General features: G+C 43.1%; 48 protein-coding genes and 2 riboswitches. Of the genes, 24 read left to right on the top strand and 24 right to left on the bottom strand.

All coding sequences use genetic code 11. From position 1 onward, the window contains the following. Window position 1: 1 nt before the first annotated feature. From ispG to der, 5 genes are all read left to right on the top strand, one after another. Window positions 2–1,069 (top strand): flavodoxin-dependent (E)-4-hydroxy-3-methylbut-2-enyl-diphosphate synthase, encoded by a 1,068-nt coding sequence (ispG, locus tag FNZ24_RS11355; RefSeq protein WP_267463731.1) that lies wholly within the window; start codon window positions 2–4, stop codon window positions 1,067–1,069. A 158-nt stretch (window positions 1,070–1,227) separates the two neighbouring features. Further along, window positions 1,228–2,502, top strand: a complete 1,275-nt coding sequence (hisS, locus tag FNZ24_RS11350; RefSeq protein ID WP_153914597.1) for a histidine--tRNA ligase — start codon at window positions 1,228–1,230, stop codon at window positions 2,500–2,502. Between the two features lie 49 nt (window positions 2,503–2,551). Beyond that, window positions 2,552–3,172, top strand: coding sequence for a tetratricopeptide repeat protein (locus FNZ24_RS11345; RefSeq protein ID WP_153914596.1), 621 nt, complete (start codon window positions 2,552–2,554; stop codon window positions 3,170–3,172). Between the two features lie 12 nt (window positions 3,173–3,184). Further along, window positions 3,185–4,372 carry an outer membrane protein assembly factor BamB gene (bamB, locus tag FNZ24_RS11340; protein WP_153914595.1) on the top strand — a complete coding sequence of 396 codons (1,188 nt, stop codon included), beginning with the start codon at window positions 3,185–3,187 and terminating at the stop codon, window positions 4,370–4,372. 79 nt (window positions 4,373–4,451) lie between these two features. Next, window positions 4,452–5,918: a ribosome biogenesis GTPase Der gene (der, locus tag FNZ24_RS11335; RefSeq protein ID WP_153914594.1), complete on the top strand. Its 1,467-nt coding sequence runs from the start codon at window positions 4,452–4,454 to the stop codon at window positions 5,916–5,918. A 142-nt stretch (window positions 5,919–6,060) separates the two neighbouring features. On the opposite strand, the gene FNZ24_RS11330 is transcribed toward der, so the two are convergent. The 4 genes from FNZ24_RS11330 to FNZ24_RS11315 form a co-directional block, all read right to left on the bottom strand. After that, window positions 6,061–7,485 (bottom strand): DUF3300 domain-containing protein, encoded by a 1,425-nt coding sequence (locus tag FNZ24_RS11330; RefSeq protein ID WP_153914593.1) that lies wholly within the window; start codon window positions 7,483–7,485, stop codon window positions 6,061–6,063. A gap of 398 nt (window positions 7,486–7,883) precedes the next feature. Then, entirely contained in the window at window positions 7,884–9,209 is a 1,326-nt protein-coding gene (locus FNZ24_RS11325; protein WP_228768459.1) for an ATP-binding protein, read from the bottom strand. Window positions 9,210–9,340: 131 nt separating this feature from the next. After that, window positions 9,341–10,021, bottom strand: coding sequence for a response regulator transcription factor (locus FNZ24_RS11320; protein ID WP_153914591.1), 681 nt, complete (start codon window positions 10,019–10,021; stop codon window positions 9,341–9,343). Window positions 10,022–10,023: 2 nt separating this feature from the next. After that, window positions 10,024–10,404, bottom strand: coding sequence for a PepSY domain-containing protein (locus FNZ24_RS11315; protein ID WP_228768457.1), 381 nt, complete (start codon window positions 10,402–10,404; stop codon window positions 10,024–10,026). A 349-nt stretch (window positions 10,405–10,753) separates the two neighbouring features. On the opposite strand from FNZ24_RS11315, the gene FNZ24_RS21485 reads away from it, so the two are divergent. Beyond that, entirely contained in the window at window positions 10,754–11,803 is a 1,050-nt protein-coding gene (locus FNZ24_RS21485) for a choice-of-anchor H family protein (protein ID WP_228768456.1), read from the top strand. Between the two features lie 132 nt (window positions 11,804–11,935). Here the strand turns inward: FNZ24_RS21485 and xseA are convergent, their stop codons facing one another. Then, window positions 11,936–13,264: an exodeoxyribonuclease VII large subunit gene (xseA, locus tag FNZ24_RS11305; protein WP_153914590.1), complete on the bottom strand. Its 1,329-nt coding sequence runs from the start codon at window positions 13,262–13,264 to the stop codon at window positions 11,936–11,938. A 121-nt stretch (window positions 13,265–13,385) separates the two neighbouring features. Between xseA and guaB the strand changes: the two genes are divergently transcribed. From guaB to tadA, 3 genes are all read left to right on the top strand, one after another. Beyond that, on the top strand, window positions 13,386–14,858 hold the full coding sequence (gene guaB / locus FNZ24_RS11300) for an IMP dehydrogenase (RefSeq protein WP_153914589.1): 1,473 nt from the start codon (window positions 13,386–13,388) through the stop codon (window positions 14,856–14,858). A gap of 178 nt (window positions 14,859–15,036) precedes the next feature. Further along, window positions 15,037–16,614 carry a glutamine-hydrolyzing GMP synthase gene (gene guaA, locus FNZ24_RS11295; protein WP_153914588.1) on the top strand — a complete coding sequence of 526 codons (1,578 nt, stop codon included), beginning with the start codon at window positions 15,037–15,039 and terminating at the stop codon, window positions 16,612–16,614. Between the two features lie 211 nt (window positions 16,615–16,825). After that, window positions 16,826–17,431: a tRNA adenosine(34) deaminase TadA gene (gene tadA / locus FNZ24_RS11290; protein WP_153914587.1), complete on the top strand. Its 606-nt coding sequence runs from the start codon at window positions 16,826–16,828 to the stop codon at window positions 17,429–17,431. A gap of 151 nt (window positions 17,432–17,582) precedes the next feature. Here tadA and mltF read toward each other — a convergent pair whose 3' ends face one another. Beyond that, a complete protein-coding gene (mltF, locus tag FNZ24_RS11285; RefSeq protein WP_153914586.1) occupies window positions 17,583–19,055 on the bottom strand; it encodes a membrane-bound lytic murein transglycosylase MltF in 1,473 nt (490 codons plus the stop codon). A gap of 406 nt (window positions 19,056–19,461) precedes the next feature. Here mltF and purL point away from each other — a divergent pair, with 406 nt between their 5' ends. Next, window positions 19,462–23,343: a phosphoribosylformylglycinamidine synthase gene (gene purL / locus FNZ24_RS11280; RefSeq protein WP_153914600.1), complete on the top strand. Its 3,882-nt coding sequence runs from the start codon at window positions 19,462–19,464 to the stop codon at window positions 23,341–23,343. A 117-nt stretch (window positions 23,344–23,460) separates the two neighbouring features. On the opposite strand, the gene FNZ24_RS11275 is transcribed toward purL, so the two are convergent. Beyond that, on the bottom strand, window positions 23,461–24,159 hold the full coding sequence (locus FNZ24_RS11275; RefSeq protein ID WP_153914585.1) for a LuxR C-terminal-related transcriptional regulator: 699 nt from the start codon (window positions 24,157–24,159) through the stop codon (window positions 23,461–23,463). Then, window positions 24,143–24,802: a helix-turn-helix transcriptional regulator gene (locus FNZ24_RS11270; RefSeq protein ID WP_194945048.1), complete on the bottom strand. Its 660-nt coding sequence runs from the start codon at window positions 24,800–24,802 to the stop codon at window positions 24,143–24,145. Before FNZ24_RS11270 ends, FNZ24_RS11275 begins: the two co-directional genes overlap by 17 nt. Window positions 24,803–25,046: 244 nt before the next feature. Here FNZ24_RS11270 and FNZ24_RS11265 point away from each other — a divergent pair, with 244 nt between their 5' ends. From FNZ24_RS11265 to FNZ24_RS11255, 3 genes are all read left to right on the top strand, one after another. Beyond that, complete coding sequence (locus FNZ24_RS11265) at window positions 25,047–27,170, top strand: hypothetical protein (RefSeq protein ID WP_153914583.1); 2,124 nt, start codon at window positions 25,047–25,049, stop codon at window positions 27,168–27,170. A 461-nt stretch (window positions 27,171–27,631) separates the two neighbouring features. Next, complete coding sequence (locus FNZ24_RS11260) at window positions 27,632–29,014, top strand: cobyrinate a,c-diamide synthase (RefSeq protein ID WP_153914582.1); 1,383 nt, start codon at window positions 27,632–27,634, stop codon at window positions 29,012–29,014. A 213-nt stretch (window positions 29,015–29,227) separates the two neighbouring features. After that, window positions 29,228–29,399, top strand: a riboswitch (cobalamin riboswitch). 112 nt (window positions 29,400–29,511) lie between these two features. Beyond that, window positions 29,512–31,326, top strand: a complete 1,815-nt coding sequence (locus FNZ24_RS11255; protein WP_153914581.1) for a TonB-dependent receptor domain-containing protein — start codon at window positions 29,512–29,514, stop codon at window positions 31,324–31,326. A gap of 107 nt (window positions 31,327–31,433) precedes the next feature. Here FNZ24_RS11255 and FNZ24_RS11250 read toward each other — a convergent pair whose 3' ends face one another. The 16 genes from FNZ24_RS11250 to FNZ24_RS11175 form a co-directional block, all read right to left on the bottom strand. After that, the gene (locus FNZ24_RS11250) at window positions 31,434–32,564 is read right to left on the bottom strand and encodes a threonine-phosphate decarboxylase (protein ID WP_153914580.1); all 1,131 of its coding nucleotides are present in this window, start codon (window positions 32,562–32,564) and stop codon (window positions 31,434–31,436) included. Then, window positions 32,513–33,490, bottom strand: a complete 978-nt coding sequence (cbiB, locus tag FNZ24_RS11245; RefSeq protein ID WP_153914579.1) for an adenosylcobinamide-phosphate synthase CbiB — start codon at window positions 33,488–33,490, stop codon at window positions 32,513–32,515. Before cbiB ends, FNZ24_RS11250 begins: the two co-directional genes overlap by 52 nt. Continuing rightward, window positions 33,477–34,061, bottom strand: a complete 585-nt coding sequence (locus FNZ24_RS11240; protein ID WP_153914578.1) for a histidine phosphatase family protein — start codon at window positions 34,059–34,061, stop codon at window positions 33,477–33,479. Before FNZ24_RS11240 ends, cbiB begins: the two co-directional genes overlap by 14 nt. A gap of 128 nt (window positions 34,062–34,189) precedes the next feature. Next, window positions 34,190–36,124, bottom strand: a complete 1,935-nt coding sequence (locus tag FNZ24_RS11235; RefSeq protein ID WP_153914577.1) for a TonB-dependent receptor plug domain-containing protein — start codon at window positions 36,122–36,124, stop codon at window positions 34,190–34,192. 16 nt (window positions 36,125–36,140) lie between these two features. Beyond that, complete coding sequence (locus tag FNZ24_RS11230; protein ID WP_153914576.1) at window positions 36,141–37,076, bottom strand: ABC transporter substrate-binding protein; 936 nt, start codon at window positions 37,074–37,076, stop codon at window positions 36,141–36,143. Continuing rightward, the gene (locus FNZ24_RS11225) at window positions 37,060–37,677 is read right to left on the bottom strand and encodes a hypothetical protein (protein WP_153914575.1); all 618 of its coding nucleotides are present in this window, start codon (window positions 37,675–37,677) and stop codon (window positions 37,060–37,062) included. Before FNZ24_RS11225 ends, FNZ24_RS11230 begins: the two co-directional genes overlap by 17 nt. 28 nt (window positions 37,678–37,705) lie before the next feature. Further along, window positions 37,706–39,052, bottom strand: a complete 1,347-nt coding sequence (cobA, locus tag FNZ24_RS11220) for a uroporphyrinogen-III C-methyltransferase (RefSeq protein WP_194945047.1) — start codon at window positions 39,050–39,052, stop codon at window positions 37,706–37,708. Further along, complete coding sequence (cobM, locus tag FNZ24_RS11215; RefSeq protein WP_153914573.1) at window positions 39,045–39,836, bottom strand: precorrin-4 C(11)-methyltransferase; 792 nt, start codon at window positions 39,834–39,836, stop codon at window positions 39,045–39,047. The genes cobA and cobM overlap by 8 nt, the downstream gene beginning before the upstream one ends. Window position 39,837: 1 nt before the next feature. Next, window positions 39,838–40,656 (bottom strand): precorrin-3B C(17)-methyltransferase, encoded by an 819-nt coding sequence (gene cobJ, locus FNZ24_RS11210; RefSeq protein WP_153914572.1) that lies wholly within the window; start codon window positions 40,654–40,656, stop codon window positions 39,838–39,840. Then, a complete protein-coding gene (locus tag FNZ24_RS11205) occupies window positions 40,653–41,468 on the bottom strand; it encodes a sirohydrochlorin cobaltochelatase (protein ID WP_153914571.1) in 816 nt (271 codons plus the stop codon). The genes cobJ and FNZ24_RS11205 overlap by 4 nt, the downstream gene beginning before the upstream one ends. 14 nt (window positions 41,469–41,482) lie before the next feature. Continuing rightward, entirely contained in the window at window positions 41,483–41,953 is a 471-nt protein-coding gene (locus FNZ24_RS11200) for a precorrin-2 dehydrogenase/sirohydrochlorin ferrochelatase family protein (RefSeq protein WP_153914570.1), read from the bottom strand. After that, window positions 41,953–43,419, bottom strand: a complete 1,467-nt coding sequence (locus tag FNZ24_RS11195) for a cobalamin biosynthesis protein (protein ID WP_153914569.1) — start codon at window positions 43,417–43,419, stop codon at window positions 41,953–41,955. The genes FNZ24_RS11200 and FNZ24_RS11195 overlap by 1 nt, the downstream gene beginning before the upstream one ends. A gap of 11 nt (window positions 43,420–43,430) precedes the next feature. Beyond that, a complete protein-coding gene (cobI, locus tag FNZ24_RS11190) occupies window positions 43,431–44,207 on the bottom strand; it encodes a precorrin-2 C(20)-methyltransferase (protein WP_228768455.1) in 777 nt (258 codons plus the stop codon). After that, complete coding sequence (cbiE, locus tag FNZ24_RS11185) at window positions 44,201–45,457, bottom strand: precorrin-6y C5,15-methyltransferase (decarboxylating) subunit CbiE (RefSeq protein WP_153914568.1); 1,257 nt, start codon at window positions 45,455–45,457, stop codon at window positions 44,201–44,203. The genes cobI and cbiE overlap by 7 nt, the downstream gene beginning before the upstream one ends. After that, window positions 45,454–46,107, bottom strand: a complete 654-nt coding sequence (locus tag FNZ24_RS11180; protein ID WP_228768454.1) for a precorrin-8X methylmutase — start codon at window positions 46,105–46,107, stop codon at window positions 45,454–45,456. Before FNZ24_RS11180 ends, cbiE begins: the two co-directional genes overlap by 4 nt. Next, window positions 46,107–47,198 carry a cobalt-precorrin-5B (C(1))-methyltransferase gene (locus FNZ24_RS11175; RefSeq protein ID WP_153914566.1) on the bottom strand — a complete coding sequence of 364 codons (1,092 nt, stop codon included), beginning with the start codon at window positions 47,196–47,198 and terminating at the stop codon, window positions 46,107–46,109. Before FNZ24_RS11175 ends, FNZ24_RS11180 begins: the two co-directional genes overlap by 1 nt. A 137-nt stretch (window positions 47,199–47,335) precedes the next feature. Then, window positions 47,336–47,494, bottom strand: a riboswitch (cobalamin riboswitch). 391 nt (window positions 47,495–47,885) lie between these two features. Between FNZ24_RS11175 and FNZ24_RS11170 the strand changes: the two genes are divergently transcribed. Genes FNZ24_RS11170 through FNZ24_RS11120 form a run of 11 tightly spaced genes read left to right on the top strand, consistent with a single transcriptional unit; the run spans window position 47,886 to window position 57,203 of the window. Further along, window positions 47,886–48,713, top strand: coding sequence for an ABC transporter ATP-binding protein (locus tag FNZ24_RS11170; RefSeq protein ID WP_153914565.1), 828 nt, complete (start codon window positions 47,886–47,888; stop codon window positions 48,711–48,713). Next, entirely contained in the window at window positions 48,706–49,695 is a 990-nt protein-coding gene (locus FNZ24_RS11165) for a FecCD family ABC transporter permease (RefSeq protein WP_228768453.1), read from the top strand. The genes FNZ24_RS11170 and FNZ24_RS11165 overlap by 8 nt, the downstream gene beginning before the upstream one ends. Continuing rightward, window positions 49,692–50,219, top strand: a complete 528-nt coding sequence (locus FNZ24_RS11160) for a bifunctional adenosylcobinamide kinase/adenosylcobinamide-phosphate guanylyltransferase (protein WP_153914563.1) — start codon at window positions 49,692–49,694, stop codon at window positions 50,217–50,219. Before FNZ24_RS11165 ends, FNZ24_RS11160 begins: the two co-directional genes overlap by 4 nt. A gap of 40 nt (window positions 50,220–50,259) precedes the next feature. After that, the gene (locus FNZ24_RS11155) at window positions 50,260–51,108 is read left to right on the top strand and encodes a cobalamin-binding protein (RefSeq protein WP_153914562.1); all 849 of its coding nucleotides are present in this window, start codon (window positions 50,260–50,262) and stop codon (window positions 51,106–51,108) included. Further along, complete coding sequence (cobU, locus tag FNZ24_RS11150) at window positions 51,101–51,613, top strand: bifunctional adenosylcobinamide kinase/adenosylcobinamide-phosphate guanylyltransferase (protein ID WP_153914561.1); 513 nt, start codon at window positions 51,101–51,103, stop codon at window positions 51,611–51,613. The genes FNZ24_RS11155 and cobU overlap by 8 nt, the downstream gene beginning before the upstream one ends. After that, a complete protein-coding gene (locus FNZ24_RS11145; protein WP_153914560.1) occupies window positions 51,610–52,239 on the top strand; it encodes a histidine phosphatase family protein in 630 nt (209 codons plus the stop codon). Before cobU ends, FNZ24_RS11145 begins: the two co-directional genes overlap by 4 nt. Next, window positions 52,236–53,315 (top strand): hypothetical protein, encoded by a 1,080-nt coding sequence (locus FNZ24_RS11140; RefSeq protein ID WP_153914559.1) that lies wholly within the window; start codon window positions 52,236–52,238, stop codon window positions 53,313–53,315. Before FNZ24_RS11145 ends, FNZ24_RS11140 begins: the two co-directional genes overlap by 4 nt. Beyond that, window positions 53,302–54,771, top strand: a complete 1,470-nt coding sequence (locus tag FNZ24_RS11135; protein ID WP_153914558.1) for a cobyric acid synthase — start codon at window positions 53,302–53,304, stop codon at window positions 54,769–54,771. The genes FNZ24_RS11140 and FNZ24_RS11135 overlap by 14 nt, the downstream gene beginning before the upstream one ends. After that, a complete protein-coding gene (gene cobS, locus FNZ24_RS11130; protein ID WP_194945046.1) occupies window positions 54,771–55,550 on the top strand; it encodes an adenosylcobinamide-GDP ribazoletransferase in 780 nt (259 codons plus the stop codon). The genes FNZ24_RS11135 and cobS overlap by 1 nt, the downstream gene beginning before the upstream one ends. Then, window positions 55,551–56,159, top strand: coding sequence for a cob(I)yrinic acid a,c-diamide adenosyltransferase (cobO, locus tag FNZ24_RS11125; protein ID WP_153914556.1), 609 nt, complete (start codon window positions 55,551–55,553; stop codon window positions 56,157–56,159). A gap of 45 nt (window positions 56,160–56,204) precedes the next feature. Continuing rightward, window positions 56,205–57,203 (top strand): TIM barrel protein, encoded by a 999-nt coding sequence (locus tag FNZ24_RS11120; protein WP_153914555.1) that lies wholly within the window; start codon window positions 56,205–56,207, stop codon window positions 57,201–57,203. Window positions 57,204–57,571 lie beyond the last annotated feature (368 nt).

Here is a 57,571-nt window from a genome sequence, read left to right as displayed (position 1 = left end):
ATTGATTGAACTGCTATCGGGGCACCGTGCMCCGATAGCAGTTCAATCAATGACAAACACCAAAACGACAGACGTAGAAGCGACTGTAGCTCAAATTCGTGCACTTGAAAAAGTCGGTGCAGATATTGTGCGTGTTTCAGTTCCTACTATGGATGCTGCAGAAGCATTTAAGGTGATCAAACAAAGTGTCAAAGTCCCATTGGTTGCAGACATTCATTTTGACTATCGTATTGCGTTAAAAGTGGCTGAATATGGCGTTGACTGTTTACGTATCAACCCTGGCAATATTGGTAATGAAGAACGTATACGTAACGTTGTTGAATGTGCGCGAGATAAAAATATTCCGATTCGTATTGGCGTCAATGGTGGCTCATTAGAGAAAGACCTGATGGATAAATACCATGAGCCAACACCTGAAGCATTACTTGAATCCGCTATGCGTCATGTGGATATTTTAGACCGTCTTAACTTTGACCAGTTTAAAGTCAGTGTAAAAGCCTCAGACGTGTTTTTAGCCGTTGAATCATACCGTTTATTGGCAAAGCAAATTAAACAGCCACTGCATTTAGGGATTACTGAAGCAGGCGGAGCGCGTGCAGGTTCGGTGAAATCAGCGGTTGGTTTAGGTATGTTACTGGCTGAAGGTATTGGTGACACACTACGTATTTCACTTGCTGCCGATCCAGTAGAAGAAATCAAAGTGGGCTTTGATATCTTAAAGTCACTGCGTATTCGAAGTCGCGGCATTAACTTCATTGCTTGTCCGTCATGTTCTCGTCAAGAGTTTGATGTGATCAATACAGTGAATGCGCTTGAAATGCGTCTTGAAGATATTACCACTGCAATGGATGTTTCTATCATTGGCTGTGTGGTTAATGGCCCAGGTGAAGCATTAGTTTCAGATATTGGTTTAACGGGTAGCCATGGCAAAAGTGGTTATTACGATGACGGTAAACGTCAAAAAGAGCGTTTTGATAACAATGATTTAGTGGATTCTTTAGAAGCTAAAATTCGTGCAAAAGCTGCGATAATGCAAAACAGAATCGATATTAAAGACGCAACAGAATAAGTTTGTTTTAGATATTAAATACACCTTACCAGCGATGGTAGGTGTATTTTTGTGTAAGGCATGTAGATTAATTTAAGCCCTCGGTCATCGATTTTAAATCGAACAAAACGATTTAACTTTGAGCAAGGCTAAGGCGAGTTAACACAAGTAGGCAAAACGTGGCTAAACAGATCCAAGCAATTCGCGGAATGAATGACATTCTGCCAACGCAAAGCCCAGTATGGCAGAAAGTAGAAGCGGTTATTCGCTCAACTGTTAGTGCATACGGCTATAGCGAAATTCGTACTCCGATTGTTGAATCAACCGATCTTTTCAAACGCTCAATTGGTGAAGTAACCGATATCGTTGAAAAAGAAATGTATACCTTTGCTGACCGTAATGAAGACAGCTTAACTTTACGTCCAGAAGGTACAGCGTCAACAGTTCGCGCAGGTAACGAGCACGGCTTACTGTATAACCAAGAGCAACGTTTATGGTACATGGGACCTATGTTCCGTCATGAGCGTCCTCAAAAAGGTCGTTACCGTCAATTCCACCAGTTTGGTGTTGAAGTATATGGTATTCCAAGTGCTGATATTGATGCAGAAGTATTAATGCTGTCAGCGCGTCTGTGGGAATCGTTTGGTATTACTGAACATGTTAAGTTAGAGCTAAACACCCTGGGCGATCCAGCTGAGCGCGCTGCTTACCGTGATGCATTAATTGCGTTTCTTGAGCAACATAAAGAGCAACTTGACGAAGATTCACAGCGCCGTATGTACTCAAACCCACTGCGCGTCTTAGATTCTAAATCTCCTCAAGTACAAGCATTATTAGCCGATGCGCCAGCACTAATGGAGTACTTAGGTGAAGAGTCAAAAACACATTTTTCAACCTTATGTGAACTCTTAGACGCTGTCGGCATCCAATACACAATTAATCCTCGTCTTGTACGTGGTTTAGATTACTATAACCGCACTGTTTTCGAGTGGGTTACTGACAGCTTAGGTTCTCAAGGTACTGTATTAGCTGGTGGTCGATACGATGGCTTAGTGGGTCAATTAGGTGGAAAAGATACGCCTGCAGTTGGTTTCGCAATGGGTCTTGAGCGTATCGTTTTACTGCTTGAAACTCTTGAGCTAAACAAAGATGTTGCCCCAGTTGTTGATGTTTATGTCACAGCAATGGGTGAAAACTGTTTAGTTGAAGCAATTAAAATTGCTCAAGAGTTGCGTCAAAGCCTGCCACAGCTTAAAGTCATGAGTCATTGTGGTGGTGGTAACTTTAAAAAGCAGATGAAGCGTGCTGATAAAAGCGGTGCTGAATATGCGTTAATCATTGGTGAGAACGAAATTGCAAACCAACAGGTTGCTGTTAAACCATTGAGAAACAAGAACGAACAACTTTTGGTGGCCCGAGACGATTTGGCGACCACGATTAAATCATTATTTTAATATTAGCGTTTAGCTAATAAACAGAACTGAATAGAAAGGGGAAGTGCGCGTGGATATTTATAGCACAGAAGAACAACAAGTAGATGCTATTAAGCAGTTCTGGAAAGATTACGGCAGCTCAATCATAGTGGGCGCCGTCGTAGGTCTAGGTGGATTATACGGTTGGAATTACTATTCTGACGTGAAAATCGAAAATGCTGAAGCAGCGTCTGAAGCATTCCAAAGCATTGCAGCTAATAGTGCTGATAGCGCTGCTGTTATGGCGGCAGTGAGCGATTTTGGTCAGCAACATGATCAGAAAGGTTACCAAGCTTTGCTTGAGTTAATGTCTGCTAAAGCGGCTGTAGAAGCGGGTGATTTAGATAAGGCCGAAGCTGCCTTCACTAAAATCATTGCAGCAAACCCTGGTGCATCTTTAGCATCATTAGCGACAATTCGTTTATCTCGTGTACAAGCTGAGCAAGGCAACTTAGGCACTGCATTAGCAACATTAGAGCAAGTTAGCGATGAAGCATTTAATGCTCAACGTGATGAGTTAAAAGGCGACTTTTTAGTGCGTCAAGGCGACATGGATAAAGCTAGAGCGGCTTACCAAGCTGCTGTTGATAATGGCGGCTCGTTATCAAGTCCTGCATTACAAATGAAGCTAGACAACTTAAACAAGGCATAAGGAATTAGCCGAATGAAGTCTTTATGCAAAACCTTGCTAGCAGCGGGCTTAAGTGTCGCGATGCTATCTGCTTGTTCTTCAAGTGATGTTGAAGAAGAAGTTGTAACAGAACTTACTGAAATCCAAGCGACTGTATTTCCAGAAGTTAACTGGTCTGTCAACGTGGGTAACGGTGTGGGTGATTACTACTCACAACTAACACCAGCTGTATTTTATGGTCATGTCTATGCTGCTGACCGTAACGGTACTGTCATTGCGTATGAGCAAGAAACGGGTAAGGTCGCTTGGCGTAAAGATTTAGCGGCAGAATTTAAAGATACTGCGCTGGCTAAAACCAAAGAAGCGCGAATTGCTGCAGGTGTCACTGTTGGCCGTAATAAGGTCTTTATTGGCGGTGAATCAGGCTTGCTAGTTGCTTTAGATGCTAAAACAGGTGAAACCATGTGGCATGCCATTGCCAGTGGTGAGCTTTTGTCGCCACCTACAGTGTCTGAGGATTCTGTAGCTGTGCATACCAGTGATGGTAACTTTGAGTCATTTTCAATTGAAGATGGCACCAAGTTATGGACCCACGAAATGCAACTGCCTAACTTGACCCTTCGTGGTACAGGTTCAGCTGCATACGATTCTGGTGGTTTCTTCCTAGGTACTGCAGATGGTAAAATATCAGTTATTGTCAAAAATAATGGTCAAGTTGCTTGGGAACAAGCAGTGTTTACACCAACAGGTGGTAACGAGTTCACTCGTATGGCCGATGTAGACATGAAACCGTTAATTTTGGGCGATAATTTATACGCGGTAAGTTACAATGGTAACTTGGTGTCAATGGAGCTTAGAACCGGTCGAGTTGTTTGGACTCGTAAGTATTCAAGCTTTAATGAATTAGCCGCTGCAGGTGTTGGACTTTATGTTGTTGATGATCATAGTCGTATTTACTCAGTAGATAGACGAAATGGTTTGGAACTCTGGAGTAATACTACGTTAACTAACCGTAGCTTAACGTCTCCTGCAGTTATTGGTTCTTATATTGTTGTAGGTGACTTTGAAGGTTATCTACACTTTATTGACCGCAACACTGGCGAAGTCGCTGGTCGAGTTGAGGTTGATAGTGATGGTTTATTCTCACAGCCGGTTGTGGCTGGAGATAAAATTTATGTGCAAGGTCGCAGCGGGAAGCTAGCTACTGTAATTCTGCCATAAATTAACCAGTAAACCTTATTAGAGCCCCTGGAAGTGTGTTCCGGGGGCTTTTTATTTAAAAGTTTTTAGAGGCAAAATCATGATCCCTGTAGTGGCCCTGGTGGGGCGACCTAATGTTGGTAAGTCAACTTTATTTAACCGTCTTACTCGCACAAGAGATGCGCTTGTCGCCGATTTTCCTGGTTTAACCCGTGACCGTAAATATGGTCGTGCGTTTTTATCTGGTTACGAATTTATTGTGGTTGATACTGGCGGTATCGACGGCACTGAAGAAGGGATCGAAACCAAAATGGCTGAACAGTCGCTTGCTGCGATTGAAGAAGCTGATGTCGTATTATTCTTAACTGATGCTCGTGCTGGCTTAACGTCTGCTGATTTAGCAATTTCAGAGCATTTACGTAGCCGTGATAAGACGACCTTTGTTGTTGCAAACAAAGTTGATGGTATTGACGCTGATTCGGCTTGTGCTGAATTTTGGTCATTGGGTCTAGGTGAAGTATATCAAATGGCAGCTGCGCAAGGCCGCGGTGTGACCAACATGATTGAATACTCACTAGCACCTTATGCTGAAGCAATGGGTATTACTCGCCAAGATTCAGATGATGAAGGTGAAGAAGTTCGAGAATACACCGAAGAAGAAGCGGAAGCAGAGCAAGAGCGCCTGCAAAACTTGCCAATTAAATTGGCTATCATCGGTAAACCAAACGTAGGTAAATCAACACTGACTAACCGTATTTTAGGTGAAGAACGTGTAGTGGTTTACGATGCACCTGGGACAACTCGTGACAGTATTTACATTCCTATGACACGTGAAGACCGTGAGTATGTATTGATTGATACTGCGGGTGTTCGTCGTCGTAGCAAAGTACATGAAACCATCGAGAAGTTCTCGGTTATTAAAACCTTGAAAGCGGTAGAAGATGCTAACGTGGTTTTACTGGTTATTGATGCACAAGATGGTATTTCTGAGCAAGACTTAGGTTTATTAGGTTTTGCTTTGAATGCAGGTCGTGCAATCGTGATTGCAGTGAACAAATGGGATGGTTTAGACCAGTCATTTAAAGAAAGCGTTAAGAGTGAATTAGATCGCCGCTTAGGCTTTATCGACTTTGCCCGTATTCACTTTATTTCAGCATTACACGGCACTGGTGTTGGTCATTTATACGAATCAATTGAAGAAGCTTACGACAGTGCGACTCGCCGTGTTAGTACTTCTATGTTGACGCGTATCATGCAAATGTCACAAGACGATCATCAGCCTCCATTGGTACATGGTCGCCGCGTTAAGCTTAAGTATGCTCATGCTGGTGGTTATAACCCGCCAATCGTTGTTGTACATGGTAATCAGGTGAGTAAATTACCTGACTCATACAAGCGTTACATGATGAACTACTTCCGTCGTTCATTAAAAGTGATTGGTACGCCAATTCAAATCCGTTTCCAAGAAGGGGCAAACCCATTCCAAGGTAAAACGGAGAAGTTGACGATTAGCCAAGAGCGTCGTCGTAAGCGCGCGATGAGCCATATTAATAGTCGTAAAAAGTAAGCGACTTTTAACATTGATAAAAAAGCCTGAATTGAATAATTCAGGCTTTTTTGTTTTTTAGCTTACGGCTTTTGGAATAGTTACCTTTAGATTAACTACCTTTCGAATAATTATCTTTAGAATAACGAATAGTTACTTCGCTTTATCTGGCCTTTTGCTTAGGTGCCGATGAGCGACTACTCGATGCTCTGTGGCTTGATGACCTATTATTATTGCTTCTTTGGTTAGAAGCATAGTTTTTAGATGCGCTTCTATTTGAAGCATAATTTTTAGAACTAGACTGTTTATTAACAGATTTTTTATTAACAGATTTTTTATTAACAGATTGTTTATAGCTAGAGCTTTTAGACCCAGAGTGTGAAGACCTTGCTTTAGATGAGCTATAGCTTGGTGTTTTGCTATATTGTCGGCTCTTAGTGCTATGGTTAATCGTTTTGTTACTCGCATTATTTTTACTAGCATACTGACGATTTACCGACTTATTCTGCACACTCTTATTAGGACTATTTGTATGACGCTTATTATCCTTTAACGACTTATTGACTCGTTGCTGCTGAGTTTGCTTCGTATAATGGCCGTTATGTTTATTTCCTGATTTATTATCAACTCTATGGACGGGCTTGCTGATCGCTTTATTAACCCTATTGTGAGTCACTTTAGTTTTGCTGTGTGCCTTGTTATAACGGGCTTTGTCATAACGATGGCTGACTTTTGGTGCTTTGTAAGCAACACCACGGCGATGGGCAGGTTTGTGTGTCCAACGCTTTGAGCCACTGCTGTAAGCTATTTTGTGTGGTTTACGGTAATAACGGGTATTGCGATGATTGACTACCACGACACGGTGATGTGACCAATGTACAGCGCCAAAAAAGTAGTTGAAGTTAATGTATACGCTAGGCCCCCAATAGATAGGGCGGTGCGGGCGATAATAAGCATAAGCTGGGTAGTGCCAGTAAACGGGTGGATATGCATGCCAGTGCCAGTGACCATAAACCACTCTAGTATCGTACACAGGAACGTAAATCACTTCAGGCTTTGCTGGTTCAATAATGATCTGTTTCTCAACCCGAGTCACAGTCATGTTATCCATGTCGTTAAAACTATCAGCCTCATCTGCTTGCTGTCTTAAGGTTTGGATGCCAGCAAGAACGTAGGCCTCATCTTGTAAAAAAGCTTCGCCTAAGGTCTGAGTCCAATCTAAATCTTCATTTAATTTCTCCAGTACCGTTGGGAAGGCGATGAGCGCCGTGACGCTAGGATCCCAAGACTGCAGCTCAGCTTGCTGCATTTTTTGCTCGCTGTCTAAACTGGCGTTTTGTTGCTCCCAGCGACGCGCTTGCACAACTTCAAGAGGATAAGTCGCTGCAATTAAAATATGGGTAAGCAAACTATCAGGATATAGCGCAATAGGCGCTAGCATTTGTGCCAGCTCCGCCTCTGATTGCTGAGTTTGTTCATATTCTGACGGATTATTGCTATCAACAGCCAACACCGCTGTCGGCGACAATAAACATAAGCTGATTAATCCAGCTTTAATTAATTTATTGGGGATAGATAATAAAGTCATGTTATCTCCAGGTACCAAGTTGCGGTACTTTACGAATGTTAGAGATAGCATAACCAAGTGAAAATGAACGTAGGATGAAAGCAATAAGCTTGTTGAATATACCCATGATACTTCAGGATGCAAAGTCAGCAAGGCAAATAGTGCCAAGATGCTAGGCATAAAATTGAAGTATAGTTATTCTACATTGATATTTTATAACAACGCAGATTGGTGCTATTTGGCTTGCCCTTTGGGGCGCAAGCTCGAAAACCACTGCTACGTTGTAACCTTTGAAAAGTGAATAACAATTACCTCAGGTTACGCCTTGCATTGTTATCCGAGCTTGTGCCTGACAAAGCATCTTGAGGTAACATGGGTATAAACTATCGATAATTACATCAATTTATTTAGAAGACGTTTTAGCTGTTAAATATCAAGCTGAACTTAGCGCCGCCATAATCTTCTGACTGAGACACGACTAACTCGCCTTGGTAGGTTTTTACTAAATCCTGAACAATAGCCAAGCCAATACCATGTCCTTGATGATAAGTATCAGCGCGAATGCCTCGTTCAAATATATTCTGGCGTTGTTGCTCTGTGAGGCCATGGCCATCATCTTCAATGGTAAAGCTAAGTACTGAGTCAGTTTGCACAACAGATAAACAGACTTGGGACTTAGCGGCTTTACAGGCGTTATCCAGCAAATTACCTAACATCTCATGTAAGTCAGCTTCTTCGCCTTTAAACATTAACTTAGGAGCAGCTTGGTAATCGATATCAACGTGGGAGTCTTGATAAATTTTGGCTAAGGTTCGAATCAGTTTACTGGCAACATCATCAATACTGCTCCCTAAATGCCATGCTTGGTTAGCACTGGATTTAGCTTTGTTCAGTTGATAGCTAATGATGTTGTTAATATTAGTCGCTTGCTCTTTAGACTCTTCACTTAAATCGGTTTGGCTTTGCAGAACAGCTAACGGGGTTTTTAAGCTATGTGCCAAATCAGCTAAGGCATTACGATAACGTAGCCTTTGTTGTTGCTCAGTATTTAGTAATACGTTTAGCTGTTTTGCTACAGCATTTAACTCGTTAGGATAATCTTGATTAAGGCGTGTTTGCTGCCCTTTATCCACCAGTGCGAGCTCTTTAGTAAATTGGTTTAAAGGCTTTAATGTCCAAAATAGCCACACTCCTTGAACGAGCGCTAACATAATCATTAAGACGATGAGCCATGTCCATAGAGTAGTATTAAATTCACTAATTTGTTTTTGATAATCTGCATCATCTTTAACAATATGAACTGTGATGGCTAATGGTTTTTCATTGGTTTCAAAACTGACACTAAAGCTATATACCACATGGTTGTTGTCGCCATTCCCGGCTAAATCGTCAAATCGAACCTGAGTTAACGAACCTTGCCCCATTACAGGGGTTGGCAGGGCTATATCTGTAGAGCTTGTTGTAGGTAGGTCTAAGCCAAAGAATGATTCCGAGTGCCAAACCAGTTCATTATTAGAAGTGATAAGCGCATATAAGCCAGAGCCGATGACATTGAACTGATTTTCTAACAAGTAATTTGGCATAACGACTTTATCGTCTTTGACTTCAGTAACGGCTAGCACTGAATAAACGTAAGCACGTAATTGATTGTTTATCGATTGGGTTATTTGATGCTGAAAGGCGCTATTTACGGTGACACCGATTAGAGGCAATAAGACCAATATTAGTAATAGACCACTGAGCATTAAACGAAAAGTTAGTGAGTTTACGCCACCAAATGCCTTTGTCAGTATTTGCTTGTTTAACCATTGGCTTTTGAGTTTACTCAGTCCTTTGGTTAAATGATTAATGGCGTTAACTTTACTCCCCATGGCTGCTAGCTCGAACCCAATTGGCGTAAACGATACCCTTGACCGCGCAGGGTCTCAATTAACTTATAGTCACCTTCAGGATCGAGTTTTTTTCGTAAGCGTCTAATAAACACTTCAATGACATTAGAATCTAAGTCAAAATCTTGATCATAAATATGTTCAATCAAAGTTGGTTTTGAAATAACTTCTCCTTGGTGGAGCATGAAGTATTCAAATAATTTAAATTCAGAGCTACTGAGTATAATTGGATTTTGTAAGTGCATTAACTCAAGTGTGCGAGTATTCAGACTAAAAGGGCCGTTTGTTACCGTTGGGCTTGCTTGACCAACAGAGCGGCGGATCAATGCATTTAAACGCGCGACAAGTTCTTCTGGTTGAAAGGGTTTAGTCAGGTAATCATCGGCGCCAGAATCTAACCCCAGTACTTTATCTTGCCAGCCATCTCTGGCCGTTAATATCAAAATGGGATAATCAATTTGCTTGTTACGTAACTGAGTAATCAAGCTAAGGCCATCAATTTTAGGCAAACCAACATCGATAATAGCGGCGTCATATTGATACTCAGTGGCCTGGAATAAACCATCCTCACCATCTGATGAAAGATCGACACTGTAATTAGCAGCCTGTAAGTGCTCGCTTAAATTACGTTGTAAGCCTAAATCATCTTCAACTAGCAATATTCTCATGATTATTTCCTTGAAACTGAGCCAGTTCGCGCATTAACGGTGGCATAAAACACCATTCCTTGATTGGAGAGCATTTTGACTCGATAGCCAGGGGAACCACCTACTTTTGTAGATTGGACCGATAGTACTTTTGCAGAATATTGTCTTTTGGCGAGTTGAGCAGCTTGTGAAGAACTTTTGACAGCTAAAGATTGCGACTTACCAGAACCGCCTTTTGATTTGTTATTGATCCCAGGCTGGTTAGCATTGGCAAAAGAAGACATTGAAATAGCGCTGCTTTGGCTAATCATTATTAATGGCGCAGCTTGTATCGACCCGGTTGTCATTGAAAACAACATGAGTGATAACAAGGTATTGCCTAATTTTTTGATTAATTTGCTCATTTGCGGCGTCCACATCAATAAATATCTTTAAAATCAGTTCTTAGTGTAAAAGATCCCTTTCAATATAGAAACATCTGCATGGCTGAATATCAATTGCTCTGGTATTCGCTCAAAGTATGGATGGGTTTATATGAATAGAAGATGAATAGCTTTTAGTGGCACAGCAGCTGGTTATTTATCTAAGTCATTTTTAATCCTTTTTTATCTAAGCCAATTCTTGTAAGCCATTTTTCGTGTTCAGCTTGCATTCATTTTGGTTCCTTTTAAATAACAACTCATCAATAACAGGCTTTGAGTGATCAATTGCAATTCACTCTTGCGGTTAAATCTGAATGAGAGGGAACATAAAATGGATATTAAATTGATAACGCAAAACCGTTTCAGTCAGGTGATTAGTGTTTTTAGTAAAGTGAGTTGTGCGTTAATGCTTACTCTTACGCCGATAGCTCATGGAGAGCAATATAATCAAGATATCATTGTTGTCAGTGAAGGGAGGCAAGTTAGTGGCGCTGCCTCTTTAAGTGAACCTGAAGCTAAATCATCATTATCACCCGAGCAAAAGCAAACCATGCTGCAATTGATTACGGATGAAAAAGCCAAGCGTCAATCTGATGCTGAGCAAGGGAGGCCGACAACTAAGCGTGCAACGCGCGAGTACATAATGAGTTTACGCCATGCAGGGCAGTTATCTGTCAATGCATTGCAAAGTATCAACCAAGCATCTCAAGCACTTTTAAAATCTGAAACATCAGTAAATCTAGTTACAAAAAATACAGCAACAACTCCTTCTGTAACAACCAATACAGCAACAGCAAATAACAGCATTGAATCTCAGTCACCTAATAGCCAATCATTAACTAATCACGTATCGCAGCAGTCTATTATTGGTTATCGCGATTTTGATATTTATGAGGCTTATAGCCGCCTGTTTGATGACTTTGATGAAGACGGATTTTACCAAACTTTTAGCGTGACCTTTGATGCTGATGTTTATGGATTTACTCAAGGTGAACCAGCTAATGTTTATGCTGAGCTATATTTAAGCCGCAATGGCGGTCCATGGGAGCACTATTACTCTACTGAAGTATTTACTATTTATGGTGACGCCACGGATGATGATTACGAATTATTAACGACGTTAGCTCAAGGCTATAAAACCGATTATTACGATGTGCTGATTGATTTATATGAACTTGGATATGAGGACATTGTGGCGACATTAAGCGCAGATGAGTCAGATGGTTTATATGCATTGCCACTGGAAAGCAGTGATAGAGATGAAGTCTACGAAGATGAATATGTTGAAGTGATAGAGTCAGAAGTGATTGTCAGTGGCGGTAGTGTTTCTTGGTTTATGCTTTTGTTACCGCTTCTGCTAATGAGGGTTAAAGAGGTTTAGAGGGGGAGAGGTTTAGAGGCTTGAGCAGCTAAACATGACAACAGCTAAGATCAAATAAATCAGCATTAAAAATCCCGCGAGTAAAAAGCGGGATTTTCATTTTTTCTTCAAATCAATTTATTTTCAATCAATTTATTGGACTAGGGACTTAATCTCACCTTGATTCAAGGTAGTTGTCAGCGTATCGCCGGGATTAACTTGATTGGCGTTATTCAAAATCTTTCCTTCACCATCACGGGTAATACTGTAACCACGACTTAACGTTGCCAGTGGACTGACCGTTTCTAACTGATGAGCACTGTAACTGACTTGCTGGTTGGCATTAACTAACCTAGTTTTAATCGCTTCTTTTAAACGACTCGTTAAATAACCCAGCTTGTTTTGCTCTAGTGTTAGCTTATGAGCGGGTGATTGCTGCTGAAGCTGGCCTTTCAAGCGTTGCTGTTTTAACGCGGCGTTGGATAATTTGTATTGCATGGCCGACTCAAGTTTTAGCTGCATTTCATCAAAGCGTTGCTCAAGTTGTTGTAGTTGCCTTTTAGGATCTTCACGTTGCAGCTGGTGGCTTAACTCAGTCAGTTGTGTGCTTTGGTGTAATAAGTAATGACGCATTGCTTGGCGAAGTCTTGAAAAGGTGAGATTGAGCTTTTGAGTTTTATTGCCTTTATCATCCGATAATAACTCCGCTCCAGCAGAAGGCGTTGGTGCACGTACATCAGCCACATAATCACTGATTGTGGTATCAATTTCATGACCTACAGCGCTGACAACGGGCAGGGCGCTGTTATAAATGGCATGAGCAAGGTCTTCATCATTAAAACACCATAAGTCTTCTAATGAGCCACCACCCCGGGTAAGTAGTAGTACGTCGACTTCTAAGCGCTTATTGGCGGTAGCAATCGCTTTGATAATTTGCTTACCCGCGTTAGCACCCTGTACTTGAGTAGGATAAACAACCACTTCAATAGAAGGATCACGAGTCGATAAAACCTTAACTACATCTCTTACTGCAGCGCCAGTGGCTGAGGTAATCACACCAATTCGTTGAATATTTTGTGGCAATGGGCGCTTGGTTTCTGTTGCAAACAGGCCTTCGGCGGCTAATTTGAGTTTAAGTGCTTCATATTGCTGTGCAAGAAGTCCATCACCAGCAGGCAGCATTGACTCTAAAAGGAGTTGGTAGTCGCCACGAGGTTCGTAAACACTGATGGAGCCTTTAACTAATACTTGTTGACCATTAACAGGCTTAAATGGAACGGTTTGATTACGGCCTTTGAACATCGCACAGCGAATTTGCGAACGACTATCTTTTAGGGTCATATACCAATGACCTGAATTTGGGGAAACAAAGTTCGAGATTTCGGCCTCAAGCCACACCTTACCTAGCTCACCTTCAAGCAGCTGGCGGACTTCACCGTTTAATCGGGAAACGGTGTAAACATTATTTTTCGAGCTTTTCATCAAATTCAACCGACCAAGAGTATTTTTTCACTATTTTCCATTTACCAACCTAAATATGCAAGGTATAATCCCGCCGCAATATTTACCCTTTCTAAACCCTACACTTTCTGGGAGATGTTGCATGTTAAGATTAAGAAATGACGCACTAACATTTGATGATGTACTACTAGTGCCTGCTCACTCAACCGTCCTCCCAAATACCGCTGTTCTAAAAACTCGTCTGACTAAAAAAATTGAATTAAATACCCCTATTGTATCTGCAGCTATGGATACCGTCACTGAAGCTCGCTTAGCGATCGCAATGGCACAAGAAGGTGGTCTAGGTTTTATTCATAAAAACATGACGATTGAACAACAAGCTGAAGAAGTTCGTAAAGTTAAGATTTATGAAGCCGGTATCGTACAGCAACCTGTAACAGTGACGCCAAGCACCACGCTTGCTGAGCTTAAACAGTTGACTGAACGCAATGGCTTTGCTGGTTACCCAGTGATTAACGATGCGAATGAGCTTGTGGGTATTATCACTGGCCGTGATGTTCGTTTTATTACTGATTGGAGCCGTACCGTTGAGCAAGTGATGACGCCTAAAGATCGTCTAGTTACTGTGCTTGAAGGAACCAAATTAGATGAAGTTCAAACCTTAATGCATTCACATCGCGTTGAAAAAGTATTAGTGGTTGATAGCAACTTCAAGCTAAAAGGCTTAATCACTGTTAAAGATTTCCAAAAAGCTGAACGTAAACCGAACGCATGTAAAGACGAATTAGGTCGCTTACGTGTTGGTGCTGCTGTTGGCGCTGGTGCAGGCAACGAAGAACGCGTTGAAGCATTAGTTAAAGCAGGTGTTGACGTATTGCTGATTGATTCTTCACACGGTCACTCTGAAGGCGTATTGCAACGTATTCGCGACACTCGCGCAGCATTCCCTGACTTACAAATTGTTGGCGGTAACGTGGCAACAGCTGAAGGCGCATTAGCCTTAGTTGAAGCGGGTGTTGATGCGGTTAAAGTTGGTATCGGCCCTGGTTCAATTTGTACTACTCGTATCGTTACTGGTGTGGGTGTACCGCAAATTACTGCAGTATCTGATGCAGCTGAAGCCATTAAACATCTTGATATTCCAGTGATTGCAGATGGCGGTATTCGCTTCTCTGGTGATTTAGCTAAAGCATTAGCTGCTGGCGCATCATGTATCATGGCAGGTTCTATGTTTGCTGGTACTGAAGAAGCGCCAGGTGAAACTGAACTTTATAACGGCCGTGCTTATAAGTCATACCGTGGTATGGGGTCTTTAGGTGCAATGACACAAACTCAAGGTTCTTCTGACCGTTACTTCCAAAGCGATAACGCTGCAGACAAATTAGTGCCAGAAGGCATTGAAGGTCGCGTTGCTTATAAAGGTAAGTTAAAAGAAATCATTCACCAGCACATGGGCGGGTTACGTTCATGTATGGGTCTTACTGGTTGTGCAACCATTAAAGAATTAAATGAAAAAGCTGAGTTCGTAAAAATTACCTCAGCGGGTATGGGCGAATCTCATGTCCATGATGTGACGATCAGTAAAGAAGCGCCGAATTATCGTAGCGGTTCTTAATGATTCAAGGCGGCATATAGTTATGCCGCCTTTTTTCAATCTTTGCTTTAGCCCGTGTCTATTGTTATAGCCATAGTCTATTGCTTTATTCAGTATAGATAGCTGAAACCTTGCAAAGATTGACGTACACCTACAATGAATACTGTTTTTAAAAGTAAACCCAGATATAAGGTATCCCATGAGCAACATTCATGAGCATAAAATCCTGATCCTAGATTTTGGATCGCAATACACGCAGTTAATCGCCCGCCGTATTCGTGAAATCGGTGTTTATTGTGAGCTTTGGGCTTGGGATGTATCTGAAGAGCAAATTAAAGAATTTGCTCCAAATGGCATCATCCTAGCCGGTGGCCCAGAAAGTGTGACGGCTGAAAACTCGCCGCGTGCTTCTGAATATGTCTTTAATGCTGGCGTGCCTGTATTAGGCATTTGTTATGGCATGCAAACCATGTCAGAACAACTTGGTGGCAAAGTTATCCAAGGTGTGGGTGAAGGTGAGTTTGGTTACGCCCAAGTTGAAGTGCAAACTGAATCAGCTTTATTCAAAAGTATTGAAGATGCGATTAGCTCAGAAGGTAAGCCATTACTTGACGTATGGATGAGCCACGGCGACAAAGTGTCAGAAATCCCTGAAGGTTTCGTAACTGTAGCTAAAACTGAAACGTGTCCTTATGCAGCCATGGCTAATGAAGACAAGCATTTTTACGGTGTTCAGTTCCATCCAGAGGTGACACACACTCGTCAAGGTAAGCGTATGCTTGAGCATTTCGCCCTCGACATTTGTGGTTGTGATGCAAACTGGAAGCCTTCTTCAATTATTGAAGATGCCATTGAGCGTTTAAAGAAACAAATCGGTGATGATGAAGTTATCTTAGGCTTATCAGGTGGTGTTGATTCATCTGTAGTGGCGATGCTACTTCACCGCGCGATTGGTGACAAACTAACGTGTGTATTCGTTGATAACGGTTTATTGCGTTTAAACGAAGCTGAGCAAGTGATGGATATGTTTGGCGATCACTTTGGACTGAATATTGTCCACGTTGATGCTGAAAACCGTTTCTTAGATGCGATGGCTGGCGAAGCCGACCCTGAAGCTAAGCGTAAAATCATTGGTCATGTATTTGTTGAGATCTTCGATGAAGAGTCAAAGAAATGCGTTAATGCGAAATGGTTAGCCCAAGGTACGATTTACCCTGATGTGATTGAATCTGCAGGTAGTGCAACGGGTAAAGCGCATGTGATTAAATCTCACCATAACGTTGGCGGATTGCCAGATGATATGGAGCTGGGTTTAGTTGAGCCATTACGTGAATTGTTTAAAGATGAAGTCCGTAAAATTGGTTTAGAGCTAGGTCTGCCATACGACATGCTTTACCGTCATCCATTCCCAGGCCCTGGTTTAGGTGTTCGCGTATTAGGCGAAGTGAAAAAAGAATACTGTGACTTACTGCGTTTAGCTGATGCTATCTTCATTGAAGAGCTGCATAAAGCAGACCTTTACCATAAAGTCAGCCAAGCATTTACCGTATTCCTACCAGTACGCTCTGTAGGCGTAATGGGTGATGGACGTAAATATGACTGGGTTGTGTCACTGCGCGCTGTTGAAACCATTGATTTCATGACTGCACATTGGGCACACTTACCTTATGACTTCTTAGGTCGTGTATCTAACCGCATTATTAACGAAATAGATGGTATTTCACGTGTGGTATACGATATTTCAGGTAAGCCACCTGCAACAATCGAATGGGAATAAGTTTCTATTAACTTTCCAATCAGTTTCGATTAAAGACATAAAAGGCGCTTAGGCGCCTTTTTTATTGGGATAAATTTACTGTTGTTTGCCGTATAATCAGCTGAAGTAAGATTTACTGTACACCTGAAAATTTAAACCATATGCAATAAGCTACAAATCGCTAAATATAAATATCGCTAAATATAAATCATCGGTATACCAAGAGACACTAATGACGTTAGAAAACAAAGCCCGTATCAGCCAAAAGCAGCAAGCGAGTGAGGCCAAGCCTTTAACACCTGAGGAGCTAGCAGTGCGTGCTGCTCAAGATGAAAAGTGGATGCGTATGGCACTAGAGCTGGCCACTAAAGCTGAAGCACTAGGTGAAGTCCCTGTTGGCGCTGTTTTGGTGAAAGATGATGAGCTGATTGCATCAGGGTTTAATTTAAGCATTACAGAGCACGACCCTAGTGCCCATGCTGAAATGCAGTGCATACGCGCTGCGGGCAAAGTGTTAGAAAATTACCGCATGCTTGGCGCGACTTTGTATGTCACTTTAGAGCCTTGTCCAATGTGTGCAGGTGCTATGATCCATAGCCGAATAGAGCGTGTGGTGTTTGGCGCGAAGGACTTAAAAACGGGTGCGGCGGGTAGTGTGATAAATCTTTTGCAAGACTCGCACTTTAATCATCAGTTAACGGTGACATCAGGTATTTTAGCTGAAGAGTGTGCGAGTCAGTTAAGTCAGTTTTTTAAGCGTCGTAGAGATGAGAAAAAAGCGTTAAAAAAACTACTCAAACAGCAATCAGACTTGTTGCTGCAAAAAGGCAAAGAATAGTTTTTGACGATTAAGCATTCTACGCTGCTTTTGTTTGATGATATTGCGGCGACGAGCGTTATTGTTGATGTTACTTCTTCTCATTATTCACCTTCATTTTTTAATTTTTAATCGTATATTGTGGCTATGCTAGCCTGTTTTGATGACTGTTTTATTGCGCAGAAGATTTAATCACATCTTCTGGGTTTTCTGAATTATCAGCATTGAGGCTCGTTTCGTCAGCCAGTTCACCTTCAATTTTGCTCTCAATATCTAATAGCTCTTGCTGTTTATTTTGACTATCTACCCAAACTAAGGTGTCGTAATAACGGCGGATATTATCAACATAATGAGCCGCTTCATTACCGCGAGCGTAGCCATAACGAGTATGTTGATAATACTTGCGTTGTTGTAGTAAAGGTAAAACTTGTTTCACGTCGCGCCACGCACTGGGATCTTTCCCCATGCCTTGAGTAATTTTACGAGCATCTTCCACATGGCCTAAGCCAATATTATATGAAGCCAGCGCGAACCATATACGTTGGCTGTCAGGAATAGACGCTGGCAATCTATCAATCATTTTTTGCAAATAAATCGCGCCGCCTCGAATACTCTGTTCGGCATCTAAACGGTTATCTACCCCAACTGAACTGGCGGTGGGTTGGGTTAACATCATCATCCCACGTACACCGGTTGGTGAACGTGCTTTAGGGTTCCAATGAGATTCTTGATAACCGGTGGCAGCGAGTTTACGCCAGTCTAAATCACCTGCATGTTTTTCAAATAGTGCCTGATACTCAGGTAGCACATTATCAATTGCACGAATAAAGGCACGGGTATCCACATAATCAAAACGTTTAACATGGCCAAAATACTTTTCGTTTAAGTGCTCTAATGTGCCATTACGTTTTTGAATATGCCAAAACGATAACAGCGAACTCAATAAGTAGTCGCTATTAAGAGGTGGTAATAGCCAGACAACTTGGGTCTTTTCGTCCAATACAATGCCTGCACGTAGTTCAGGTAAATAACGTTGATTGATCAAAAGGCTGTTTGAATCGGCAATGGTATACAGGATATCGCCAGCAGCGACCATCGAAAATAGTTCTTCATTATCGCTATCGCTAACTTGTTGCCAAGTGAGGTTAGGATTGGATTGTTTCAGTTTTGATAAGGTATCAACGGCGGCAGATTCGGAGATAACGCTTATATCACCCTGAAGCTTGTTAAAGTCACGAGGCTTCAGGTTACCTGACTTATATACCAACACCTGATTGACTTCATAAAGGGTAGGGCCTAATAAAAATTGTTCACGACGATTGTTGGTCGTGGTAATCGCTGCTGCGACAATATCAATTTCGTTTTGACGTAATGCTTCAAATAATTGTTGGCGATTATTATAAGGCACCATCTCTAAAGGAACATCGAGGTATTGGGCAAACTTAGCTGCCATTTCATAATCGAAACCGCTTTCGCCATGATCAGATCTAAGATAGGTTTGCGAGCCGTAAAGTGTCCCTACCTTTAAAACGGTACGAACGGGGATCTGTTCAACAAACTCAGTGGCTTTCATATTGGCTTGGTGACAAGCACTCAGCAGCAAACAAATTGAAATAATGGCGACTAGCGATAAATGTTTGGTCATGTCCCTCGGTTAATGAAGTGAGTTAGGTAGCAGAAAATAGTGATCAATGTGCGGGTGTCAGTCGCGGATTTTCTAGGTTGCCGCCTATTTGTACTTCAAAGCGTCATTTAAAAAATATGGCTTAATAAAGATACTGTAGCAGTAGTTTTGTATTTCACCTAGTCCAGTACCCTTGAGTGTTAAATTATACGGTTGAATTTATTAGTAAAATCGAATTTAAAAAAATAAATTAATGATGAAATGTTGCTGAAACATTACTGCGATAATTTGTGGTTTATTTCTGATTGTTTTCGTTAACGGGAAACACTGTTCACGCACGCCTTCTTAGGTGATTTATAAAGTGCGATTCCCTATAATAGCGCCAATTCTTACCCTGCCATTATAATCAATAAGGTGAATTGACGTGATTGAGATCATTCGCGGAGCCCCAGCACTTTCAGCTTTTAGAGTTCAAAAGCTTATGGAGGCCTGTGAAACCGCAGCCCTTCCTGTTGAGCAAATCTATGCTGAGTATGTCCATTTAGCCGATTTAAGCGACAAGCTTGATGATAAAGAATATCAGCAACTTGAAACGATTTTAACTTACGGGCCAGCCATCGAATCTCATGCACCAGAAGGTGCGTTGTTCTTTGTAACACCTCGTCCAGGCACTATCTCTCCTTGGTCTTCAAAAGCTACTGACATTGCAAAAAACTGCGGTTTAAGCAAAGTAAAACGTTTAGAACGTGGTGTTGCTTACTATGTTGCTGGTGCGTCGTTAACGACTGAGCAATTAGAGCAAGTTAAAGGCTTAATCCACGACCGTATGGTTGAAGTGATTTTACCTGAGTTTGCCGCAGCATCAGTACTGTTTGAGCGCACTGAGCCATTACCATTTAAGAGTATTAATATTCTTGCTGAAGGCCGCCGCGCACTCGAAGTTGCCAACGTTCAGTTAGGTCTAGCGCTAGCAGAAGATGAAATTGATTATTTAGTGGATAATTTTGTTCGCTTAAATCGTAATCCAAATGACATCGAATTAATGATGTTCGCACAGGCTAACTCAGAGCATTGTCGTCATAAAATCTTCAATGCTGACTGGACTATTGACGGTCAAGTGCAGCCTAAATCATTGTTCAAAATGATTAAGAACACCTTTGAAGTGACGCCTGACAATGTGTTGTCTGCCTATAAAGATAACGCAGCGGTTATGAACGGTAGCGTTGCAGGACGTTTCTTCCCAGATCAAGACGGTGTGTATAACTACCACACTGAGCCAATGCACATCTTGATGAAAGTGGAAACTCATAACCACCCTACAGCGATTAGCCCATACCCAGGTGCAGCAACGGGTTCAGGCGGTGAAATCCGTGATGAAGGCGCAACAGGTCGTGGTTCAAAACCTAAAGCGGGTTTAACAGGCTTTAGTGTTTCTAACCTTAAGATCCCAGGGTTTGTTCAACCATGGGAAGGCGATTACGGCAAACCTAGCCGTATTGTTACACCACTCGAAATTATGACTGAAGGCCCGTTAGGCGGCGCAGCATTTAACAATGAGTTTGGTCGTCCTGCGTTAGTGGGTTACTTCCGTACCTACGAGCAAGAAGTATCAAGCCATAATGGCGTTGAAGTCCGTGGTTACCACAAGCCAATTATGCTTGCTGGTGGTTTAGGTAACATCCGTGAAGACCATGTTCAAAAAGGCGAAATCACTGTAGGCGCTAAGCTTATCGTTTTAGGTGGCCCTGCAATGAACATCGGTTTAGGCGGCGGCGCTGCTTCATCAATGGCATCTGGCCAATCTAGCGAAGACTTAGATTTTGCTTCAGTACAACGTGAAAACCCAGAAATGGAACGTCGTTGTCAGGAAGTGATCGATCGCTGCTGGCAGATGGGTGATGACAACCCAATTCAATTTATTCACGATGTGGGCGCAGGCGGATTATCAAATGCCTTCCCTGAACTTGTGAATGATGGTGACAGAGGCGCACTATTTAACTTACGCAATGTGCCTTCAGATGAGCCTGGCATGAGCCCACTTGAGATTTGGTGTAATGAATCACAAGAGCGCTATGTTATGTCTGTCGCGCCAGAGAATTTAGAAACCTTCAGAAAAATTTGTGAGCGTGAACGCGCGCCGTTTTCTGTAGTAGGTGATGCCACTGAAGAGCAGCACCTAACGCTTGAAGATAGCCATTTTGACAACAAGCCAATTGATTTACCGCTTGAAGTACTTTTAGGTAAAGCGCCTAAAATGAGCCGTGATGTGGTTTCAGCAAAAGCTGAATCACCAGCGCTTAATCAAGCAGATATTGATGTTAAAGATGCAGTATCACGCATTTTACATTTACCAACCGTTGCTGATAAGTCATTCCTAATCACCATTGGTGACCGCTCTGTAACGGGTTTAGTTAACCGTGACCAAATGGTTGGCCCATGGCAGGTTCCGGTTGCAGATTGTGCTGTTACCGCATCAAGTTTTGATAGCTACGCTGGTGAAGCAATGTCTATCGGTGAGCGTACGCCGCTGGCACTACTTGATTTTGGCGCATCGGCACGTATGGCTGTAGCAGAATCAATTTTGAACATTGCTGGTACTGACATCGGTTCATTCAAAGACATTAAGTTATCAGCTAACTGGATGTCTGCAGCAGGTCACCCAGGTGAAGATGCTGGTCTTTATGAAGCAGTAAAAGCAGTCGGTGAAGAGTTATGTCCTGAGCTTGAGTTAACTATCCCAGTGGGTAAAGACTCAATGTCTATGAAGACTGCTTGGAACGATGCAGGCCAAGACAAAACCGTGACGTCGCCAATGTCATTGGTTATCACTGCATTCGGCGTGGTTAAAGACATTCGCCATACAGTGACACCTGAGCTTCGCACCAACAAAGGTGAGACTGAGCTGTTATTAGTTGATTTAGCGAAAGGGCAAAACCGTTTAGGCGGTTCTTGTCTAGCGCAAGTATTCAGCCAACTTGGCGATGTAGCACCAGATTTAGATGATGCAGCAAGCTTACGTGGCTTCTTTGAAGTGATTCAGCCATTAGTGGCTGATCAAAAAGTGATTGCTTACCATGACCGCAGTGACGGTGGTTTGTTCACCACACTTGTTGAAATGGCATTTGCAGGTAACACTGGTCTGAACATTGACCTTAGCGCATTAAAAGGTAACGACTTAGAGCGTTTATTTAATGAAGAGCTAGGTGCGGTTATTCAAGTATCTAAAGCTGATAGCGCAGATATCAAAGCACAATTTATCGCCGCTGGTGTTGAGTGTCATAGCGTTGCCACTTTAACATCTGACGACCAGATTACCGTTGTTGATGGTGAGCGTGCAGTATTCAATGACTCTCGTGTTGCGCTTCGTACTATGTGGTCAGAAACCACTTACCGCATGCAAGCAATGCGTGATAACCCTGAGTGTGCTAAAGAAGAGTTTGAACTTAAGCAGCAGGCTAAAGACCCAGGCCTTACGGTTGAACTAGGCTTTAACCCAAGTGAAGACGTTGCCGCGCCGTTCATCTTAAAAGGCGCAGCGCCTAAGATGGCGATTATCCGTGAGCAAGGTGTTAACTCTCACGTTGAAATGGCAGCGGCATTTGACCGCGCAGGTTTTGAAAGCCGCGACGTTCACATGTCAGATATTCTATCTGGTCGCATTAGTCTTGAAGAGTTCCAAGGTCTAGTGGCTTGTGGTGGCTTCTCATACGGTGATGTTTTAGGCGCTGGTGAAGGTTGGGCTAAATCAATCTTATTTAACGACCGTGCTCGCAGTGAGTTCTCACGTTTCTTTGAGCGTGATGCCACATTAGCACTGGGTGTATGTAATGGTTGTCAGATGTTATCTAACCTGAAAGAAATCATTCCAGGTAGTGAGCATTGGCCACATTTTGTTCGTAACCGTTCAGAGCGTTTCGAAGCACGTGCAAGTTTAGTTGAAGTGCAAAAGAGTCCTTCAATTTTCTTCGAAGGAATGGAAGGTTCACGCATGCCAATCGCCGTATCACACGGTGAAGGTCGCGCTGAGTTTAAGTCTGTTGAAGCCTTAGCTGCTGCTGAAGCATCAGGTACAGTGGCACTGCGTTATGTTGACGGTAATGGTCAAATCGCAACGCAATACCCACAAAACCCAAATGGTTCGCCAAATGCAATCACTGCACTAACGACAACCGATGGTCGAGTAACAATCATGATGCCGCATCCTGAGCGTGTATTCAGAACCGTTGCTAACTCATGGCACCCAGACGAGTGGGCAGAAGACAGCCCATGGATGCGTATGTTCCGTAACGCACGCGTTAAGTTAGGTTAATTTGAAATTGACCTAATGTGTTAACAGCTAAAAGGCGACCAAATGGTCGCCTTTTTTATTGTCTGAAGTTAATACAGGTGAATTTATTAAACTTAGCTGACTTGTGATAGTGAGAGGTTAATTGGATTGAATTAAGCCTAAATTAGCGGCTAAAAACACCATCTGTGACCAAGTTTTAACACCTAGCTTTTTCTTAATGACTGCTAAGCGATAATCAACACCACGGTTAGTAAGAAAACATTCTGTAGCAATATCGCCTCTTGATGCGCCACTTGCTACTAGTTGAATTGTTTTGCGTTCAGGCTCGCTGATAATTTGATAATCCATGATGGGATTTAATAGGTTCTGTTGTTTGAAAATAACCTCATGTTGGAACTCGATAAGACGTTTTTCTAACTTGAATAAATAGTCCTGAGGTAATACAACCTCATCTTCGAATAACATGAAGAATGAACCATAGAAATTCGGATTGAAAGCGCAGGGCACATTGATAGTTATTTTTGATTCATAACCAAACTTCTTCATTTCAGTCAACGGGCTTTTGCTTTTGTTACTCCAATTTGAGTATTCCCAATGATGAAACTGTTTTATTCTTGATAGTGGTGTGTTTTCATCCACAGGAGCCCATTTTTTACGTGAAACCTTTGCAAAATTCATTACATTTATTGAGCTGGAAAGCATATTGGTTCGCTTGTTTCCTAGCTTTTTTTTATTAATTTCTAGTGGGCATTCATTATTGGTGTCAATAAAGTAAATAATGTCTCTATTACCAAGTTCTTCAGTCATAGCGCATGAAAGTTTATCGAGTAATATCATTATTGACGCACCCCATTTTATTAATTTTAAAAACTAAAGATGATATATTAGGAGAGTTTAATTTTTGTTTTCCTAACTCTAAGTGGTAATCAATTCCACGCTCTGTCATATTGAGTTCTTTTGCTGCTTCACCTCTATTTAAGCCTTTTGAAAGCAGGTTTATTACTCTAATTAGATTAGTGCTAATAATGTCTAAATCATGGTTAAGTTGTAAGGGTAATTGTAGTTCATTAACAATCTTAAATGCTATATACCTAATCCACCCTTCTGATTTTTCGATTATTTCTTTGTTATTTGACATTAAGCTTTGAGCATTGATGATGATATTTGCATTGAGACTGTATTGCGGTTGCAAAGAGACCGTCACCTTGTATTGAGCTGCAGAGGTAATAAGTTCTTCAACTTTTATTACTAAGTCATTATGGAGTTTTTTAGTATCGTTATTGATTATTTTTTTTATATCATCAGGGATGTCAGTGTCGCTATTTGATATTAATGTGATTTTTTTATATTTATCTTTTATTTGGAAATCGTTAGTTTTTTGGTAGGTCAAATAAAGAAGCATATGCCAATCTTTGCACTTTGGTGCATTAAGATTTAATGAGTCTTCGATGATGATTTTTATTTCCTGGCAACAGTTCATTTAACCCATGTCACTCTGTTAATTAATTTATATATAGTAAGTGGTAAATGGTAGTAGGCAATATTTGTTATAACTAATTGCGTTTCTGATCACAAATGCAAAAATATTATTTGTTTATGAATGTTTTTCGTAAAAACACTGTGATTTCTCATGTGCGTACCTCTTTATGGGTGTGTGAATATTTTCGGTAGCGAGAAGGTAATAATCACGCATATAAAGAGAAATGAGAGATAAGGTTATGAGAATGATGAAGCTTAAGCTTAAAAAAGCGTCAGTGTTAGCAACTATGCTTGCAGCATTAATGGCCACAGGTTGTGGCAGTGATAATGATACGGAGACAGTAACACCCACCCCAGACCCTGAAGTCGTTGAGCCTGAAACAGGTACAGGCGTTTTTGAACACGTATGGGGCCCTGATATTAAATGGCAATTAGAAAACCCTTTTTACGCCTACCTTGATGTCGTTACTCGTGACGATATGCTTAAGCAATTTCAAAAAACAGGTACGCCTGAAAATGGATTTAAGGTAGATCCTGCCGATTTGCGTGAGCGAAAGTTAGCGTCTCTGGCCGCAGGTGATGGTAAGTATATTGAGAACGAGGCCTATAAAGATCACCAAATTACTTTCGCAGATGTACTGTTGTATTTAAATGATACCGTTGATGGCTTTACCGTTGACCATGAATTTAATGAGGAGTTGAATGCTTACCAGTGGAAAGTAACTTATGACTACGGGACCGCAGATAAATCAGATGATGTCACCTTAGATCCAAACTGGTATGGCAGTTATATGATTGACTTTGCCGAGTTTCGTCGAGAGAAGTTTTACGATGCTCAGGGTGAAGCGCTTTATTTACGCCTTGAGGATGTGCTTGTCGAAAATAATTCAGGTGTGTTATTTAAGCAATTCAGCCCTGCAATGACTGAGCGTCGTGAGCAGATTCAATTAGATCAAGCTGAGCGACGTATTGCCAGTCTAGAGGCGGAAAGAAAGTTCTACTCCGAAGATACCCCGGTTATTCGTGTACCTTCGGTAATGCTCATTCCAATTGAAGAGTTTGGTGTTGCAGGTGGTACGCCCATTTTCTTGACAGATGTTGAAGCTCGATCGCATAACCTGCGCCCAGATATCTATAAGCAAGATCAGGCTATAACAATGGCTGATGTTCTGCTCAGTATCAATGAGCAAGAGCTTGCACAAGTTGGTTTCTCATTCTGGGGGACACTTGAGTCTGGAGTTGAATTAAATCATTTTGTTATTAACGAAATTAATGGCAAACGAAAAGGTGGTGCTCACGGCTACGTTATTAATACTGGTGTGACCTGGGCGATGGATGACTTTAATGCTAAATACTTAGTCCCTGGTTTAGCTGTGCACAGTGCAACTCCAGGAACCTATTGTGATCGTTTAGGAGGCGTCAATTACCTTGATCCAAGTGATAACTCTACCGACTATCCTGATGGAAAGTTAGACACGGCACCAAATGCTGAATATAACGAGTTAAGCTGTGACCCTGAAACTACTGCGGTTGAAGATTGGTTTATTGACCAAGAATTCCACTTGTTCAGTGATGTTTGGCTCATGAATAACCCTGGTGATAGTTTAACTGTGGTTAATTTCCACATGTATGGTTACTATCCCGAGCCACAATCTAAACGTGTTGCAGGTGATGGGCTGTGGCCTGTATATGATGCGCGCAATGCTAAGTATCCACTTGATGAGGATCATTTTGGTTGGGGCATCGCTAACTGTGGTAATTGTCATTCGTTGCAAGGTATTCACTCTGAAGGCGATATTGCTCCAGACTTAGGTGTTAATCCAAAACTGGTTGATATTTACGACACAGGTAAAGTGCAATCGTACCCAGTAGAAGATCCATCAGAGCTAGTAATTGCTCCATATCAATGTGCTGAGTGTCATGGTGGTAATGGTGCTCCAGCCGGTCATGGTGAATTTGCTCGCTGTTACTGGTGTCACGCCGAAGATTTTGTGCCTGAAAATCACGGTTCGGTGTCTAAATATGTGACTCGTGCAGATGTTTATGGTGATCAAGCAAGTGTTTCTGGTGGTAATCAACCCAATTTATATCAACGTGCATATCGCTCATTATCTGTTAATGCTGGCGAAGAAAATCGTGATGCAGTTGTTGAGCTTGAAAATGAAATCAACAACGATGGCAACTTCAAGTATGTAATCGATATGACAAGTGACCGAGCTCTACCAGCAAATGAAAACGTGAACTGGGAAGGCTATTGGGGATTATATTCAGATGATATGAAGATCCGTACCAATAACGATTGGATGACTGATCCGACTTACCCAGATCCATATGCATGTGTAACTTGCCACTATGAGACAGAGGAATAATCCAGTTACCTAGTGATAGGCTGAGTAATCGTTAAATTAAGCCGCTACAGATTTATTTTCTGTGGTGGCTTTTATTTTTAATCTGATCTTCAACACATACTCGCTTAACAGTGCACTTTTGCCTACTGATGAACCATTCAATTTGATGGATAACGAAAATAACCGACTAGTTATTATTGTTAGTTCATTCACAATTTTAAATTTTCTGTGAAAACCCCTAGCGTTATCTTTTTTTAGCTTTTGTAAAATGGATTACTTTCTTCTGTGGGAGCGAAATGTAGATGAAGCCCAGAATATGAATAAAATAATGAAATAGCTGAGCATTGCTGGATAACTGTGGATTAATACCTAATCAGTTCAGCATATCTCACAAACTGTTATCAGCTAATGGGAACAGATAAAGAAGACTTCGTTCTTAGTGAGTGGAAATAGTTTAATTTTTTGATGAGTAAATACAATAAATGACAAATAGCAACCATCAGGCAAATTCTTATAGCTGTCCAGCGCTATTTATTACTGCCCCACAATCCGATAGCGGTAAGACAACCATTGTTGCAGCATTAGCCCGTTATTGGCGTAATAAGAAAAAGCGTGTTCGGGTATTTAAAACCGGCCCAGATTTTATCGATCCAATGTTTCACGAAGTGGCCAGTGGCTATCCTGCTTATCAACTTGATATCGGTATGATGGGACTTGAACATTGTAAACAGCACTTGTACAAAGCGGCCGCGCAGGCAGATCTCATTTTGGTAGAAGGAGTTATGGGGATGTACGATGGGCATAGCTCATCAGCCAACTTGGCGCAGCAGTTAGGGATACCAATGTTAGCTGTTTTACCCGCTGCTAAAATGGCGCAGACGTTTGGAGCGATTGCCTATGGTTTAGCTCACTACCAACCTGATGTTAATTTGTTTGGTGTCGTAGCCAATCAGGTTGGCAGTGCTGGTCATGCGAAATTATTACAGCAAAGCCTGCCCGAGGGCATTGAGTTTTGTGGCGCTCTTATGCGTGATAAAGCCCTTGAGTTACCAGACCGACATTTGGGATTGGTACAAGCTAATGAAATACCAGAGCTTGATGCTTGGTTAGATAATGCAGCTAATCTGCTAGGTGAGAGCTGCCCAATGCCTCTGCCAGAACCCGTTACCTTCGATTATGTTGCGCCTGAGAATAATGAACCTCTATTAGAACAAACACCGATGTTAGTGGGGACTAAAATTGCGGTTGCTTGGGATACTGCTTTTGCATTTGTGTATCGAGATAATTTGAACTTTTTAGAGCAACAGGGGGCGGAGCTACACTGTTTCTCGCCGCTCACGCAAGCCTTACCTGAGTGTGATGCCCTGTATCTTCCCGGTGGATACCCTGAACTCCATAGTGATGCCCTTAAAAGCAATATTGAATTGACCGCGCAAATTAAACAGCATGTATCAGATAATAAACCTGTCGTTGCAGAGTGTGGTGGCATGTTGTATTTATTAGAATCCTTGACAGATCACAAAGGTAAAAAAACGCCGATGTTGGGCATATTACCAGGTCATTGCCAGATGCATGATAAGTTACAAAGCATCGGCATTTTGGCTGCACAACTATCCCTTGAGGATAATGTTTCGCATCATAATTCAGTTCCTACAACTCAAGTCTTGAAAGGCCATTGCTTCCATTATTCTAGTACAGAACTGGAGCTTAAACCGTTCGTCTACGCAACTCATATTGGTGGGCGCCCTGCCTCAGAAGCAGTATACCGCTACCAAAATGTCACAGCATCGTATGTTCATTGGTTTTTTTACAGTGCTCCTCAGGTAATTTGCCAATGGTTTAAGCCAACTTCTTACTCGTCGTAAAAACAATTACTACTTAAGCCATTCGTTAATTTTTATCTAAAAGCAAATCGTCAACAAAGTGGCTCTATTTATTAGAGCCTTTGTGACCAATTAAACGGGTAGTAAATGTATTACTGTTCATGGTTTAAGCGTAAGTGTGATCAGAGCGAAATCTTGGATAACTCAACCGAAACACTGTTAAAACTCCCATCAAATTGCCTAACAAGTTAGTAATATAATACGTTCATACAAGGTGCCATTAAGGCATAACAGGGAATGCGGTTAGATTCCGCAGCTGTACCTGCAACTGTAATCAGAGCAAGTTATGACACCACTGGCAAGAGCTGGGAAGGCATAACTGAAGACGCTGAGAGCCAGGAGACCTACCTTGTACAGTTAATTAACTGAAGCAAGCGGGGATTCTTGTGTCAGTGTTGGTTAGGGAGTTATTACCTGTAACCGATCTCTGTTACCTCACCTGTAAGCTCCAGTTCTAATCAAATGAGAACTAGGATGCGATGAAACTTTCACCCCAACTTTCTATGGTAAGCCTTGCGTTAATAGCGAGTTTTACTGCCCAAGCAAATAATACCGTTGTTGATGAAGTTATTGTTATTTCAGGGGACCGATTTGGTTCAGTCCCAGAGCAGCAATTACAGGTCGTCAATTTAATTGAGCGTGTAGATATTGAGAAACTCAACCCAAAGTCTGTTGTCGATGTACTGGAAACGCTACCTGCGGTAACAGTGACTCGCAATGGTGGAGCAGGGCAAAATGCGAGCGTGTCTATACGTGGTGCTAATAGTAGCCACTCTTTAGTGTTAGTTGATGGACTACGTGTAAGTAGTGCTACGACAGGTTCTGTTAACTTTACCGCCGTTATGCCTGAGCAAATTGAGCGTATCGAAGTCATTAAAGGGCCACGAGCTGCAGTATGGGGAAGTGACGCAATTGGCGGCGTTATTCATATTCAAACTCGTAAACTTGCGGGAGGAGAGCACTTTGCTACCGTTGAGGCTGGTTCGAACCAATATGGTCGCTTAACAGGTGGGGTTGGCTTTAGCCATGGCGATGGTCAAACGGGGATTACCGTGTCCCATGACCGTAGTGATGGATACGATGTTAAAGCTGATAACGAAACTGATGACGACGGTTATAAGCGTACTAGCGTAGGTTTAAGTGGTGGCCAGCAATTGAGTGAAGCTCTTCGTTTAGATTGGCTTGGACAGTACAACATTGGAGAAACCGAATACGACAGTAATTACGGTGGCAATGAATCAGAGTACGATAATTACTTCTGGAACTTAGCGGGTAGTTATAACCAGGGGAAATTTGAAAGTAAGCTGCAAATTGGCCAATCCCGTGACAACTCAGATACATTTCGTGATGGTGGTAGTGAATCTTTTGGCCTATTCCAAACGGATCGAGACCAGTTAAACTTTATCAACCAGTATCAGTTTACAGATGCTCTCACTGTGATAGCTGGGGTTGATTACATTAATGAAGCTGTCAAAGGTGACTTTGAAGTCGATGAACGCGATCAAACAGGAGTGTTTGGGTTAGTGCGCTATTTGGGCGAACATTTATTATTGGAAGGCGCGGTACGTGAAGATAGCGTAGATAACCTTAACAGTGAATCTACTTATAATCTTAGTGCAGGGTATCAGTTTAATGAGCATTGGCGTTTAGTTGCCACCCATGGTACTGGTTTTAAAGCGCCAAGTTTTAACGACCTTTATTACCCCAATAGTGGCAATCCTGATTTATTGTCTGAAACGTCATCTAATTCTGATATCACGCTATCATTCAATTATGGTGAATTTAATGCTTATATATCAGCTTATGATAATGAAATTGAAAACCTAATTTCCTGGGCGCCTACAGGCGAAAAAGATGATTATGGATATGATATTTGGAAACCTGCAAATATTGGTAAAGCTAGCTTTCAAGGTTATGAGTTACAGCTGAAATATCAATATGGCAATATGAGCCATAACCTTGGTTATCATTTTTTAGATGCTACAGATGAGACAACGGGCGAGCCGCTGACAGATCGTAGTGAACATGAACTCACTTATCGTATTGGTTATCAGTTGGCGCAGTGGTCACTTAATGCTGATTACCGCTATCAGGGTGAGCGATTTGTCAGCAGCTATGAAGAACCGCTCGATCCATATCATCAACTTGGTATGAGTGTCGGCTATGAAGTTAGCCAATCTTGGCGAATTGAAGCTAGAGTGAATAACCTTCTGGATGAGTCTATTGTGTCAGCTTCTGGTTACAATAGCCCTGGTCGAGAATTTTACTTAAGAGTTAATTATATCGGCATGTAAACGCCACAAGTTCTAACCTTATCTTTTCATTTCTTGTTTATTGTACATCTGTTTTATTTTGCCGGAGCTAGTCTCCGGCTTTTTTTATTAATTCATTACAATCTTCTTTATCGATTAATTGAATAGCTCAATATCTTCTTAAGTGCATTTTCTAATCGTGTTAATGCAATATTATCTAACGCTAATCCAAAGCGCAGCGCGTCTTTTTCATCCGTTAAGCGAACTAAAATAGCCTGCTCAGCAAGTTGATGGTGTATCTTTGGTGCGGTTGACGTTTCAACACGAATAAAAAGTGGAGTGACGGTTATTCGGTTAAAGTATCGCTGTAAAACCTGAGTTAGCTCGCAGCTGGATTGTGCAAGCTTTTTACGTTGGTTAGTCTGCCATTCGGTGTTTAGTAGTGCTCGCTTTACCACCTCTCTTGCTGGCCCGTTTACTTGCCATGGTCCTAGTAATAAATTGAGCTGCTCAATATTAGATGGGCTGGCAAAGCAAAAACCGACTCTGGCGCCAGCGAGACCAAAAAACTTACCGATTGAGCGCAATACAATAAGTGAAGAAGAATAAGGTGCTGAAGTTGTCTGTAGTAAGCTCGCATCGGCATGAGGATCGCAATCAATAAAGGCTTCATCTACAACCATTAGCCCACCCTGTTGGTGGATTTGCTCTAGCCAATTGAGCTGGATTTGGCTATCAAGCTGACACCCTAATGGATTGTTGGGATTGATAACCACTAACACATCGGCTTTGGCAATTTGTTCGACCGTAGGGCTACAATCATAAGTGATGATAGTAAAACCTTGCGCTTGCCAGGCTTTTTGGTGCTCCTTATAGCCGATACGTGGAACTAAAACGGTTTGAAAGTGGGACTGCTGCATACTGATCATTCTAGGCAGGGTTTGTATTGCCGCTTGTGAACCTGCAGTAGCGAGACAGTGCCAATTAACCTGGGCTTGAGAACAGTAATAACCCATCGCAGCCTCAAGTAGGCCGTCATTATCTTGAGGCAGTTGATTCCAGTAATCAGATGTACAATACGTTTCGGGATAGTGCCATGGACTAACGCCAGTGGAAAGATCAAGCCATTGGTTAATATCGATTCCATAGTCCTTAGCAGCTTGTCGTAATCTGCCACCGTGGTGGAGTTGTTTTGAGGCGAGAGTAGAGTTCAATTTATGTATCACTTCTAGGTTAATAATAATTGTACAAGCGCTAATAAACATAGAGTTAACGGCCATGCGAAATAGCTCTTATTAGCAAGTTGAGTTGCTCGTGGAATGTCGCTCATCTCGGCTTGTCGACCAATGCCAATCGGTGCTTTGTCGACTTCTTTACCAAAATAGGTCGCTTTACCACCAATTTCTATGCCTAGTGCGCCAGCGCCACTGTTCATCACTACGCCACCATTTGGGCTCACACATTTACTCGCTAAAGTCGCCCAGCTGTTAAAGGCATTTTTGGTTTGCCCTAGTAAGGCGAAAACGCAGGCTAACAACCTTGCCGGGATATAGTTCATTAGATCATCGATTTTGGCCGCGACATAACCAAAGTGAAAGAAACGTGTGTTTTTATAGCCCCACATGGCATCTAAGGTGTTACATCCTCGATAAAGCAATGCGGCGGGTAAGCCGCCCACGACGTACCAAAATAACGCACCAAATACCGCATCATTGGCATTTTCAAGCACAGACTCAAGAGTGGCATTAACGACTTGTTGTTCATTCATTTGTGAAGTATCACGACTAACTATCATTGCCACTTTATTTCTGGCGCCATCTAGGCCTGATTCTAGGTAGGCGTTGGAGATAGCTTCAGCATGTTGCTGTAAGCTGCGTCCACCGATAATCAAATACAATATGATGGCATCTATCCACCAGGGGGAGGCTAATAAGCTAGATAGAGTTTGTGGCAATGTGCTTAATATTAGCGATGTTACCGCATTCAATATCGGTACTAAGGCAAGTAAAGGAGCGCACACTAATATCCAAGCGAGCAAACCACTAATTTTATGATTGCGCCAAGTGAGAAGCTCAATAAACCTAGCCCAGCGACCAAATGTGACCAGTGGATGGTAACGTGTTGGCTCACCACATATTCGATCAATGAGCAGTGCTAATAAAGTGACAGCGGCGCAATGCCACAAGCTGATGTCAGTGATGAACAATGTTGCCTCCTTGGTAACTAAGGTGCAGTACCTGTCCGTTATCGGGCACGGTCGTCAAAAGGGTTGAGGTATCAGACGTTGACGTTTGCTGTTTAAGGCTCTCGCACAAAATTCGCATCCATTCGCCGTGGCAAATCACTGCAACTCTGTTCTCGTTAAGTTGGCTAAGCTGCTGCACGAACTCTTGTATTCGTTGCCGCACATGAAGTTCAGTTTCCATGCCTGCAACAGATTTATTTGGCTTAGATAAGCGTTGTTGATAGGTCGGATAAAATTTTGAATTAACTTTAATGGATTTTCCTTGAAGTAAGCCAAAGTGACGTTCTCTAAGGCTAATATGGGTTTGTAGAGGGAGGTTTAGGTGCTGATTGGCTATAGTGGCGGTTTGTACTGCTCGACCTAAATCGCTGCTGTAAATCGAAGTTGGAGCCAATTGTTTTAGTTGTTGGCCTAAGTAATTAGACTGCTCAACGCCAACGGATGTCAGAGGGCTGTCATGCTGTCCTTGCAAACGATATTGTTTGTTCCATTGGGTCTGCCCATGGCGGGCAATAAAAATCTCAATCGACATATAGGTATACTGTAATCGCTATTAAGCGTTCTCCAAAAAGTGTGATGAGCACAAATCTTTTATGTTTACTATCAAGAGCATGAAGTAACAACATGCTCTTTAAAAGGTCCTAACAGTGGCGTGAGATGTTAGAACTTGTAACCATAATTAAGCTGAATATTACGTGGCGTACCCATTACATCAATAGGACCGTCATAAAAATCTGCTGGTGCAGAACTAGCAGGGTTAAATAAACCGGTCACGTTTTCTGTGTCTAGTAAGTTTTCTACTTTTAAGGTCACAGTTTGGTTATGAATATTGCCAAAGTTTAGGGACCAGCCAAGGTCAACTAAAGTGTATTCACCGTACTCTAGGTCGTACTTGCTCATTGTGCCCACATAGTTAGCGTGTAGCCAAGCATTCCAATTTGAGTCAACTGGTTGGTAGTTAAGGCGAATGTTTGCCGTTAAATCAGGGATATCTAACAGTGCATCAACATCGTCTTGATCTTGAATATTGGTATAGGTGACAGCGACATCTAGGTTAATATCTTGTGTTAGGTACTGAACGGTACTGATATCAATGCCCTGAGTGACAACTTCTTGGCCAACATTCATATACTGCCAGTTTCCGTCGACTTGACCTGAGCCTATAAGGTTGGATATCTGACGCCAAAATAGGTTAGTTGCCCAATGTTGACTTTCATTATTGTAATCAACACCAAGGTTGACGTTAATACCTTCTTCAGGGGTTAGATTGCGGTTGCCCATGGTTGAGCCATCTTCTTTCGTATACAACTGCTCTGCAGTTGGTAAACTGAAAGATGTACCGGTGGCTAGCTTGATAGCCCACTTATCAGTTAGCTGATGTAGGCCGCTAATTTCGAAAGCATTACCCGATTCCCCATCGGTGATCATTGTGTGGCGGCCACCAATTGAAACTGTAGTATTATCTAAACCAAGCTCTGGTACATATTGCATGAAAACGTCTGTGGCGATTTCTGTATTGGATTCAAAATCCATGACCACATCTTCGCCATAGTATCGCTGCTGTTCGATACCATAGCGCAACTGATGACCATTAAGATTCGAGGTTATTTGCAGCTTGGCACCATAGTCTTCAAACCACCATGGATCATTATCATTGATAACTTCTACACTTTTATCTTCGTATTGATATAGACGGAAATAGTCGGTATCCCATTTGTGATAATAGGCTTTCAAGTACACTTGATGATCGGCATTGACCTTGTGTTCTGCTTGTGCGATTACCAGTGTTTGCTCACGCTTATTTTGAGTGGTTACATTGTAGTACGGACGAGCATAATCAAGGTCTGCTTTGTTGAATTGACCCATTAACTGTAAGCGAGTGTCACCTAAGGTTTGAGCTAGTTTTACTCCAAGGTTTTGTACGTCGTATCCTCGGTTTTTGTCAGTTGTGGTCCAATGCATATCTTCATCGGCAAACGGCTGGTACCCATCAGATTGGTCACTCGCGCCGAACACAGTCACTTCGGTTTGACCGATCTTTGATGTGCCGTAACCTGATAGTTGAGTGCTTGCCAAACTGTCGATTCCCACGTTGAGTTGCGCTTCATCGGTACCTTTATAGCTGCGTGTCACAACGTTGATGACTCCCGCAAGAGCCGTTGTACCATAAAGCACTGATTGGCCTGCTTTCATGACTTCAATTCGTTCAATCATTGCTGTTGAAATAGTATCTAGGTAACCACTGCCGAATAAGCGGTTATTAATCCGAACGCCATCAATTAGCCATAAGATGTCTTTTGAGCGTGAACCTTGCAGTGAGTATGTGGCATAGTCGTAACGACCATTTTTGGCGAGTGCGGTTAGCCCTGGTACGCTTTGTTGAAGAATTGCATTAAGATCTGACGTTCCCGCTTGTTCAATGGTTCCACGGTCAATAACCACTAGCTCGACACCGAGTTTTTGTTGGTCAAAAGCTTGTGATTGTTCAGCAACGCCTATGATTTCTAAATGTTCTATTTTTTGACTTTGGTCATCGGCTTGAACATTTGCTGCAGTTAAAAGAGAGACTGCAAAAAATACTTTTGAAAGTTTCATTATTATCCCTGAAAGTTTATTTATATTTATTCAGTGCTTGATTTACCGTCACCACACCTTCGATTAGGCGTGGTGAAGTAACGGCCTGACTAAAGGGCACGGTTATAAAACGGCGATGTTTCACCGCATCAATTTTTTGTAGTAAAGGATGTTCGGTCAAAAATTTAATGACCTCACTGTCTTCAGTTGACTGTGATTGTGCGATCACAATCACTTCGGGTTTGGAAATAAGTACTTGCTCCCAGCTCCAAGTTCCCCATTTATGGGGCAGTGCTTGGGCAACATTCACTCCACCGGCAAGGCGAATGAGTAAATCAGCAGCGCTATGACTACCCGCGACTCGGGCTCCTTGCGATAGGCCGTCCAAATGCAAAATACGCCATTGTTTATTTACCGGTAACGCAGCTAGTTGTGCTTCTTTATCTGCTCTTAGTTGCGCTAGTTGTGGTTTGCGATCAAATATCTCTGCAAGTTGGCTGATATCAGTCCATAAATCTTGCCATTCAAGAGGACGGCTAGGTGCATTGCAGTAGGCAGCACTTTTTAATGACCCAACTCCCCATTGTTGCCACTGTGTAGCTTCCCCCAAAACACTGGGTCCAAATGCAGTAGGGAACCCAGCGTAAATAAAGTCTGGGCGCAGTTGCAGTAGTTGTTCTTTACTTGGCCAACGAGGTGATAATTGTGGAATACTTGCTAGTTTTTCACTAAATGCTTGGTTATAGCCTTCATCTGGAAAGGCTGTGGCAAGCATTCGACCTTGCAAACCAAGCATTAGCATGTTTTCTACCGCAAACTGGTTTAACACAACCACTCGCTCAGGCTGATTAGGTTTGACCGTAAGGTAGCATTCGGCTGAGATTTGCTGAGGTTCGCCTGCATAGCACTGGTAGCTCAGTATTAAGCTGCCGATCGCGGCATAAAGCCGGCGGCGGTTAGTTAAAAAGTTCATTTAATTGCTGCTTAGAGTAATGGAGTAGATCAGTGACTACTGTGCTGGATTCGCCGTCGCTATAAAGGGCACTTCCTAATGGTGAACAACCTCCAATGCATTGGGTGCGAAGTAGTTTTACCTGTCTATCTTCGCAAGCCTGAGCAATTTGTTTTATCTGTTGTTTTGTTCGAGATAAGCAACTGCAAGGCTGTTGAACGCAAACCAAGAGACGTTTAGTAGACGGGCGAATTTTAGGTGTTATTGAAGTGCAGATACTGGCCACCTTAGGCTGGCTATCAATTTCAGATAGCCAATCTTTTTGAGTGTCAGCTGTGACGAATATAGCCATCAATATCAGCTCATTGTGCGGGCCACTTTGCTGTGTATTAAGGTATTTTTTCATCTTGCAACGCCAGCGTCTTTCTACTCCTAGCAAGTGCCAACCACGCGCTTCAACCAACTGCTGTAATGTTTGGCTCAAATACTCTTGGCGTATTACTAGCAGTCCTTGTGGATGAAGGCTTTGCTCTAGCTGTGTGATAACCTGCTCAGCTGTAACTGGCTGAGCGGCATCGAGCATAATGTAGTTGTAGCTAGACGCCGTTGCGAGTGCGTTCATTATTAACTCCAAAGTCCGTTGTGCAGCGTTATGCTGCTTGTTCAGTACGAGTTTGGCGGCTTAGCCAAAGCAAGAACTGTTCGTTATTGGAGATGACACTTGCGTCTAATCCTTGCTGCTGTATGAGTGACTGCATGTGAGTGCTGGTAGTAAGTAACTGAGCATCATCGCTGAGTAGCGCATTGTCGTGCAGGTACTGCAGTGCTTCAATATCATCAATTAAGGCGATACTGGTGGCCCGAAGCGGATAACTTGGCACCTGCAAATGACGCTCTGTTTGTAAGCCATTGCTGTGTTGATGTAGGCGTATGGCATTCTGTGAAGGTTCGGCAGGGCAGATAATAGCTCGCTCTGCCAGCCAACTTTGTGCCTGTGAACAAGCGGTTAATTGCCATCGCCAGTTACGGCTGTCTAACTGGTATTTACGTGCACTATTGAGCAATGCTTTTGCAGAGCTAATGTCAGCGAGATGCAATTCCTTTTGATTTAACAGTGAAGTCCAGGCTTGCTGACTAAAGCATTGATTCAATTTGGTGCCAAAGGGGTAAGCCACAATCGCGCCAGCAAGTTTTAGTTTGTCAGCAAGCCAGCTGTTATCACCTGAGGCGAGTATTTGGGTGTTAGAAAGCGGTAGTAAACTACGCCAGTCTAGCTTCGGAGCTAAGGTCACTACATCACCGATGACCACTAACATTGGATCGCCATTGTCGAACTCAGTTACCTGCTTACCTACGGTAGCTAGCGTGCTACTTAGCATGCGTTGATGTGCGCTGGTTGCCGCAGAGATTATCGCCACTGGCGTGTCACCACTTTTGCCTTCTTGCATTAAGATTTCTGCGTGTCCTGCAAGCTTTTTGGCTCCCATGTATAGCACTAATGTACCGGAGCTTTGACCCAAAGCAGCCCAGTTACAAATGGTTTTAGTTGTTCGATGACCACTGGCAAAAGTTACATCAGACGCCATTCCATTGCTGGTTAATGGGAAGCCTGCATAAGCTGCAGCTCCAAGTGATGCACTAATTCCCGGTACTACCTGATAGTCAATTCCAAAGTGTTGCAAGCATAAGCATTCCTCAGTAGCTCGACCGAAGATGAATGGGTCACCAGCTTTTAAACGTAACACTTGGTTACCAGCCAATGCCGCGTCAATTACCTCTGGGTGCATGCCGTATTCGATGCTAGTACCGCAGTACCCTCGGTAACCTACTGGTATTAGCGTTTTATCCTTCGGAATTTGGGCTAATATTGCTTCTCCTACCAATAAGTCGTAACACACTACATCACAGTGCTTCATTAACTCGGCAGCCTTTTGGGTTAACAGACCAGGATCGCCCGGGCCAGCTCCCACTAAGAAAACAGTTCCAGGTTTAGCCATTGTTTGCCTCAGTATCTTGGGTTTCAACAAGTCTTGCTTTTCTAAAGCCATGGGTAAACTCAGGTGCGTATAGACGTGAGTCTTTAAACTTCTTATCGTCGAGTACTTTTGAGACAATGATCATCGCTGTGGCACGAATGCCAGCTGCTTCAACCTGTTCAACAATTGTGTCTAAGGTGCCGCGAATAATACGCTGCTCTGGATGTGATGCTTTTTCAACGACAGCAACAGGCCAAGAGCCTGGGTATACTTCTTTAAGTTCCCGAGCCACTTTGCGGATAAGGCTTGCTGACAAGAACAAACACATTGTTGCTTCGTGGGACGCAAGTGATTTGAGGTTCTCTTTTTCTGGAACTGGGGTTCGACCGCTAGCACGGCTTAAAATAATGGTTTGGCACTCTTCAGGTAGCGTCAGTTCCTGGCCTAATGCGGCAGCTGATGCTTGAAATGAACTCACGCCTGGAATCACTTTCCAGTCAATACCTTCAGCGTCTAAGCGACGGGTGGTTTCGGCAAGTGAACTGTAAATAGATAAATCCCCCGTTTGTACGCGAGCTACATCTAGGCCTTTGACTTGAGCGTCTTTACATACTTTGATGATCTCGTCGAGGTCCATATCCTCTGAGCTAAGCACAAGTGCATCGGCTTTAGCGCGTGCAACGACTTCTTTGGGAACTAATGACCCGGTATAAAGTACAACTGGGCATTGCTCTACTAAACGTGCGCCTTTAACGGTAATTAAATCTGGGTCACCAGGTCCTGCGCCAATGAAAAATACGGTCATGTTATGACTCCTCTGTTTGTAAGGTGCGGCCGCGTTGTTGGCCTAGTTTTACCTGACCACTGTCAAGATGATATTTGTTGTCGTAGCCCCGTGGGGTAATGATTAGATCACCAAAACGGTAGCTTTGGCTGTTGCCGATGATTACAGCTGCAGTCATGGCGAATTCACACTGGGTAAAGCTTGCCAGATCACTGATTTCTATGCGTTGTTCAGGACGGTAAGCGTTGTCGATAATCGCCACAGGGGTATCAGGTGAGCGATGCGCTAATAAGATGCGCTGAGCTATCTCAATTTGCTCAATTCGTCGACGTGAGCGTGGGTTGTAAAACGTGATGGCAAAGTCAGCAACCGCAGCTGCTTCAATCCGCTTTTCGATAAGTGACCAAGGAGTAAGTAGGTCTGATAATGAAATTGTGCAGGCATCATGTCCTAGTGGTGTTCCAACCAAAGATGCACAAGAGTTAGCGGCAGTAATACCAGGAACCATTTGCACCGGGAAGGTGTTATTGCCTTGCCAGCCTTTATCTTTTAGTACTTCGTAGACTATCGAGCCCATGGCATAAATCCCCGCATCACCTGACGATAGTACGGTGACTGTTTTACCATCCATGGCATGTTCAACCGCTAATCTTGCACGGTCGACTTCACGAGTCATACCGCTTGATTTCACTTGCTGATGGGTAATAAGGGCGTTGACCATTTCCACATATGGCTTGTAGCCTAAAATGATATCGGCGCTTTCAATGGCATTCTTTGCCATCGGCGTAATCAGTTCTGTGGATCCAGGGCCAATGCCTACAATATTTAACTTACCTGTCACGTTAGCTCTCCTAATTTGTTAAATTCAGTGTCAATGTGCTTCCACAGGGTTTGGATGGTTTGCGGTAAATCCAGCAGACAGAAGGTGTTGTCATCGTTAATTTTTGCCACTTCTGTTGTGGTGTTTTCGTCAAGTTCAGAGGCAATTTTCTGTACGTCGTTTACAAAGTGGTTGCCAGACACAAGTAGCATTGGGACCAGTTGTATCTTGCTGGCTTTTGCAGTCTGGAGTTGCTGGTTAAGGTGCTGTTTAACGAGACTGAATGGGTTGGCACCTTCAAGTGAACAGCTGTGGTTTTGCGCTGACATTTGCTCAAGTAATTGCTGGCTGTACCATATTGCACTGTAACCAGAGTGAGCTAGATCGGGCGCACCATGATGGATAAACAGGTTGTGGCTATCAGGTTGACGAATAGTGTTATACAGTTCAGTCAAAATTGCGTTAGCTGAGTTAACGGGTTGCAGCAATGCAGGGGTTGCGACAATGCGGCTTAAACTAAACTGATAAAAGCCTGCAACCGTATCAAGCAATTGCTGATGCTCGGCGGTTGGGAATAGATACACTGATGCAACCACAATTTGGCGATGTCCGTTAGCGTCTAATTGTGCCAAAACTTGTGGCAAGGTTTGCAGTGTATCTCCCTGATATTTCTTGATCACCATGCGAGAACTAACCGCTAAACGAACGTCATAGTCTGGGTAACGAGCTTGCGCCTGTTGTAATAGCTGTTGGTAGCGTTCTTGTGCAACAACAGAGCCAAAGCAACACAATATTAATGCGCGTCCTTGTTGGTAGTGTCGTTGTCTTTTCATACTTGCTTCCTTGTTTAATTTGATTGTGTGAACGCGCTCAGTTCAGCGGCTAAATGTTCGGTGATATCGCGGGTAATGGCGGGCGTGTTGCCACTTCCTGACACGGCGATAAGATAATTGCCAACCTTGCGACTACATGGGTTCACGACATTGCCAAGCTCAGGTTTGCAGCTGACGCATACCCACTTACCGCTGTTTTTAAGTTGCTTGATAAGTGAGGTGAGCCAGGCTTGCTCTGTGGCTGAGTTTGGCCATGGTTGGGCAAAATAAATGAGTTGATAGCGGCTAAAGTCATCTAACTGGCACTGATAAAGGTCGGCTTTGATGTGCTGACAGCCTAGGGCACTTGCCTCTGGGCTAAATTTCGGTGCTAGTAACGTAACCTTTTGCTGGTGGCCCATGGCGGTGCGAGCTTTAAGAAAACCCGCTCGGCCTGCTCCAATGACCAACACCTGTAGTGGTTCAATGATAGTGAGTGGCATCATCAGGCATGACTCCCATATTGAGCCGCAGGGTTATCAGTGCCGATAAATTTAGTCGGTAGGCTGTCGATAATTGGTTGCTCGCTCTCCAGCGCTGTAAACAGAGTGCGCCACTGACCAAAGCTTAAATTTTCAAGGCCTTGTAAGCTGACGCCGTGGTTAATATCAGTTTGATTAGTGCGACAATACAGCATGGCGCGCATGCCAGCGCGGCAGCCACCAATGCAGTTAGAGCGGGTAATTTTGAGTTTCTTTTCTATAGATAACTCAGTCCCTGCTAGACGACGCAACTGAGATGCCCATGCTTTACCATCTATTTCTTGACAATGGCGACCAGTACATAAAATCAGGTGATAATAAAACCCGCGCATAGGTTTTGCGGTTTTAGCTCTTGCCTGAGTCAGGCTTTTAGGCGCGGCTTGCGCTTTATCTAAGCTGGCTGAAAAGGTGCAGTTATAGCCATCGGCTTTAAATTTGAACTTAGGCGCTAATAACTGCGTGGCGCTTGCTGCAAATAAGCAAGCTGCTTCTGCGACAGAAGGCACACCAACGCAGCGCATTACAGTCGGTGAAGGATTTTCGACTCCTTCAACTTGGCTTAACTCATCGGCATGGTAGCTGTTGAATTTCACCCCAAGTTGGTCGCTGAGTGCAATGATCCCTTGCTCGTCGGCTTTAAGGGCGATGGAGTTAACTGAGCAGATTGACAGCGGTGAAATTTTCGCTTGCTGACAAAACGCCTGTAACCCTTGCTCAAGCACATGTTTTGGAGTATTGCGATCACAACCGACACCGATATGCAGCACCTTAGGGCGCCAAATCACGGTTGGGCCATTAAAGGCTGATAGCTCAGCGTGATGGCTAATAACAATGCGTGCTTGGGTTTCGGATGTAGCTTGTTCATGCCATTGAGCTGGCCACGACTTATGAGCAGAGAACCAACGCTGATGCCCACTGTGTTGTTCTATGGCTAAAGGTTGCTGGTTAACGACAGCAGCGCTTACCGCTGTGATATCCGCTTCACAACTTGGATCTAGTTGCCAACCAAATGGCGCGCCTAGCAGGTCAACAGCAATGGTTTTTGCAGCATCACTTGCTGTAGTTAATACTGCCTGAGCACCTAAAATCTCTGCTATACGTAATGCAATTTGATTGGCGCCGCCACGGTGGCCACTTAATATCGGCACGATAAACTGCCCTTGTTCATCTATGCAAATGACAGCAGCATCAGTGCGTTTATCTTGCACTAATGATGACAGTATTCGTGTCATAATTCCAATAGAGCAAATGCATATATGGCAGTCAAACTGAGAGAATTGCTCGGTAAAGTGTGCCGCAAAGCCTTGCTTGTTAGCTGGTTCGTTACTGGCGCCATGGAGCAAAAAAGTTTTAGCGAATCCAGGCTCATTGCTTAAGCGTTGGGCTAAACTTTTCCCTGAGATTGTAATAGCGTGAATGGCAATTGTCATAGCATGTATTCCTAAGACTGACTGCCTTTACCATGGCGCAAAATACCCTTGCGGCTGCGAATTGACAGCTGGATCATGGCGAAATAACGGTGCTCTTTTGGGACTTCTCTAAGGTCGGTATATACCTCTTGGTTTTCTCCTGAGGCATATGACACATAGCGAGCACAGTGCAGCATTCCCATAGGCTCAAGTAGGTCAATTAATGGCTCAACCATGCGTCCAGCCTTGATGAGCATAATGGTGTCAAAGTTTTCCATTAGTTTTGGCAGGCACTGGATACCATAGGTTGCAGGTACCACACAAAAGCGCTCTTCACCATCCGCGAGTGGTACTTGAGTCGCTGCTGGAACGGCTGTAATTGATGTGACACCAGGAACAATCTCGACTTCTAGCTTTGGCAAAATTTGTTGTAAGTCATCTTGAATATACGCCCAAGTCGAAAAAACAGATGGATCACCCTCAGTAATAAAAGCCACGTCTAAGCCTTGCTCTATTCGCTCGGCAATGGCTTTTGCGCCCGCACGCCACGCTGGTACAGTTTGCTCAATGTCACGGCTCATTGGAAAGTGTAAGAATAGCTTTTCACCACTAATATCTTGTTCAGGAACGGCACCTGTTGCGATAGCCCATGCGAATGAATCTCTTGCTCCTTTGGTTTTCTCTGGCACTGCGACTACTGCACAGCTGCGAAGTAGGTTAGCTGCGCGGAGGGTCATTAAATCGCTAGCTCCAGGGCCTACGCCAATTGCATAAAGCTTGCCTGGTTTTATTGGAGTCGTTTTCAACATGTTGCAATTGCCTTTTCAAAAATAAATAAATGGATTGGGTTATCACTTTGATAACTGGTATAGCTGCCTATGGTGCGATCGCTAGCACTGCTAACAAGGAGTAGTTGAGGGGTTAATGCTAGCGAATCGCTTAACTGCTTTAATTCGATCACAGTATCGAGAGTGACCGCGCTACAAATAAGGCGGCCTCCTGGTGTAAGTTTTTGCCAAAATAGTGGCAGTAGCTGTGACATTTGCCCACGGCTTCCGCCACAAAAAATGGCATCAGGGGAAGGTAATTCGGCTAAACCTTGGGGGGCTTTCGCCTTTATTAGCTGTAGGTTATCGACTTTGTTATTAATAATGTTGGCTTCTATCTGCGGCCAACACGTGTCATTGCACTCGATGGCATAACAGTGTGCTTGATAGGCTTGCTTAGCCGCTTCAATTCCAACAGAACCAGAGCCCGCTCCGATATCCCATACCACAGACTTAGGCGTTAGCTGTAGGTTAGCTACAGCGATAGCACGGATTGGTGCCTTAGTAATTAACCCTTTGTTTGGGGTGCGTTTACTGTATGTGCTATCTGGTTGGTGGCCTTTACCGTTCTCCCAAGGGCGTTGAGTTGTGCGCTCGCCAATAATGATATTTGTGTGATGAATTTGGCTGAGATCTACTTTTGCCAACTCGATTGGAGTCCAGTGAGTGATTTTCTCGTTACAAGTGCCTAAGGCTTCACACAGATGTAGCTGCCAACCTAGTTCATTAAACTTCACCAGCTTGCAGGCAATAGTGAGAGGGTTATCCGTCGCGTCGGTGAGCAGTGCAAAGCGATCATGGTGCTGAATTTGTGCAACTAGGCCTGGCAACTTTTGCTTATTCACTTTGCCGTGCAGAGATAGGAGTGCCATATCTTGGTATGGCAAGCCTAATCGGGCACAGGCCTGCTGCACACAACTTAAATGCGGAATAATTTCAATGTGTTGAGAGACCTTTAACTTTGCAAGAGTTTGCCCTAAGCCATAGAACAACGGATCGCCACTGGTTAAAATTGCGATATCTTGTTGTGCATATAAACTGAGTAGTTCAGTAATAAAACCTTCAATTGGAAACTGGTAAGTGAGTTTTTTGCCAGTGAATTGCGGAAAAAATGCCAAATGAGACGCACTACCGACAAGCACTTCAGCGCTAGATACTGCGTTAATCGCACGACTGGTTAAGCTTAAGCAGCCTTCACCTGCCATGCCGATTAACGATACATGTCCGGTCATTGTGCAGCCTCAACCATTAACGCATGTAAAGTTGCTACAACTAATGGACTGCCACCTTTACGGCCTTCACAGGCAATAAAAGGCAAGCCTGATTCTACTAAGCAGGCTTTTGATTCATCAGCTTTAACAAAGCCAACAGGTAAACCGATAATAAGTGCGGGCTTTGCTTTTCCTTGTCGACATAATTCTATGATTTCGTACAAGGCCGTTGGAGCGTTTCCTACAGCAATAATTGCACCGTCTAGCCAACCATTTTTAGCTGCGTGTTGCATTGCTACCCGAGCACGAGTATCGCCACTATTTTTGGCTTGCTCAATCACAGTGTCATTACTGATTAAACAGTGGGCGCTAACATTGAAAGGCTCCATACGACGCGGGGCGAGGCCGGTCACAATCATATTGACGTCAGTGATAATTTTACAGCCGTCTTGTATCGCTTTAATACCGCACTGGGTTGCGTTTTCGCTGAATTTAAATAGTGTGGCAAATTCAAAGTCACCAGTGGTATGTATGCAGCGTCTTACAACTGCCCATTGTGTTGCCGTATATGTATGTCCACCATGGTCACGGTCAATCTCTAAATCGATAATGGCAAACGAGCTTTGTTCAATCTGTTTGCCTTTAGTGGTCATTTGTTCCATTGCGCTCATTATTGTTCTCCAAAACTCGCTTGGGTTAATAGGGTTCCGTCAAAGTTCATTAATCTCACTTCAATAACGACTTTCTCATGTGCATAGTGGTAGCAATGCTGTGCGGCTTGATGACATAAACGCGTAAAAAATGTGGACTGGATTGGAGCCGGAATGAGATCAAATAAGTGACGGCCAGTGTTTGCTGTTTTTACTTGCTGGCATAGCTGAGCATCTCCTCCACACTCACTAAGCAGTTCAGACATTAGACGGAAGTTGATGGCACGGCCCGTTACGTGGGTCATTGTGGTGCCTCCGGCAATCTTGCAAAGTTTGCCTATCATGGTGGCTAAAGTCAGTTTGATTACGCCAAAGCGTGTAGCTGCACGAAGGCCAACACCAGTAAAATCACCAGCCTGAATGAAAGCGCTATCGCTTAGGTGTGATAATTGTTCCATGGCCGCTTTTTCTGTACGACTTCCTGTGGTAAGCACGACATGGTTAATGCCTTGGGCTCTTGCTACTTCTACACCTTGACGAACTGAGGCTGCATAGGCCGATGTTGAATATGGGTGAACAGTACCTCTGGTTCCTAAAATTGACAGGCCGCCAATTAACCCAAGACGTTTACCTATGGTTTGCTTAGCGAGTTGTTCACCATTGGTTATCCAGATAGTGACTAATGCTCCTTTGCCTAGTGGTAATAGTGGTAATAAATGTTGCTTAATCATTTTTCTTGGCACTGGATTAATAGCGGGTTCACCTACAGCAAGTTCTAATCCCGGTTTAGTCACAGTTGCTACACCTTTACCGGCTGCAAACTCAATTCCTGGTTTGTTAGTAAAAAGGATGGTGGCGCCAATTTCTGCGCCATGTGTACAATCAGGATCATCACCAGCATCTTTGATGACAGAGGCTTTACCTGCATTATTTAGATGCAAGGTGAATAAGGCTTGCTCGCCAATAGGTAAATCAATATAGACCTGTTGTTGTGGTCTGTTTAACAAGCTTAGCGTAGCACCAAAAGCGGCGGCAGTTGCGCAAGCTCCTGTGGTAAAGCCTTGACGTAACTCGCCTTTATGGCTACTACGACGAATACTAGTCAGGCTCATTGGTACAGCCAGCTTGTTACTGAAAACGTATTATGCTTGTTCATTTTTACTACCTCGAAATATCTCAGGCAGCAGGCGGAAAACGAAGAGGTCAGGGGATATGAATAGCCCTTGCCAATATTGAGTGATCCCGCTCAACTGCAATGGTGATTTATGGCAGGTAATCTGACTTCTGAAATATGCTCTGTTGAGCAGCTTCAGTTACAGTTGCGGGTACAGTTTGAAATTTGCATTCAATTCCCCTTTTAAGCCAATTTGTATTTCTCGGTTGTGGCTCCATAAATCACATTCAGTGTAACCAAGGCGTAACAGAGTCGATAATGTGAGAAATAACAGTGTTTTGTCTTAAACAAGCAGAATGTGATTAGCGTTGAGTAATTAACAAGGTTGTGAATTTGTGAGCAAAAAGTTGGCTTTTACTGAGTAAGATCTCACAACTGTTGGAATTAGGTTTAGTGATGGATATTCGTTAAATTTGTGATAGCCATCTTGGTTAAAGCTAGAGGGGGACTGTAAGTTTTCACACACTTTTAAGTGATTATGAGTGGTTGTGAATTCAATCACAGCCTCGATATGTCAGTTCAGTATTATTTGCAAAAATAATATTAGCGAGTGTTCAACTAACCGTTTCTAATTGAATGATTAATGAACGGGCTCACTAATTAAACTGAATTGAGCCTTATGTAAATGATTGCATCTCTATCATCCCTAAAAACTCACTCAATCCCAGCTTTCAAGGTAGAAAATTTAAGCTGTGATATAGCTGGAAAACCAGTACTAATTGATATTAACTTTACCGTTAAACAAGGGGAGACTGTCGGCATAATAGGCCCGAATGGTGTCGGGAAATCGACATTATTACGCTGCTTATATCGTTATATCAAGCCTCAGTTGGGCTCAATATATTTATATAATACTCCTCTGACACGATACTCTCGCAGCGAGTTTGCTAAAAAGGTAGCTGTAGTGACTCAGCACGGCTGTACTGGATTTTCCATGACGGTTGGGCAATTCCTAGCAACTGGACTTCTTGCCCATCGCCAATGGTGGCAATGCCTTGACTCTAAGTATGAAACTAATGCAATTGACGAAGTGCTTGATCGTGTTCAATTAAGTGATAAAAAAGAGCAAATGTTTGACAATTTATCTGGCGGTGAACGTCAGCGGGCTTATATTGCAAGGGCGTTGCTGCAACAGCCTGAGATTTTACTCCTTGATGAACCTACTAATCATTTAGACATCTGCTTTCAAATCGAGATACTTAAACTTATAAGTGGGTTAGGTATCACGGTGATTTTTTCCATTCATGACTTAAATTTGGCTGCGGCTTACTGCGATAAAACCTTGTTGCTAGACAACGGCAAAGTTGCAGCGTTTGATAAGCCTCAAGCGGTACTAAACTCGCAACAGTTACAAGACACTTATGGCGTTAAGACCCATATATCGACCCACCCAGACGGCAGTTTTCCTCTAATAACCTATCGCTATTTCTCTGAGGAGAAGAAAATTGCTTAACTCCTATTTGGCATTGGCAATTCTTCTGCCTATTGCCATTATTTCTCCATTTATTGCTGTTTGCATTGGTAGTGCAGATATTCCAGTTATTGATTTTTTAGTTGGTTTATTTGGTTTGCAGCCCTTAGATGAAATGGCGATGATCAACCAGCAAATTATCCTCGAAATTCGTATGCCACGTGTGCTAATGGCTATGATATGTGGAGCAGGTTTAGCTGTCTCAGGTGCTATTTTACAGTGTGTTACCCGTAACCCGTTAGCTGACCCGTATCTATTCGGTATTTCTTCGGGCTCCTCTTTAGGTGCTGTGATTGCTATGACTGTTGGTTTTGCAGGATTAAGTTTACCTGCTTGCGCTTTTTTAGGCGCATTACTTGCCGTCTCCATCGTGATGCTAATGGCAAAAGATGGACAAGTTGAGCGCCTTATTTTAGCCGGTGTTGCTATTTCATTCTTGTTGTCATCTATATCTAACTTATTGATTTACTTCAATGACCACCAAGCTATGCAGGCTGTCTTATTTTGGACTATGGGCAGTTTTGCCCGTGCCAGTTGGGCCAATATCTGGTTACCGCTTATCTCAGTGATTGTCACATTAATAGCAGTGCAGCGATTACAGCGCCCGTTGCAAGCTCTAATGGCTGGTGATGAAAGCGCGCACACTCAGGGAGTTGCGGTTATTTGGCTACGTTTGGGGATGCTGCTGTTAACCGCAGTGGTGACGGCGTCGTTAGTCGCTTATTGCGGTGGTATTGGTTTTGTTGGCTTGATGGTGCCACATATAGTGCGTTTAGCCATAGGGGCTGCGAGTCCAATAGGCTACCTAATTACGGCTATTGCAGGTGCGATTTTAATGGTATGGGTCGATTTGCTATGTCGTACTTTGCTGCCTCAGCAAGAACTACCTGTGGGTGTTGTCACCGCCATTTTAGGTAGCTTGTTCTTTTTAGGTATTTTAACCCACAGGAAGCAGAAACTTTGAAGCAGTTGATTACTGGTGGTATTGCAGCTGGCAAGCGCAGATTAGCCTTTGAATATGCATATGATTGGCAGAATCATAACGACGGTGATGTGATTGTGATTGAGCCTAGTGAACGGAGAGGACTATTGGCTGAGAATAGTTCTTTTCGGGCCACTCCTAAAGATAAACCACAGCATTGGCAATATATCAGTGAGGCAGAGGACTTAACAAATTTACTCAATGAGCACAGTAAAACTGACTCTCTGATTATTGTTGACAGTTTAACTTTTTGGCTTGCTGAACAACTGGCACAAGAAAGTCAATGTTGGCAGCAGTGTAAGGCGCAGTTACTTGCTTGTATTGCTGACTTACCTGGGCCGGTGATTTTTATCAGTAATGAAGTGGGACAAGGCATTGTGCCTATGTGTAAAGAACACAGGCTATTTGCTGATGAATTAGGTTGGCTTAATCAAGATGTCGGAAAATTAGTTGAACGCTTGTTTTTATGCGTTGTTGGGATTGGTTTGCAAGTGAAAGGAAACTAATGATGAGACTGTTTGTCGTTGGGCTTAATAGGTATCTGTGATGAATTCTTTATTGAGTCGCTGTTTGATTTTATTTGGTTTATTGATTGTACCGCTCACGAATGCTGAGCAGTTACCAAGCAGTAGTCAACGTTTGTTAGCCCTATCTCCGCACTCTGTTGAAATGCTGTTTGCGATAGGTGCAGGTGATCGGATTATTGGTACCGTTGATTTCGCTGACTATCCCGAACAAGCTAAATCAATACCTCGTATTGGCTCTTATCGACACATTGATATTGAGAAAGTACTGAGAATGCAACCTGACTTAGTGATTGTTAGTGCCAGTGATACGAGTGAAACCATTTTGGCGCAATTGACCAAACTAGGTTTACCCGTATTTAACACCAGTGTTGGCAGTATTGAGAATATCCCTGAACGACTTCGTAGTTTGGGCAAAGTCACTCAGTTAGAGAAACAAGCGGAGCAGGCCGCCAATGATTTTAGCCAACGGCTGCAACAACTTCGTAGTATCTACCAAGGGCGTAAACCCGTTAAAGTCTTTTATCAAGTATGGCCGGAGCCACTTACCACAGTCTCTGGTGGCTGGCTGGAGCAAATGGTTGAAGAATGTTCTGGAGTCAATGTATTTGCCGATAGTCTGTCAGCTTATCCCCAAGTGTCGATGGAGCAAGTGCTGATAGCACGGCCGGAAATTATTTTGATGCCTCGTCACCATGGCGTAGCAGAAAACTTAAATGTCTGGCAAAAATGGCAGACTATACCTGCAGTAAAAAAAGGCCAATTGTATCAAATTAATGGCGATTTAGTGAATCGTGCTGGACCGCGTTTATTGGATGGCATGCAACTAGTGTGTGAGCACTTGGCCGATGCGAGAGCTCAATATGATTAGCTTATATTTAGGTGGTGCACGAAGTGGAAAGTCAGGTGCAGCTGAAGCCTATGCAGCAGCGCAGTCTGATAAAGTTTGCTATATCGCAACAGCCACTCATCATCCTTCCATGGCTGAACGCATCGCATTGCATCAATCTCAGAGGCCTGCCCATTGGCACCTGATAGAGGAGCCTGTTGAAGTTGCTGAGCATTTCTTTAAAGCTAAAGATGCTCATCAAGTGATTTTGCTAGATTGTCTTACCTTATGGCTGACAAACCTGTTAATGGCTGAGAAGAACATAGATATTGAAATCACTCGTTTGGTTGAAGGGTTGCTGCAATCTAAATCAGAGGTGATTTTAGTGTCAACAGAAGTTGGACAAGGGGTCATGCCTAAGGGGGAGTTGTCCTGTCGTTATGTTCAATGGAGTGGCAAATTACATCAAGCGATTGCTAACGTCGCTCAGCGTGTGGTGTTTTGCCAAGCAGGGATCCCGATTTTGATTAAAGGCAGCAAAATATGACGGTCATAACACTATTACGTCATGGGCAGCCACATTCACATGAGTGCCTACTCGGACATACTGACTCACCTATTACGGACTTTGGCTGGCAACAATTACAGTGTGCTAGCCAAGACACTGGTTGTGATTTAGTCGTGTCATCTCCTTTGCGCCGTTGCTGTGACTTTGCCAAAACCTATGCGAAATCGAACTCCCTGCCTTTTGTAGTTGATGAACGCTTTCAAGAGATGAACTTTGGCGATTGGGATGGTCTGCCTTTAGCCCACTTATGGGAGTCAGAATTAGGTTATAACGAATTTTGGGCGCAACCTTGGCTTCAAACTCCGCCAAATGGTGAATCTAGCCTAGCCCTTTATCAAAGGGTAATTGATGGATTAAGTGATCTGATTGCTTCTTACCCAAGTCAACATATTTTGCTGTTCACTCATGGCGGTGTTATGCGGATCGTTATGGCATGGATACTCGGTACTCAGCAGCAGGGGAATATGCATTTGTCGCAGCTGAGTTTGGGCTACGCGAGCAAAATTAAACTTGATATCTATATCGATCCTACAGGAAAGCAATGGCCGCAATTAGTTGCCATTATGCCAAGCCCTATATCTAAAACAGCAAAGGAGTCTGCATGAAGCTGCCAGTAACTTCAACGATTGTATTTAATATTATTAACTGCGCAGCGACTCAACTTCCGCAGCTGCATGAGTTATCAGATGCGGGGGCTGGAAAGGGGATGATGCAATTGACGCCGCCGCGGGATTCAGAGCTAATGACCCAAGGGAGTGATGCGGCAGTGTATCGCTATGGCAGTTTTAATTCGGGGTTACTGACAAATGGCGGTATTAGTCCGGCAGTGCTAACCCTTGGTCTAATGAGGTTACTTCACCAGCACGGTTATCACATTGAATTTAGGAGCTATAACTTTGGTACCCAAAAACCAAATGATGGCTGCGGTGATTGGCTGAGTCATTGTCAGCACTTTGGTGGTGAAAAAGCCAATGTAAGTGAACTAGTTGAAAACCAGTTAGTTCCTGATTTACAAAAACAGGCTCGTCAAGGTCATATTAGCATCCTAGCTGAGTGTGGTGTTGGGGGGACGACTTTTGCCACCTTGTGGCTGCGATTATTAACAGGGTTAAAGTTGTCACCAGCTGGCAGCACGAAAGTCGAGACCAAGTTGACCAGAAAAGAGTTATTAATTGCGGAATTAGAAAAAGAATACAGAAGCCAGTTTTGGTCGTTTGAACCGGAAAAGTTACTGACTAACAATCGTTATCACGATCCATTGCAGTTTGCATTATATCGTACGTTTCAATCGTGGCCGACATGTTTGCCAAGACCAATTGTTGCTGGTGGCATGATGATGATGGCGCCATTGGTTGCCAGTCAAATTAACAAGATTAGTTTGCCAGCTTATATCGCAACGACCCGCTGGGTTATGGCTGATGCCACTATAAGTAAACTCATCCCTGCGATACTTCCACCAGGATACCAAGTCAAATTACATCGAAGCAGTTACGCTAAAAGTCGTCATGCCTGCCTAAGAGTTTTTGAAGAAGGCTTAGTTGTTGAAGGTTGTGGGCTTGGCGGAATGATGGTGTTGGCTGAGCAGCTGATTGGTAGCCAAGATAAGATTTTAGAGGCCTTAGAAAATGCCGTTGACCTTCACATACAGGCACATACAAGAGAGCAATATGAAGCCGTTTAAATTAATGGTGCAGGGCACCACCAGCGATGCTGGTAAAAGTGTATTAGTAGCTGGTTTAGGTCGAGTTTTAGCCCGCAAGAACATTAAGGTTGCTCCATTTAAGCCGCAAAATATGGCATTAAATAGTGCTGTGACTATTGAAGGTGGTGAAATCGGTCGCGCACAGGCAGTGCAAGCACAGGCGTGTTTTTTGCCTCCAAGTATTAAGATGAACCCAGTATTACTTAAACCTAATACCGATATAGGTGCACAGGTTATTGTGCTTGGTAAGGCATTAACTGATATGGACGCAGTCACTTATCACGAATATAAACCAAAGCTAAAGCAAGTGGTGCTTGATACCTTTGAAGAGTTGGCTGACGGTATGGAGGCGAGGTTGGTTGAAGGGGCTGGTTCGCCTGCTGAAATTAATCTTAGAGAACATGATATAGCTAATATGGGATTTGCTGAAGCTGCTGATTGCCCAGTTGTTATATGTGCCGATATTGATCGAGGTGGTGTATTCGCTCATTTGTATGGTACCTATGAACTGCTTACTGAAGAAGCTAAAAATCTAGTAAAAGGTTTTATTATCAACCGCTTTCGCGGTGACCCTGCGTTGTTGCAGTCTGGCCTTGACTGGTTGACAGAAAAAACAGGTGTACCTGTTATTGGTGTTGTGCCCTATCTCCATGGGTTATACCTAGAAGCTGAAGATGCCATAAATGTGGCGCAAACGGATGCCGATGCCAAGTTTAAAGTCGTGGTGCTCAGTTTGCCGCGGATTTCAAATCATACTGACTTCGATGCACTTAGATTACATCCAAAAGTCGATTTACAATTTGCCCGACCTGGTGCTGATTTACCCCGGGCCGATTTAATAATTGTGCCTGGCTCTAAAAGTACTCGTGGCGATCTTAACGCCATACGTGAACGGGGGTGGGACAAGCAGTTAGCAAGGCATATCCGGCATGGTGGCAAAGTCATCGGTATTTGTGGTGGCTATCAGATGTTAGGTGAATGGATCCGCGACCCAGAAGGTATTGAAGGCCATCCTGGTGATAGTCAGGGTTTAGGTTATTTGCCTGTGGATACGACTATGGCTGCTGATAAACAGCTGGTGCGTGTAAGTGGTGAGCTAATATTGCAGGGGCAAGTGGCTGAGGTTATAGGCTATGAAATTCATGTCGGTGAGTCACAAGTTACTGGTGAGCAACCATTTAGGTTAGATGGCAAACCTGACGGCGCTATCTCTGAATGTAATCAGGTGCTTGGTACATACCTGCATGGTGTGTTTGACGAAGCGAACGCGTGCAATTTATTGCTTGATTGGGCGGGGCTAGAACAAGGTCATGCGCAAGCACAAGATATGGAAGCACTGCGTGAAGCTGGAATTAATCGTTTGGCTGACACACTAGAACAGCATTTAGATCTAGACCTTTTGTTTGCAGAGCTAGCGCCATGGAAAGCCGCATAATGAATAACCCTGCAACTGCGATTCTGCCATTGTTTACCGCCATTGCTTTTTTAACCCGACTGCCGGTGCCAAGATTCACCCCGTTTGACGAACAAAGCACCGCTAACTGTAGCCGTTGGTTTGGGGTGGTTGGTCTGATTGTTGGCGCGATTCTGGCGACATGTTTGTATGCGTTCACTCTGCTGTTTGGTCAACTGCTTGCAGTCGTGCTCACTCTTGCTCTTGGTTGCTGGCTAACTGGTTGTTTCCATGAAGACGGCTTTGCCGATGTGTGTGACGGCTTTGGTGGCGGTTATCAAATAGACAAAAAACTCGCCATTATGAAAGATAGCTGCTTGGGTGCCTATGGCGTGATAGGTCTTATTGGATTGTTCGCCATTAAAGCTGCAGCGTTAATGTCATTACCTCTTCATACAGCGGTGTTAGGTATGGTGCTTGCTCACGCTGGCAGTCGCAGTGTTGTAGGCTTTATTCCTCGCTGGCTTAATTATGCTGCCGACCCCAAAAAAAGTAAGTCTCCTCAACGAGATTCCCGTCCAACTACAAATGCATTAACAGTACTTGCTGTTAGCGCCCTAGTTAGTTTGTTAACACTCCCTAACTGGCAATCGGCGTGCATCATTGTACTGTTATGGCTGCTGGTGTTATGGCGTTGGTCTCAGTTCCTTAAACAACAAATTAATGGTTATAACGGTGATGCTTTAGGTGCTGGACAGCAAATAATTGAAGCACTGACTCTAGTAACTTTAGTCGCACTTAATCGAATAGGAATGATGTAAATGTCACAAGTAACGACAAATTCTATCCAGCGTCAGCAACAAAGGCAAAAACAACAGCAACAAAAAATGCATCAGGCTATTTCACAGGCGCAAACTGAGCGAGGGCAACTGTTATTACTAACAGGTAATGGAAAAGGTAAAACCACTGGTGGTTTTGGTACACTTTTTCGCGCTTTAGGTCACGAACAAAAAGTGGCCTGTGTGCAGTTCATTAAAGGTCAGCAAGACTGTGGCGAGCGCAAATTAGTCGAGAGACTTGGTGTACCGCTAGTCACTATGAGCACAGGCTTTAGTTGGGATAGTGAAGATAAAGCCGCTGATAAACGGGCCGCACAACATACATGGGAGCAAGCTAAGTTGTTTTTAGCTGATCCGAGTTTAGACCTAGTGCTTCTAGATGAACTGACTTATATGCTCAGTTGGGATTTTTTACTTGTAGATGAGGTGATACAAGCACTTAACGAGCGACCTGAGTCAATGTCAGTCGTCATTACAGGTCGTGCTGCCCACCGAGAATTAAAAGCTATTTGCGATACAGTGAGTGAGGTTCGTCCAGAAAAGCACGCCTTTAAAGCAGGTTTAAAAGCTCGACGAGGCTTAGATTGGTAGCAAGCAAATTGTGTTTATAGCAACAGGAGCTAACAAGTTAAGAAAATGAAACAACTTTTAAACTTAAGTCTAGGAGATACTCCAGGGCATTTGTTTCAACACTGGAAGCAAGCTCGTGAATGGTTAAATTTTTTTAACCTTGACGGTTATGAAGTGGCGCCATACCAAACACTGCATACTCAAGCCCAACCTATGGATATTATCGGCGGGGTACATTTAAGTTTTTTTCCTTTTCTAGAAGCATTTTGGCGTCAGTCACCTAAGCTCATTTCCCAGCATTTTGGCCATGAGCGCCATATGTTGGATTATTTTAACTGTCAAACTCCAGATCAGTTAGTCGATTATTATTGCAAGCAGTTGGACCTAGCCCAAGCGGCGGGTGTGAGCTACGTAGTGTTTCACCCTGTAGTTTTGAGTCCGCTGCAGTTGTTTGACACAAGTCAACAGCCTACACCTCTACAAAGCGCAAATTTACTGGCTGAACTTTTAAATCAGGTTTTTGTAAAAATGTCATTCAATGGTTACTTTTTGCTAGAGAATCTCTGGTGGCCATCGGGAATGTGTTTAAATAACCGTCAAGACTATGAACTTTTTCGACAACAGCTTAATTACGACAAAGTAGGAATTTGCTTTGATAGTGGTCACTTCATGGCTGGGCGCAATTTTAGTGACGAAAAGCAAGCGATAGCGACGATGTTGACTCACCTAAAACAGCATGATCTTATTGATGAAATTCATACATTGCACCTTAATGCCAGCTTTGGTAGTCACCACTGGCCTAAAGTTTTACCCGTTGCAGCTGAAAATTTTTGGGGGCAATTACAAAATGATATCGAAATTATTAGTCATATTGATCCACATCAGGCGTTTACTTCTGGGGAGCAATGGCGCTTAGTAGAAGCGGTTGAGCCCAATTGTTTGGTACATGAATTACAGCAGCAAAGCCTATTACATTGGGGAGCCGCAATCAGTCAGCAATTAACTGGCAGACAGGAATCATTAACTAATATGCATAATTGTCAGAATTTAAAAATTGTAGCTTAATCAACTTGGTAGCTACTCAGACAATCACTGAATTAATACCTTTATCTGATTACGTATAATGGTGAATATTCCATGTGTTTTCACGGTGTTATTTATTCACTTCATGTATTGATCTAAATCTATATGCATATACATGGTTTCACTTCATCCTTTGTTGAATAAACGACCATGATGCGAAAGGGTATGTAACCGTTGGTTAACGATACCCTTATCAGTGATAAGTATTTGGTGATACTAATGTTGGCTACTCTGGCTGTGTATAAGGTGCTGGTGCATATTGCCCTAGGTGCACAGCTTCAGCGATTAAACGGGCTRCATTGRTTCTGCTGTGACTAAGCAAGCAGGACCTAACATTGCCAATGCAGCCC

The organism is Shewanella sp. TC10 (genome assembly GCF_009663145.1).
Lineage (GTDB): Bacteria > Pseudomonadota > Gammaproteobacteria > Enterobacterales > Shewanellaceae > Shewanella.
This window is presented reverse-complemented; position numbering and strand designations above follow the sequence as displayed.

Excerpts from the sequence above, each read along its gene's own strand:
- xseA (WP_153914590.1), bottom strand. The coding sequence starts at position 13,264 with ATGAAAAGCTCGAAAAATAATGTTTACACCGTTTCCCGATTAAACGGT.
- FNZ24_RS11325 (WP_228768459.1), bottom strand. The coding sequence starts at position 9,209 with ATGCTCAGTGGTCTATTACTAATATTGGTCTTATTGCCTCTAATCGGT.
- FNZ24_RS11230 (WP_153914576.1), bottom strand. The coding sequence starts at position 37,076 with ATGAACTTTTTAACTAACCGCCGCCGGCTTTATGCCGCGATCGGCAGC.
- FNZ24_RS11240 (WP_153914578.1), bottom strand. The coding sequence starts at position 34,061 with ATGTCGATTGAGATTTTTATTGCCCGCCATGGGCAGACCCAATGGAAC.
- FNZ24_RS11135 (WP_153914558.1), top strand. The coding sequence starts at position 53,302 with ATGAAGCCGTTTAAATTAATGGTGCAGGGCACCACCAGCGATGCTGGT.
- FNZ24_RS11155 (WP_153914562.1), top strand. The coding sequence starts at position 50,260 with ATGAATTCTTTATTGAGTCGCTGTTTGATTTTATTTGGTTTATTGATT.
- FNZ24_RS21485 (WP_228768456.1), top strand. The coding sequence starts at position 10,754 with ATGGATATTAAATTGATAACGCAAAACCGTTTCAGTCAGGTGATTAGT.
- FNZ24_RS11170 (WP_153914565.1), top strand. The coding sequence starts at position 47,886 with ATGATTGCATCTCTATCATCCCTAAAAACTCACTCAATCCCAGCTTTC.
- FNZ24_RS11225 (WP_153914575.1), bottom strand. The coding sequence starts at position 37,677 with ATGAACGCACTCGCAACGGCGTCTAGCTACAACTACATTATGCTCGAT.
- FNZ24_RS11180 (WP_228768454.1), bottom strand. The coding sequence starts at position 46,107 with ATGAGCGCAATGGAACAAATGACCACTAAAGGCAAACAGATTGAACAA.
- FNZ24_RS11175 (WP_153914566.1), bottom strand. The coding sequence starts at position 47,198 with ATGAGCCTGACTAGTATTCGTCGTAGTAGCCATAAAGGCGAGTTACGT.
- FNZ24_RS11265 (WP_153914583.1), top strand. The coding sequence starts at position 25,047 with ATGATGAAGCTTAAGCTTAAAAAAGCGTCAGTGTTAGCAACTATGCTT.
- FNZ24_RS11140 (WP_153914559.1), top strand. The coding sequence starts at position 52,236 with ATGAAGCTGCCAGTAACTTCAACGATTGTATTTAATATTATTAACTGC.
- guaB (WP_153914589.1), top strand. The coding sequence starts at position 13,386 with ATGTTAAGATTAAGAAATGACGCACTAACATTTGATGATGTACTACTA.
- mltF (WP_153914586.1), bottom strand. The coding sequence starts at position 19,055 with ATGACCAAACATTTATCGCTAGTCGCCATTATTTCAATTTGTTTGCTG.
- cbiE (WP_153914568.1), bottom strand. The coding sequence starts at position 45,457 with ATGACCGGACATGTATCGTTAATCGGCATGGCAGGTGAAGGCTGCTTA.
- FNZ24_RS11255 (WP_153914581.1), top strand. The coding sequence starts at position 29,512 with ATGAAACTTTCACCCCAACTTTCTATGGTAAGCCTTGCGTTAATAGCG.
- FNZ24_RS11260 (WP_153914582.1), top strand. The coding sequence starts at position 27,632 with ATGACAAATAGCAACCATCAGGCAAATTCTTATAGCTGTCCAGCGCTA.
- der (WP_153914594.1), top strand. The coding sequence starts at position 4,452 with ATGATCCCTGTAGTGGCCCTGGTGGGGCGACCTAATGTTGGTAAGTCA.
- FNZ24_RS11270 (WP_194945048.1), bottom strand. The coding sequence starts at position 24,802 with ATGAACTGTTGCCAGGAAATAAAAATCATCATCGAAGACTCATTAAAT.
- FNZ24_RS11250 (WP_153914580.1), bottom strand. The coding sequence starts at position 32,564 with ATGGCCGTTAACTCTATGTTTATTAGCGCTTGTACAATTATTATTAAC.
- cobO (WP_153914556.1), top strand. The coding sequence starts at position 55,551 with ATGTCACAAGTAACGACAAATTCTATCCAGCGTCAGCAACAAAGGCAA.
- FNZ24_RS11145 (WP_153914560.1), top strand. The coding sequence starts at position 51,610 with ATGACGGTCATAACACTATTACGTCATGGGCAGCCACATTCACATGAG.
- FNZ24_RS11205 (WP_153914571.1), bottom strand. The coding sequence starts at position 41,468 with ATGAAAAGACAACGACACTACCAACAAGGACGCGCATTAATATTGTGT.
- cobU (WP_153914561.1), top strand. The coding sequence starts at position 51,101 with ATGATTAGCTTATATTTAGGTGGTGCACGAAGTGGAAAGTCAGGTGCA.
- FNZ24_RS11195 (WP_153914569.1), bottom strand. The coding sequence starts at position 43,419 with ATGACAATTGCCATTCACGCTATTACAATCTCAGGGAAAAGTTTAGCC.
- FNZ24_RS11200 (WP_153914570.1), bottom strand. The coding sequence starts at position 41,953 with ATGATGCCACTCACTATCATTGAACCACTACAGGTGTTGGTCATTGGA.
- tadA (WP_153914587.1), top strand. The coding sequence starts at position 16,826 with ATGACGTTAGAAAACAAAGCCCGTATCAGCCAAAAGCAGCAAGCGAGT.
- FNZ24_RS11275 (WP_153914585.1), bottom strand. The coding sequence starts at position 24,159 with ATGATATTACTCGATAAACTTTCATGCGCTATGACTGAAGAACTTGGT.
- FNZ24_RS11320 (WP_153914591.1), bottom strand. The coding sequence starts at position 10,021 with ATGAGAATATTGCTAGTTGAAGATGATTTAGGCTTACAACGTAATTTA.
- cobI (WP_228768455.1), bottom strand. The coding sequence starts at position 44,207 with ATGTTGAAAACGACTCCAATAAAACCAGGCAAGCTTTATGCAATTGGC.
- FNZ24_RS11120 (WP_153914555.1), top strand. The coding sequence starts at position 56,205 with ATGAAACAACTTTTAAACTTAAGTCTAGGAGATACTCCAGGGCATTTG.
- guaA (WP_153914588.1), top strand. The coding sequence starts at position 15,037 with ATGAGCAACATTCATGAGCATAAAATCCTGATCCTAGATTTTGGATCG.
- bamB (WP_153914595.1), top strand. The coding sequence starts at position 3,185 with ATGAAGTCTTTATGCAAAACCTTGCTAGCAGCGGGCTTAAGTGTCGCG.
- cobS (WP_194945046.1), top strand. The coding sequence starts at position 54,771 with ATGAATAACCCTGCAACTGCGATTCTGCCATTGTTTACCGCCATTGCT.
- FNZ24_RS11235 (WP_153914577.1), bottom strand. The coding sequence starts at position 36,124 with ATGAAACTTTCAAAAGTATTTTTTGCAGTCTCTCTTTTAACTGCAGCA.
- cobM (WP_153914573.1), bottom strand. The coding sequence starts at position 39,836 with ATGACCGTATTTTTCATTGGCGCAGGACCTGGTGACCCAGATTTAATT.
- FNZ24_RS11315 (WP_228768457.1), bottom strand. The coding sequence starts at position 10,404 with ATGAGCAAATTAATCAAAAAATTAGGCAATACCTTGTTATCACTCATG.
- FNZ24_RS11330 (WP_153914593.1), bottom strand. The coding sequence starts at position 7,485 with ATGACTTTATTATCTATCCCCAATAAATTAATTAAAGCTGGATTAATC.
- cobA (WP_194945047.1), bottom strand. The coding sequence starts at position 39,052 with ATGGCTAAACCTGGAACTGTTTTCTTAGTGGGAGCTGGCCCGGGCGAT.